The sequence below is a fragment of the Amycolatopsis keratiniphila genome, from assembly GCF_000400635.2.
GTDB lineage: Bacteria > Actinomycetota > Actinomycetes > Mycobacteriales > Pseudonocardiaceae > Amycolatopsis > Amycolatopsis keratiniphila.
This window is the reverse complement of record NC_021252.1, coordinates 7,766,553-7,821,347: the sequence shown is the minus strand read 5'-3', so window position 1 is coordinate 7,821,347 and position 54,795 is coordinate 7,766,553. Positions and strand designations below refer to the sequence as shown.

The 54,795-nt window shown below is 66.5% G+C and carries 66 protein-coding genes and 1 tRNA gene (2 of these 67 running past the window's edge); 37 read left to right on the top strand and 30 right to left on the bottom strand.

Annotation, left to right across the window (positions count from 1 at the left end; genetic code table 11):
• The 7 genes from AORI_RS76065 to AORI_RS76035 form a co-directional block, all read left to right on the top strand.
• A protein-coding gene (locus tag AORI_RS76065) for a hypothetical protein (protein WP_043848391.1) crosses the window boundary here: on the top strand, window positions 1-462 show its 3' end. The gene continues 543 nt to the left of window position 1, outside the view; only the last 462 of its 1,005 coding nucleotides appear in the window; its start codon lies beyond the left edge, outside the window; its stop codon occupies window positions 460-462.
• Window positions 459-1,382 carry a nucleoside triphosphate pyrophosphohydrolase gene (locus AORI_RS76060; RefSeq protein WP_016337287.1) on the top strand — a complete coding sequence of 308 codons (924 nt, stop codon included), beginning with the start codon at window positions 459-461 and terminating at the stop codon, window positions 1,380-1,382. The genes AORI_RS76065 and AORI_RS76060 overlap by 4 nt, the downstream gene beginning before the upstream one ends.
• Window positions 1,383-1,529: 147 nt before the next feature.
• Window positions 1,530-2,072, top strand: a complete 543-nt coding sequence (locus AORI_RS76055; protein ID WP_016337286.1) for an RNA polymerase sigma factor — start codon at window positions 1,530-1,532, stop codon at window positions 2,070-2,072.
• Complete coding sequence (locus AORI_RS76050) at window positions 2,069-2,884, top strand: zf-HC2 domain-containing protein (RefSeq protein ID WP_016337285.1); 816 nt, start codon at window positions 2,069-2,071, stop codon at window positions 2,882-2,884. The genes AORI_RS76055 and AORI_RS76050 overlap by 4 nt, the downstream gene beginning before the upstream one ends.
• 17 nt (window positions 2,885-2,901) lie before the next feature.
• On the top strand, window positions 2,902-3,705 hold the full coding sequence (locus AORI_RS76045; RefSeq protein ID WP_043849176.1) for an ABC transporter ATP-binding protein: 804 nt from the start codon (window positions 2,902-2,904) through the stop codon (window positions 3,703-3,705).
• Window positions 3,702-5,075, top strand: coding sequence for a hypothetical protein (locus AORI_RS76040; protein ID WP_016337283.1), 1,374 nt, complete (start codon window positions 3,702-3,704; stop codon window positions 5,073-5,075). The genes AORI_RS76045 and AORI_RS76040 overlap by 4 nt, the downstream gene beginning before the upstream one ends.
• Window positions 5,076-5,083: 8 nt before the next feature.
• Window positions 5,084-5,644, top strand: coding sequence for a hypothetical protein (locus AORI_RS76035; RefSeq protein WP_016337282.1), 561 nt, complete (start codon window positions 5,084-5,086; stop codon window positions 5,642-5,644).
• Window positions 5,645-5,711: 67 nt separating this feature from the next.
• On the opposite strand, the gene AORI_RS76030 is transcribed toward AORI_RS76035, so the two are convergent.
• Window positions 5,712-6,122, bottom strand: a complete 411-nt coding sequence (locus tag AORI_RS76030; RefSeq protein WP_016337281.1) for a PPOX class F420-dependent oxidoreductase — start codon at window positions 6,120-6,122, stop codon at window positions 5,712-5,714.
• Window positions 6,123-6,253: 131 nt separating this feature from the next.
• Here AORI_RS76030 and AORI_RS76025 point away from each other — a divergent pair, with 131 nt between their 5' ends.
• Window positions 6,254-6,958 (top strand): lysozyme family protein, encoded by a 705-nt coding sequence (locus AORI_RS76025; RefSeq protein WP_016337280.1) that lies wholly within the window; start codon window positions 6,254-6,256, stop codon window positions 6,956-6,958.
• On the opposite strand, the gene AORI_RS76020 is transcribed toward AORI_RS76025, so the two are convergent.
• Complete coding sequence (locus AORI_RS76020) at window positions 6,931-7,836, bottom strand: NAD(P)/FAD-dependent oxidoreductase (RefSeq protein ID WP_228688248.1); 906 nt, start codon at window positions 7,834-7,836, stop codon at window positions 6,931-6,933. The two genes, AORI_RS76025 and AORI_RS76020, sit on opposite strands and share 28 nt — an antisense overlap.
• 66 nt (window positions 7,837-7,902) lie before the next feature.
• On the opposite strand from AORI_RS76020, the gene AORI_RS76015 reads away from it, so the two are divergent.
• Window positions 7,903-8,472: a helix-turn-helix domain-containing protein gene (locus AORI_RS76015; protein WP_007028810.1), complete on the top strand. Its 570-nt coding sequence runs from the start codon at window positions 7,903-7,905 to the stop codon at window positions 8,470-8,472.
• A gap of 9 nt (window positions 8,473-8,481) precedes the next feature.
• On the opposite strand, the gene AORI_RS76010 is transcribed toward AORI_RS76015, so the two are convergent.
• Complete coding sequence (locus AORI_RS76010; protein WP_016337278.1) at window positions 8,482-8,895, bottom strand: tetratricopeptide repeat protein; 414 nt, start codon at window positions 8,893-8,895, stop codon at window positions 8,482-8,484.
• A 71-nt stretch (window positions 8,896-8,966) separates the two neighbouring features.
• On the opposite strand from AORI_RS76010, the gene AORI_RS76005 reads away from it, so the two are divergent.
• The 12 genes from AORI_RS76005 to AORI_RS75950 all read left to right on the top strand — a co-directional run bounded on the left by AORI_RS76005 (window position 8,967) and on the right by AORI_RS75950 (window position 21,962).
• Window positions 8,967-9,455 (top strand): VOC family protein, encoded by a 489-nt coding sequence (locus AORI_RS76005; RefSeq protein WP_016337277.1) that lies wholly within the window; start codon window positions 8,967-8,969, stop codon window positions 9,453-9,455.
• A 103-nt stretch (window positions 9,456-9,558) separates the two neighbouring features.
• Complete coding sequence (gene eno / locus AORI_RS76000; RefSeq protein WP_016337276.1) at window positions 9,559-10,845, top strand: phosphopyruvate hydratase; 1,287 nt, start codon at window positions 9,559-9,561, stop codon at window positions 10,843-10,845.
• 195 nt (window positions 10,846-11,040) lie between these two features.
• Window positions 11,041-11,403, top strand: a complete 363-nt coding sequence (locus AORI_RS75995) for an FtsB family cell division protein (protein ID WP_123799156.1) — start codon at window positions 11,041-11,043, stop codon at window positions 11,401-11,403.
• A gap of 18 nt (window positions 11,404-11,421) precedes the next feature.
• The gene (locus tag AORI_RS75990; RefSeq protein ID WP_016337274.1) at window positions 11,422-11,937 is read left to right on the top strand and encodes a DUF501 domain-containing protein; all 516 of its coding nucleotides are present in this window, start codon (window positions 11,422-11,424) and stop codon (window positions 11,935-11,937) included.
• A gap of 183 nt (window positions 11,938-12,120) precedes the next feature.
• Window positions 12,121-13,284, top strand: coding sequence for a lytic transglycosylase domain-containing protein (locus AORI_RS75985; protein ID WP_016337273.1), 1,164 nt, complete (start codon window positions 12,121-12,123; stop codon window positions 13,282-13,284).
• 76 nt (window positions 13,285-13,360) lie between these two features.
• Window positions 13,361-14,314, top strand: coding sequence for a Ppx/GppA phosphatase family protein (locus AORI_RS75980; protein ID WP_016337272.1), 954 nt, complete (start codon window positions 13,361-13,363; stop codon window positions 14,312-14,314).
• A gap of 257 nt (window positions 14,315-14,571) precedes the next feature.
• Complete coding sequence (locus AORI_RS75975; protein WP_016337271.1) at window positions 14,572-16,191, top strand: peptide ABC transporter substrate-binding protein; 1,620 nt, start codon at window positions 14,572-14,574, stop codon at window positions 16,189-16,191.
• 110 nt (window positions 16,192-16,301) lie between these two features.
• Window positions 16,302-17,228 (top strand): ABC transporter permease, encoded by a 927-nt coding sequence (locus tag AORI_RS75970; protein ID WP_016337270.1) that lies wholly within the window; start codon window positions 16,302-16,304, stop codon window positions 17,226-17,228.
• Window positions 17,221-18,174 (top strand): ABC transporter permease, encoded by a 954-nt coding sequence (locus AORI_RS75965; RefSeq protein ID WP_043848389.1) that lies wholly within the window; start codon window positions 17,221-17,223, stop codon window positions 18,172-18,174. Before AORI_RS75970 ends, AORI_RS75965 begins: the two co-directional genes overlap by 8 nt.
• A gap of 6 nt (window positions 18,175-18,180) precedes the next feature.
• On the top strand, window positions 18,181-19,173 hold the full coding sequence (locus AORI_RS75960) for an ABC transporter ATP-binding protein (protein WP_016337268.1): 993 nt from the start codon (window positions 18,181-18,183) through the stop codon (window positions 19,171-19,173).
• On the top strand, window positions 19,166-20,164 hold the full coding sequence (locus AORI_RS75955) for an ABC transporter ATP-binding protein (RefSeq protein ID WP_016337267.1): 999 nt from the start codon (window positions 19,166-19,168) through the stop codon (window positions 20,162-20,164). Before AORI_RS75960 ends, AORI_RS75955 begins: the two co-directional genes overlap by 8 nt.
• A 76-nt stretch (window positions 20,165-20,240) precedes the next feature.
• Complete coding sequence (locus AORI_RS75950) at window positions 20,241-21,962, top strand: S8 family serine peptidase (protein ID WP_043848388.1); 1,722 nt, start codon at window positions 20,241-20,243, stop codon at window positions 21,960-21,962.
• A gap of 88 nt (window positions 21,963-22,050) precedes the next feature.
• On the opposite strand, the gene AORI_RS75945 is transcribed toward AORI_RS75950, so the two are convergent.
• Window positions 22,051-22,950, bottom strand: a complete 900-nt coding sequence (locus tag AORI_RS75945) for a hypothetical protein (RefSeq protein ID WP_228688246.1) — start codon at window positions 22,948-22,950, stop codon at window positions 22,051-22,053.
• 198 nt (window positions 22,951-23,148) lie between these two features.
• Window positions 23,149-24,645, bottom strand: coding sequence for a S10 family peptidase (locus AORI_RS75940; RefSeq protein WP_016337264.1), 1,497 nt, complete (start codon window positions 24,643-24,645; stop codon window positions 23,149-23,151).
• 28 nt (window positions 24,646-24,673) lie between these two features.
• Here AORI_RS75940 and nfi point away from each other — a divergent pair, with 28 nt between their 5' ends.
• The 5 genes from nfi to AORI_RS75915 all read left to right on the top strand — a co-directional run bounded on the left by nfi (window position 24,674) and on the right by AORI_RS75915 (window position 28,150).
• Window positions 24,674-25,354, top strand: a complete 681-nt coding sequence (gene nfi, locus AORI_RS75935; protein ID WP_016337263.1) for a deoxyribonuclease V — start codon at window positions 24,674-24,676, stop codon at window positions 25,352-25,354.
• A complete protein-coding gene (locus AORI_RS75930) occupies window positions 25,351-26,043 on the top strand; it encodes a uracil-DNA glycosylase (RefSeq protein ID WP_016337262.1) in 693 nt (230 codons plus the stop codon). The genes nfi and AORI_RS75930 overlap by 4 nt, the downstream gene beginning before the upstream one ends.
• 84 nt (window positions 26,044-26,127) lie before the next feature.
• Complete coding sequence (locus AORI_RS75925; RefSeq protein WP_005155795.1) at window positions 26,128-27,456, top strand: NAD(P)/FAD-dependent oxidoreductase; 1,329 nt, start codon at window positions 26,128-26,130, stop codon at window positions 27,454-27,456.
• A 77-nt stretch (window positions 27,457-27,533) separates the two neighbouring features.
• Window positions 27,534-28,034, top strand: coding sequence for a DUF4231 domain-containing protein (locus AORI_RS75920; protein WP_228688245.1), 501 nt, complete (start codon window positions 27,534-27,536; stop codon window positions 28,032-28,034).
• Between the two features lie 39 nt (window positions 28,035-28,073).
• Window positions 28,074-28,150, top strand: a tRNA-Leu gene (locus AORI_RS75915).
• A gap of 10 nt (window positions 28,151-28,160) precedes the next feature.
• Here AORI_RS75915 and AORI_RS75910 read toward each other — a convergent pair.
• From AORI_RS75910 to AORI_RS75850, 16 genes are all read right to left on the bottom strand, one after another.
• A complete protein-coding gene (locus AORI_RS75910) occupies window positions 28,161-29,186 on the bottom strand; it encodes a tyrosine-type recombinase/integrase (RefSeq protein WP_123798656.1) in 1,026 nt (341 codons plus the stop codon).
• A 203-nt stretch (window positions 29,187-29,389) separates the two neighbouring features.
• Window positions 29,390-29,566: a helix-turn-helix domain-containing protein gene (locus AORI_RS75905; RefSeq protein ID WP_016337259.1), complete on the bottom strand. Its 177-nt coding sequence runs from the start codon at window positions 29,564-29,566 to the stop codon at window positions 29,390-29,392.
• Entirely contained in the window at window positions 29,563-30,912 is a 1,350-nt protein-coding gene (locus AORI_RS75900) for a replication initiator (protein WP_016337258.1), read from the bottom strand. The genes AORI_RS75905 and AORI_RS75900 overlap by 4 nt, the downstream gene beginning before the upstream one ends.
• Window positions 30,913-31,007: 95 nt before the next feature.
• Window positions 31,008-31,856 carry a hypothetical protein gene (locus AORI_RS75895; protein WP_016337257.1) on the bottom strand — a complete coding sequence of 283 codons (849 nt, stop codon included), beginning with the start codon at window positions 31,854-31,856 and terminating at the stop codon, window positions 31,008-31,010.
• A 58-nt stretch (window positions 31,857-31,914) separates the two neighbouring features.
• Entirely contained in the window at window positions 31,915-32,190 is a 276-nt protein-coding gene (locus AORI_RS75890) for a hypothetical protein (RefSeq protein WP_016337256.1), read from the bottom strand.
• 57 nt (window positions 32,191-32,247) lie between these two features.
• Window positions 32,248-32,499, bottom strand: coding sequence for a hypothetical protein (locus AORI_RS75885; protein ID WP_016337255.1), 252 nt, complete (start codon window positions 32,497-32,499; stop codon window positions 32,248-32,250).
• Window positions 32,500-32,517: 18 nt separating this feature from the next.
• Window positions 32,518-32,742, bottom strand: a complete 225-nt coding sequence (locus AORI_RS75880; RefSeq protein WP_016337254.1) for a hypothetical protein — start codon at window positions 32,740-32,742, stop codon at window positions 32,518-32,520.
• 22 nt (window positions 32,743-32,764) lie between these two features.
• A complete protein-coding gene (locus AORI_RS75875; protein WP_016337253.1) occupies window positions 32,765-34,210 on the bottom strand; it encodes a type IV secretory system conjugative DNA transfer family protein in 1,446 nt (481 codons plus the stop codon).
• A 128-nt stretch (window positions 34,211-34,338) separates the two neighbouring features.
• Window positions 34,339-34,557 carry a hypothetical protein gene (locus AORI_RS75870; protein WP_016337252.1) on the bottom strand — a complete coding sequence of 73 codons (219 nt, stop codon included), beginning with the start codon at window positions 34,555-34,557 and terminating at the stop codon, window positions 34,339-34,341.
• Between the two features lie 23 nt (window positions 34,558-34,580).
• A complete protein-coding gene (locus AORI_RS75865) occupies window positions 34,581-34,763 on the bottom strand; it encodes a hypothetical protein (protein WP_016337251.1) in 183 nt (60 codons plus the stop codon).
• Complete coding sequence (locus AORI_RS75860; RefSeq protein WP_228688244.1) at window positions 34,763-35,038, bottom strand: hypothetical protein; 276 nt, start codon at window positions 35,036-35,038, stop codon at window positions 34,763-34,765. Before AORI_RS75860 ends, AORI_RS75865 begins: the two co-directional genes overlap by 1 nt.
• Window positions 35,038-35,427: a hypothetical protein gene (locus AORI_RS75855; protein ID WP_016337249.1), complete on the bottom strand. Its 390-nt coding sequence runs from the start codon at window positions 35,425-35,427 to the stop codon at window positions 35,038-35,040. Before AORI_RS75855 ends, AORI_RS75860 begins: the two co-directional genes overlap by 1 nt.
• Complete coding sequence (locus AORI_RS83745; protein WP_158509150.1) at window positions 35,424-35,567, bottom strand: hypothetical protein; 144 nt, start codon at window positions 35,565-35,567, stop codon at window positions 35,424-35,426. Before AORI_RS83745 ends, AORI_RS75855 begins: the two co-directional genes overlap by 4 nt.
• Before the next feature lie 167 nt (window positions 35,568-35,734).
• Window positions 35,735-35,953 (bottom strand): hypothetical protein, encoded by a 219-nt coding sequence (locus AORI_RS83580; RefSeq protein ID WP_016337248.1) that lies wholly within the window; start codon window positions 35,951-35,953, stop codon window positions 35,735-35,737.
• Complete coding sequence (locus AORI_RS83575) at window positions 35,950-36,192, bottom strand: hypothetical protein (protein WP_123798654.1); 243 nt, start codon at window positions 36,190-36,192, stop codon at window positions 35,950-35,952. The genes AORI_RS83580 and AORI_RS83575 overlap by 4 nt, the downstream gene beginning before the upstream one ends.
• A gap of 269 nt (window positions 36,193-36,461) precedes the next feature.
• Entirely contained in the window at window positions 36,462-36,800 is a 339-nt protein-coding gene (locus AORI_RS75850) for a hypothetical protein (RefSeq protein WP_043849172.1), read from the bottom strand.
• A gap of 154 nt (window positions 36,801-36,954) precedes the next feature.
• Between AORI_RS75850 and AORI_RS83110 the strand changes: the two genes are divergently transcribed.
• Genes AORI_RS83110 through AORI_RS84085 form a run of 3 tightly spaced genes read left to right on the top strand, consistent with a single transcriptional unit; the run spans window position 36,955 to window position 39,096 of the window.
• Window positions 36,955-37,755, top strand: coding sequence for a GntR family transcriptional regulator (locus AORI_RS83110; protein ID WP_158509149.1), 801 nt, complete (start codon window positions 36,955-36,957; stop codon window positions 37,753-37,755).
• Window positions 37,756-37,758: 3 nt separating this feature from the next.
• A complete protein-coding gene (locus AORI_RS83105; protein WP_081809740.1) occupies window positions 37,759-38,607 on the top strand; it encodes a glycosyltransferase in 849 nt (282 codons plus the stop codon).
• Between the two features lie 42 nt (window positions 38,608-38,649).
• Window positions 38,650-39,096, top strand: coding sequence for a GntR family transcriptional regulator (locus AORI_RS84085; RefSeq protein ID WP_200870943.1), 447 nt, complete (start codon window positions 38,650-38,652; stop codon window positions 39,094-39,096).
• Between the two features lie 538 nt (window positions 39,097-39,634).
• Here the strand turns inward: AORI_RS84085 and AORI_RS83570 are convergent.
• Window positions 39,635-40,174 (bottom strand): PIN domain-containing protein, encoded by a 540-nt coding sequence (locus AORI_RS83570; protein ID WP_123798652.1) that lies wholly within the window; start codon window positions 40,172-40,174, stop codon window positions 39,635-39,637.
• Window positions 40,171-41,322, bottom strand: a complete 1,152-nt coding sequence (locus AORI_RS83095; RefSeq protein WP_081809739.1) for a helix-turn-helix domain-containing protein — start codon at window positions 41,320-41,322, stop codon at window positions 40,171-40,173. The genes AORI_RS83570 and AORI_RS83095 overlap by 4 nt, the downstream gene beginning before the upstream one ends.
• Window positions 41,323-42,043: 721 nt before the next feature.
• On the opposite strand from AORI_RS83095, the gene AORI_RS75835 reads away from it, so the two are divergent.
• The 4 genes from AORI_RS75835 to AORI_RS75820 are packed head-to-tail and all read left to right on the top strand — an operon-like array spanning window position 42,044 to window position 45,234.
• Window positions 42,044-43,279, top strand: a complete 1,236-nt coding sequence (locus AORI_RS75835) for a sulfite oxidase (RefSeq protein WP_016337244.1) — start codon at window positions 42,044-42,046, stop codon at window positions 43,277-43,279.
• Window position 43,280: 1 nt separating this feature from the next.
• Complete coding sequence (locus AORI_RS75830) at window positions 43,281-43,781, top strand: winged helix-turn-helix domain-containing protein (protein ID WP_016337243.1); 501 nt, start codon at window positions 43,281-43,283, stop codon at window positions 43,779-43,781.
• A gap of 32 nt (window positions 43,782-43,813) precedes the next feature.
• Window positions 43,814-44,650: an alpha/beta fold hydrolase gene (locus AORI_RS75825; protein ID WP_016337242.1), complete on the top strand. Its 837-nt coding sequence runs from the start codon at window positions 43,814-43,816 to the stop codon at window positions 44,648-44,650.
• Window positions 44,650-45,234 (top strand): DUF7010 family protein, encoded by a 585-nt coding sequence (locus tag AORI_RS75820; RefSeq protein WP_043848386.1) that lies wholly within the window; start codon window positions 44,650-44,652, stop codon window positions 45,232-45,234. Before AORI_RS75825 ends, AORI_RS75820 begins: the two co-directional genes overlap by 1 nt.
• Here AORI_RS75820 and AORI_RS75815 read toward each other — a convergent pair.
• Window positions 45,207-45,854: a response regulator transcription factor gene (locus AORI_RS75815; RefSeq protein WP_016337240.1), complete on the bottom strand. Its 648-nt coding sequence runs from the start codon at window positions 45,852-45,854 to the stop codon at window positions 45,207-45,209. The two genes, AORI_RS75820 and AORI_RS75815, sit on opposite strands and share 28 nt — an antisense overlap.
• A 30-nt stretch (window positions 45,855-45,884) precedes the next feature.
• On the bottom strand, window positions 45,885-47,084 hold the full coding sequence (locus tag AORI_RS75810; protein WP_200870942.1) for a sensor histidine kinase: 1,200 nt from the start codon (window positions 47,082-47,084) through the stop codon (window positions 45,885-45,887).
• A 223-nt stretch (window positions 47,085-47,307) separates the two neighbouring features.
• Between AORI_RS75810 and AORI_RS75805 the strand changes: the two genes are divergently transcribed.
• Window positions 47,308-47,859, top strand: a complete 552-nt coding sequence (locus tag AORI_RS75805) for a DUF4190 domain-containing protein (protein ID WP_043849170.1) — start codon at window positions 47,308-47,310, stop codon at window positions 47,857-47,859.
• A 77-nt stretch (window positions 47,860-47,936) separates the two neighbouring features.
• A complete protein-coding gene (locus AORI_RS75800) occupies window positions 47,937-49,064 on the top strand; it encodes an acyl-CoA dehydrogenase family protein (RefSeq protein WP_016337237.1) in 1,128 nt (375 codons plus the stop codon).
• A 109-nt stretch (window positions 49,065-49,173) separates the two neighbouring features.
• On the opposite strand, the gene AORI_RS75795 is transcribed toward AORI_RS75800, so the two are convergent.
• Window positions 49,174-49,620: a MerR family DNA-binding protein gene (locus AORI_RS75795; RefSeq protein ID WP_016337236.1), complete on the bottom strand. Its 447-nt coding sequence runs from the start codon at window positions 49,618-49,620 to the stop codon at window positions 49,174-49,176.
• 128 nt (window positions 49,621-49,748) lie between these two features.
• Between AORI_RS75795 and AORI_RS75790 the strand changes: the two genes are divergently transcribed.
• Window positions 49,749-50,546, top strand: a complete 798-nt coding sequence (locus AORI_RS75790; RefSeq protein WP_016337235.1) for a TIGR03084 family metal-binding protein — start codon at window positions 49,749-49,751, stop codon at window positions 50,544-50,546.
• Window positions 50,547-50,642: 96 nt separating this feature from the next.
• Window positions 50,643-51,284, top strand: coding sequence for a histidine phosphatase family protein (locus AORI_RS75785; protein WP_016337234.1), 642 nt, complete (start codon window positions 50,643-50,645; stop codon window positions 51,282-51,284).
• On the opposite strand, the gene AORI_RS75780 is transcribed toward AORI_RS75785, so the two are convergent.
• The 4 genes from AORI_RS75780 to AORI_RS75765 all read right to left on the bottom strand — a co-directional run.
• Window positions 51,281-52,486: a cytochrome P450 gene (locus tag AORI_RS75780; protein WP_016337233.1), complete on the bottom strand. Its 1,206-nt coding sequence runs from the start codon at window positions 52,484-52,486 to the stop codon at window positions 51,281-51,283. The two genes, AORI_RS75785 and AORI_RS75780, sit on opposite strands and share 4 nt — an antisense overlap.
• A 37-nt stretch (window positions 52,487-52,523) precedes the next feature.
• Window positions 52,524-53,228, bottom strand: a complete 705-nt coding sequence (locus tag AORI_RS75775; protein WP_016337232.1) for a TetR/AcrR family transcriptional regulator — start codon at window positions 53,226-53,228, stop codon at window positions 52,524-52,526.
• A gap of 108 nt (window positions 53,229-53,336) precedes the next feature.
• Complete coding sequence (locus AORI_RS75770; protein ID WP_016337231.1) at window positions 53,337-54,275, bottom strand: CE1 family esterase; 939 nt, start codon at window positions 54,273-54,275, stop codon at window positions 53,337-53,339.
• A 135-nt stretch (window positions 54,276-54,410) separates the two neighbouring features.
• A protein-coding gene (locus AORI_RS75765) for a glycoside hydrolase family 3 N-terminal domain-containing protein (RefSeq protein WP_016337230.1) crosses the window boundary here: on the bottom strand, window positions 54,411-54,795 show its 3' end. 857 nt of this gene lie beyond the right edge of the window; only the last 385 of its 1,242 coding nucleotides appear in the window; its start codon lies off the right edge, out of view; it ends in the stop codon at window positions 54,411-54,413.

Here is a 54,795-nt window from a genome sequence, read left to right as displayed (position 1 = left end):
GAGCAGGCGATCGAGAAGGCCCGGAAGTTCGCCGCGTCGCCGAACGCGGCCGCCGAGCTGATCGCGCAGGACCAGCAGACCGCCGACACGCAGGCGGGCACCGGCCAGAAGCTGCCGGCGATGCAGTCGCCCGCGACCGCGGCGACCGTCCTGTTCGGTCTCGAACCCAACACCGTCGCCGCTTTCCAGCCGACACCGCAGCAGCCGCTTTGGGTCGTCGTCGTGGTGCGCGAGCGGACCGCCGACAAGCCCGTCGCATCGGATCAGGCCGCGCAGCCGACCGCTCAGCAGCTGGCAGGAGTGGGTATCCGGCTCCTGCAGCCGTACCTCGACCAGGTCGACCTCAAGGTGAACCCGCGCTACGGCGTGTGGGATGTTGTGGGCATGGACCTCGCGCCCAACGAAGCTTCGAAGAAGGGCATCGTGCTGCCTGTGCACGGTGCCGCGCCGCGAAACCCGTGACCACTGCCGTCGTCGTGATCGCCCGCGGGGCGACACTGCCCGCCGCGGCACTCCCGATCCTGCGAAGCAGCACCGCCGTGTATGCGGCTTCCGATGTCGATCCCGGCGTTTTCGGCGTGCCCGCGCTCGGTGACACACAGGAACGCGACCTCGTGCTCATCGCGGGTTCGCGCCGGGAAGCGAAGGCCGCGGCCCTGATCAGGTCGGGTGCGCGGGTGATCGAAGCGCCTGTTCCGCCGCTGGTCGAGGCCGCCGAGGTGATGGACCGCCTGCGTTCGCCGGGCGGATGTCCGTGGGACGCGGTCCAGACGCACGAGTCGCTGCGTCAGTACCTGGTCGAGGAGACCTACGAGCTGCTCGACGCGATCGAGGAGGGCGACAGGGCCGCGTTGCGCGAGGAACTCGGCGACGTCCTGCTCCAGGTGCTGTTCCACGCGCGCGTCGCCGTCGAGGACGCGGCCGATCCGTTCGGGATCGACGAGGTCGCGTCCGACCTGGTCGCGAAACTCGTCGGACGTCATCCGCACGTCTTCGCCGACGCTCCCCGGGTCGAGACCGTCAGCGACCAGAACCTCAAATGGGAAGAACTGAAGCAGGCCGAGAAGAGCCGTCAGTCCATTGTGGATGGCGTCGCCCTCGGGCAGCCCGCCGTCGCGCTCGCCGGGAAGCTCGGCCAGCGCAGCGGCCGGGCCGGGATCCCGCTCGACCTGTTCCCCGACGGCGCCGAGGCGGCGGCCCAGCTGTTCCGGGTGGCCGCGACCGCGCGCCGGGCGGGGATCGATCCCGAAGGTGAGCTCCGCGCCGTCGCGAAGCGGTTCGCGCGCGACATCCGGGACGCCGAACAGGCCGCGCGGGACGCCGGCCTGGAGCCGACGACGCTGGAAGCCGACGGCTGGCGCAAGTTCTGGCCGACCTCCTGACCCAGGCGCACAGTAGTCGTGAGTGGCGCTTCGGGTTAGAACACGAATCGCCACTCACGACCATCGGGACCTGGAAGCCCGGAAGCGCTGTGATGCGGAACACAATCGGGTGAGAACCCTTTCGGTGATCTCGGCGTCTTGCCGGGTGTGAAGGGAACGGAACCGGACGAAGAGCAGCTCGTCCGCCGCACCGCCAAGGGCGATCGCGCGGCGTTCGAGGAGCTCTACCGTCGCACGTCGCCGTGGCTGGCCGTGCGCCTGCGCCGTCGCTGCGCCGACGAACAGATCGTCGCCGAGGTGATGCAGGAGACCTATCTCGCGGTCTGGCGCGCGGCGGGCGCGTTCGCCGGTTCGGCCGTCGGCGGAAGCGCCGTCGGCTGGCTGTGGACGATCGCCGCGAGGCGGCTGGTCGACGCCTTCCGCCGCCGGGCGAAGTTCGCACAACCGCTGCCGGTCGCGGAAACGGCCGTTTCGCCCGCGGCCGAGGACGAGGCGCTGGCCGGTGCGGTCGGTGACCACGTCGGTGACGCGCTGCGACGGCTCGCGCCCGAACTCCGTCAGGTCCTGCAGGCCATGGTGCTCGACGGGCTGACCGTCCGCGAGACCGCGGTCCTGCTCGGGGTGCCGGAAGGAACCGTCAAAACCCGCGCCAGGCGGGCTCGGATCGCGATGCGGGAGGCGCTGTCGTGAACAAGGAACACGTGTCCGAACGGCTCCTCGCCGGTTACGTCCTCGGCGACGACGGCTTGGCCGGTGACGAGGTCTGGGCGGTCGAAGCCCACCTCGAATCGTGCGCGGAATGCCGGGGGAGGCTGTCCGCGATCAGCCTGCCGTCGGTGTCGGCGCTGGTGGACGACGTCTGGGCCGGGCTGGGGCCGAAACTCGCCGAAGCGGGGCCGAGCCCGATGCGGAGGCGGTGGGCGCCACGGCTGCACACCTGGGTGACGCCGGTGATGCTGCCGTGGCTGGTGATGATCCTGCTGATCCCCGCGATCGGCTTCCTGCTGGACGCGGTCGGGTTCACCGGGAGCGAGGACTACTCGTTCGTCCAGCTGTTCTCGCCGGTCCTGCCGGTGCTCGGGGTGGCTGTGTCGTGGGCGAAGGGACTGGATCCCGCGTACGAACTCGTCACTTCGACACCGAGGGCCGGTCTCTACCTGCTGCTCCGCCGGACGACGGCGGTCCTCGCCGTGGTCTTGCCGATCCAGGGCCTTTCGAGCTGGCTCGGCGGTGGCGGCTTCGGGCTCGGTCTCCTGCCCAGCCTGGCCTTCACCACCGGGACGCTCGCGCTCGGCGGGCTGATCGGGGTGGTGCGGGCGGCCTATGTCCTTTCCGGGGTCTGGGTGGCGGTGATCCTGGCGCCCGCGGTGGCTTCGCAAGGGCGTGCCACCGCGCTCGAACCCCGGCTGCTCCCGGTGTGGGGCGTGATCTTCGCGGTGACCGCGGTCGTGGTGGTGCTCCGGCGGAGCGTCTTCGGCCTGCTCACCGGATCCGGACGATGAACGAAGGGGAGAACATGATGCGTGCTGTCGGGGCCGCGGAGGTCGCGCCGACGACCTACGCGTGGCAGATCAAGGCGGAGAGGCTGAAGGTCCGCGTCGGCAAACGCAAGTTCGCCGTGAACGGGCTCGACCTGGAGCTTGGCACGGGGGTGCACGGTCTGCTCGGCCCGAACGGGGCCGGGAAGACCACGCTGATCCGGGCACTGGCGACGGTGCTCCGGCCGGCGGAGGGAGGGCTGGCGCTGCTCGGTGAATCCGTCGGGGGGTTCACCGATCAGCGCCGCCTGCGCCGCCGGATCGGCTATCTGCCGCAGAATTTCGGCTTCTACAAGCGATTCACCGTCCGCGAGTTCGTCGAGTACATCGCCTGGCTGAAGGAAATGGCGGGAGAGGACATCCCGGCGGCGGTGCAGCGGGCGATCGAACGCGTCGGCCTCGCCGATCGCGCCGACGAGAAGATGAAGACGCTGTCCGGCGGAATGGTGCGGCGGGTCGGGATCGCGCAGGCGATCGTGAACGATCCGGACATCCTCCTGCTGGACGAGCCGACCGCCGGACTCGATCCGGCGCAACGCGTGCGGTTCCGCGAGCTCATGCAGGAACTGGGCCGGGACGCCTGCGTCGTCGTCTCGACGCATCTCGTCGAGGACGTCGCGACGGCCTGCACCGACGTCGTCCTGTTCGGAAACGGGAAACTCGTCTTCCAGGGCACTCCGGACGAACTGGCCGCGGCCGGGAGCGAGGAGCACGTCGGCGACAGCCCGATCGAGCGCGGCTATTCGGCGCTGCTGGGGCATGAGCCGGGGAAGGGGAACTGGTGAACACGCGCGTCCTGCGGACCGAAGCCCGCCGTTCCATCGCCCCTTGGGCCACGCTCGCGATCCTCGTCGTCGCGTTCGGTTTCCTCTATTCGTTCAGTGGCCCGTGGACGAAGCCGCCGCTCGCCTGGGACGAGCACTGGACGCACGCCGCGGAGTGGAGCCGGTTCCTGCTGGTGTTCCTGTGGCCGATCGCGATCGGCGCCGGGGTCGTCCAAGGCATGCGCGACAGCCGGTCCGGCACGGTCGAACTCATGACCACCATGCCGCGCCCCGGCTGGCAGCGGGCCGCGAAACTCGCCGGTGCGCTGGGCGGCCTCCTGGCGCTGGGCTTCCTGCTGATCTTCGCCGTCGGTGCCGTCCAGTCCGCTTTCAACGGCGGGTTCTTCACCTTCGGCTGGCTGCCGATCGTCGTGGTCGGTGTGCTCGCGATGCTCGCGGGTGCCTGGATCGGGCTCGGGCTCGGCCGGTTGCTGCCGCATCCGCTGACCGCGCCCGCGGTCGCCGTCGCCGCCTTCGTGATCGTGCTCCTGTTCCAGTTCGCCGGGGCGGAGGGCAGCGTGCTGGCCGGAATCGTGCCGTTCCGGATCTCCTTGCTCTCTCCCGCGATGGACGTCGTCAGGGATCCGTTCGACACCACGTCGGGCTCGATGGATCTCGGGCAGGGGGTCTGGCTCGCCGGACTGGCCGCCACCGGATTCCTCCTGCTGGCCGCCCGCTCCAAGCGGGCGAAGTGGCTCGCCGTCGTCCCCGCCCTGGCGGCGGTGGTGATCGCCTTGCCCGTTCTTCCCGGCAGCACGGCCGAAGCCGAGGTGTCCGACCCGGCCGCGACCGAGATGGTCTGCGACGGCCCGGTCTGCGTTCCCCGCATGCTCGAAGCCGAACTGCCACGCCTCGCCGCGCCGGGCAAGGAAGCGTTGCGGCTGTTGGGAACCTTGCCGGACGCGCCGGTGAAGGTCGCGGCGCTGGACCGGCGGCTGGGCTACGACGAGGTGCCGCCGCGTGCCGCCGACACCGTCTACGTGGACCTGGTGGATTGGTCCATCCGTTCGGTCCTGAATTCGGACGACATGACGCGGACGCTGGTCGCCGGCTCCGGGACGCCGACCTGTTACAGCCTTCAAGGCGTCAACAAGTCCTTTTTGGACGAACTCACCGCGCGGTCGATCTCGTCGAGCTGGTTCCTCGGCGAGTGGAAGGTGACCGGGGCTTCCTGGCTGAGCGACGACACGAAGAACGAGGTCGTGCGGAAGTGGGAGACCTTCCGTGCCCTTCCGCCCGATGTGCAGCGGGAGCGGATCGTCGCGCAGCGGCAGGCCGGCTTGACCTGCCAAGGCAACCAGCTCGACGCCCTCCTCGGCGGCGCCCGATGAGGTGGGCGGTGCTGTACGCGCGGTCGCGCGCCATGCCCGCGTCCTTCGCGGGGCTGGCGGTGAGCATGGCCGCGATCTGGTTCTTCGCACGGGACCACTGGACGAGGTTGCCGGTCTCCCTGGCGCTCCTGGTGGCGATCTCGGTGACCGCCATCGGCCTCAGCGGGCAGGACGCCGACCTCGACCGGACCGCCGCGATCCGCTGGGCACCTCGTCGCGTTTTGCATCTCCTGCTGATCGGCGGCCTCGGCGCCGGTGCCGCGCTGCTGCCGCGGCTGTGGGAGGCGGAGCGGGTCCCGGTGGAGATCATCGTGCGGAACGCGGGCGGGTTGCTCGGTCTCGCGGGGATCGCCGCGGTGTTGTTCGGCGGGGCCTTCGGGTGGACGTTGCCGCTGTTCGGCTTCGCGGTCACGTTCCTGGTCTGGGCCACCACGTCGAGTGCGGACGGCGCGCATCTGGTGGTCACCTGGCTCTTCCAGCCCGCCGGTGTCGCGGAAGCCACGTGGACCGCCGTGGTGCTCGCCGTGGCGGGCCTGGGGAGCTACGCGGTCTTCGGTAACCGCCGCTGAAATGTCATGAAAGGGTCGTTCCTGACGTTTTTCGTCAGGAACGACCCTTTCATGACATCCGAAGGGCTCAGACGTCCCGGTTGTGCGGAACGAGATCGAGCGGATCGTGGTCCGGATCGTCGACACCGAGGCTGATGATCCGCGACGGGTGGATCCGGATCACCGCGCCGTCGAAATGCCCGTCGGCCGTGCGGGCACCGGTGAGCGCCTCGGCCCGGCCGCGGATCTCGAGGCAGCGGATCCTCGGCGGGTCCTGTGAAGGCATGTCGTCCACCACGAACGCGGCCTGTCCGTTCGCGGCCACGTTCCGGAACTTCTTGCTCTTCGCCAGTTCGTAGCCGGTGATGTCGATGGTCTTGGTCTCGGTGTTGTAGGCGTAGCCGACCGGGCTGACCTGCAGTGTTCCGTCCGGCTGCGCCGTCGCGAGCCGTCCGAGCCCTTGGGTGGCGAGGTAGTCGAGTTCCGCTTCACTGAACATGGGGCCAGTGTCCGACCTCCACTTGACTGGAGGTCAACTGCTTTCACCGCGGTCCGTGAGACCGGTTTCCCAGTCGACTTCTTAAGCCGAATGGGTCATCGCCCGGAAGTGTGGCGAAGTAACCTGACCGGGTGGCTGAAACCGCCCAGAGCACCGAAGCGCCGGAGCACCCTGCCCGCCCTCTGCCGCCGTACGTGCCCAGGCTCGCCTTCGCGGGCGGGCTCGTGCTCACGGGAGTGGTGCTGATCATGACGGTCGGGGTGAACCGGCCGGCCGGTGAGGAGCCGCCTCCGGCACCTCAGCCCCAGCCCGCGCTCGCGGTCCCCGATCAGAAGCCGCAGCCCGGGGTGGCGACACCGCGCGCCGGGCTCGCCGCGCCGCCCGACCGGCCCACCGTTTCCGACGCGGCCGAATTGGAGACCTGGGCGAAACGGGTGGCCGCGAAGACCCGGCTCCCCATCGCCGATCTGTCCGCCTACGGCCGGGCCGAGATGTGGCTCCGACGGCAGAAGCCGGGCTGTCATCTCTCATGGGCGACCCTCGCCGGCATCTCCCACGTCGAGACGGCACAGGGCAGGCCCGGCCCGATCACGCTCTCGCCCGAGATCTGGGCCAAGCACTCCGCCCGGGCCAGGAGCGACGGCAAGCAGCCGGATCCGAAGGACCTCGACGACGCCGCCTTCGCCACCGGCCGCTACCTCTGCGCCGCCGGAGACGACGTCGCCACCCCGGACGGCTGGTGGAAGTCGATGCGGGTGTTCAACCCCGCGGTGCCCTACGTCCAGGAGGTCTTCAGCGCGGCCGACACCTACGCGGACGCCAGCGTCGCGCCCTGATCTTCGAGCACCAGATCGAAGTTGAGCGCCGACGCCATCCGGTAGGCGTCGCCCGCCGCGACGACGAGCTGCGCCATCGGATCGACGACGTTCCCCGCCGCCCAGACCCCGTCCACGTTCGTGCGCCCCTGCGCGTCCACCGCGATCGAGCCGCTCTCGGTACGGGCGCAGCCGACCTGGGCGAGCAGCCGGTCGTGCGGGACGAACTTCGGGCCGACGAACACGACGTCGCGTTCGACGAATTCGCCGTCGACGAGCCGGACACCGGTCAACCGGTCGTGTTCGACGGCGAGCTCGGACACCTTCCCGTCGACGATCCGGATGCCCAGCCCGGTCAGCTTCGCCCGGTCTTCGGCCGAGATCTGCTGGGTATGCGTGAAGAAGGTCAGGTCCTTGCTCCACTGCCAGACGATCAGCGCCTGGTGGATGGCCTTCTCGGACGTGGCGAGCACGCCGAACCGCTGATCGCGCACCTCCCAGCCGTGGCAGTACGGGCAGTGCAGCACGTCGGTGCCGAAGCGTTCCGCGACGCCGGGGACGTCCGGCAGTTCGTCGGCCAGCCCGGTGGTCACCACGATCCGGCGACCGCCGACGACCCGCCCGCTCGCCAGTTCCACCGCCTTGTCGTGCCGCAGCCGGTGGACGACGTCGTCGATGATCTCGACGCCGTACGCGCGGACTTCGTCCCGGCCTATCTCCAGTAGTTCTTTGGGCGGGATGCCGTCCCTGGTCAGGAAACCGTGGGCGTGCGCGGCGGGCGCGTTGCGCGGGGTGCCGCCGTCGATCACGGCCACCTTGCGCCGTGCCCTGCCCAGCACCAAGGCCGCGCTGAGCCCCGCCACGCCGCCACCGATGATCACCACGTCGAATTCGTTCATGGTCCCGAGCATCCGGATTTCTTCGAGGATTGGCAAAGTTCATTGCCGATTTGGCAAACTGGGGGCATGGAGGACATCGAACGGCGGCTCGCCGAGGTCGGCCCGAAGCTCAAGGCCCTGCGCAAGGAACGCGGCACCACCCTCTCCGCGCTCTCGGAGGCGACGGGGATCTCCGCCAGCACGCTCTCGCGGCTCGAATCGGGGACGCGGAAGGCCACGCTGGAGCTGTTGCTCACGCTCTCGGCGGCGCATCAGGTCCCGCTCGACGAACTGGTCGGCGAACCCGAACCCGCCGATCCGCGGGTCCGGATGAAGGCGCAGAAGTTCGGCCGGTTCACCGCGTGGGCGCTGACCGCGCAGCCGGGCCAGCCGCAGGCGTTCAAACTGCTGATCCCGGTCGAGGACATCGAGCCGGTGCAGCGCACCCACGAGGGCTACGAATGGATGTACGTCCTCAGTGGACGGTTGCGGGCGTTGCTCGGCGATCGCGACTTCACGATGGGTCCCGGCGAGGCCGCGGAGTTCGACACGCGGGTGCCGCACTGGTTCGGCAGCGCGGGGCCGGGGCCGGTGGAGCTGCTGGTGCTCTTCGGCAAACAGGGCGAACGGGCGCATCTGCGGGCCAGGTCGAAATGAGGCGCCCGGTCAGTCGCGCAACGCGATCCGCGCGCTGACCTCGCTGATCGCTTCCAGATACTCCGGGATCGGGTGCATCGCCGAGGCGATCCGCATCTGCGCGAGCGCCTCGGTCAACCGGCCGAGGCGCTGGAGGGTCCGTCCGAGTACGAACCGCGCGTAATGATCGGTGGGATCCAGCTCCAGCACCCGGGTGAAGGCACGCTCCGCCCGCCGCAACTGTGCGGAGTGGAAGTACGCGCGCCCCGCCAGCAACTGAACGCTCGGTTTGTCGGTTTCGTGTTCCAGCAAGGGCTCGAGTGCTTTGAGGGCGTCGAGCGGTCTGCGGCTTTCGACCAGCGCCTCCGCCTGCCGGAAGGCGCGGAACCGTGACTCGCCGGACGGGTCCGGGCCGGGTTCTGGGGCGGGTTCGGCATCCATCATGGTCCGCTCCACGATACGCCTGGGCAGGGCCGATCTCGACTGCTGAAACGGTCATGGTGGACTGTCCTGCCATGAGCGGTACCGAAGCGGATAGGCCCGAAACCGAGCCCGGATACGTCGGGCTCGCGCCATACCTTTACTACGCCGACGCCACCGAGGCGGTCGCGTGGCTGGTCAGAGTGTTCGGGTTCACCGAAGAAGTGCGCTTCGCCGACGCCTCCGGAGAGGTGTTCCAGGCCACGTTGTGCGCCGGCCCGGCCAAGATCCAGCTGGCCGGGGTCGGCCCCGAGTACTGGCAGGCCAAGGGCGTCGACGGTCCGGTCGGGCAGCTGAACATCGTCTACGTCGCCGACGCCGACGCGCAGTACGAGCGGGTCCGCGCCGCCCTGGGCGACGACGTCGACATCGACGCTCCCCAGGACCAGCCGTACGGCGCCCGCGTGTTCACCGTCTCCGACATCGGCGGCAACAGCTGGACCTTCTGGCAGCAGTTCTCCGACACCGTCGAGCTTCCGTCGGGCTGGAAGGAAGTCCGGGCGGACGAACCAGCCGCGGAATAGTCTGGTCAGGGCGTGCTGTGGCGCGTGCCTCCAACGGGTGAACTGCGGTGACGGCTAGGCTGGGCCCGGTCACCGCAGGCACAACCCACATGAGGAGCATGGCGTGGCGCTCATCGAGCAGGTAGGCGCTCGCGAGATTCTGGACTCGCGAGGCAACCCGACGGTCGAAGTGGAGGTGGCTCTCGACGACGGCACGCTGGCGCGGGCCGCGGTCCCCTCGGGTGCGTCCACCGGCGAACACGAAGCCGTCGAGCTGCGTGACGGCGACACCGGCCGGTACAACGGCAAGGGTGTCGAGCGCGCGGTCGCGGCCGTCCTGGACGAGATCGGCCCGGACCTGGTCGGCACCGACGCCGTCGACCAGCGCATCGTCGACCAGAAGCTGGTCGACCTCGACGGCACGCCGGCGAAGTCCCGCCTCGGCGCGAACGCCATCCTCGGTGTTTCGCTCGCCGTCGCGAAGGCCGCCGCGGAGTCGGCCGAGCTGGAGCTGTTCCGCTACCTCGGCGGGCCGAACGCGCACGTGCTGCCGGTGCCGATGCTGAACATCCTCAACGGTGGCGCGCACGCCGACACCGATGTCGACATCCAGGAATTCATGATCGCGCCGATCGGCGCCGAGTCGTTCCGCGAGGCCCTGCGCTGGGGCACCGAGGTCTACCACTCGCTGAAGTCGGTCCTGAAGGGCCGCGGCCTGGCGACCGGCCTCGGCGACGAAGGCGGCTTCGCGCCCAGCCTGAAGAACAACCGCGAAGCGCTCGACCTGATCCTTCAGGCGATCGAGAAGGCCGGATACGCCCCGGGTCGTGACGTCGCGCTCGCGCTCGACGTCGCCGCGACGGAGTTCTTCTCCGACGGCGCGTACACCTTCGAAGGCGCGAAGAAGAGCGCGGAGCAGATGTCCGCCTACTACGGCGAGCTCGTCCGCGACTACCCGCTCGTGTCCATCGAGGACCCGCTGAGCGAGGACGACTGGGACGGCTGGGTCCAGCTGACCACCGAGATCGGCGAGAAGGTCCAGCTGGTCGGCGACGACCTGTTCGTCACCAACCCGGACCGTCTCGAAGAGGGCATCACCCGCCGCGCCGCCAACGCGCTGCTGGTGAAGGTCAACCAGATCGGCACCCTGTCGGAGACCCTCGACGCGATCTCGCTGGCCACCTCCTACGGCTACAAGTCGATGATGAGCCACCGGTCCGGCGAGACCGAGGACACCTTCATCGCCGACCTCGCCGTCGCGACCGGTGTCGGCCAGATCAAGACCGGCGCCCCGGCGCGCGGCGAGCGGATCGCCAAGTACAACCAGCTGCTCCGCATCGAGGAGACCCTCGCCGACGCGGCTCGCTACGCCGGCGACCTCGCGTTCCCGCGGTTCAGCCCGGAGGGGTAATCAGCCATGGCGGACCGGGGGAGGGCGCGGACGACGACCCGTCGTAGCGGCGGGCGCGCGAGCGGTGGTGGCTCCAGCAGGGGCCGCCGGCCGGAGCGTGCCCGTCGCACGACGACGACGGAGGTCCGCGCCCGAACCCGGCTGCGCCGCAGCCTGGCGGCGAAACGGGCATCGGGTGCCGCGAAGGTGCTCGGCATGTCCACCACCCGCCGGGCCGCGGTGGTGGCGATCGTGGTGTGCGCGCTCGCGTTCACCATCGCCGTCCCGCTGCGCACGTACCTCAGCCAGAAGTCCGAGGTGAACGAACAGCAGCAGCTGCAGTCCGAACTGCAGCGCAGCGTCACCCAGCTGGAAGGCCGCAAGGCCGAGCTGAGCGACCCGGCGCAGATCGAAGCCGAGGCCCGTAAGCGGTTCGGTTTCGTGAAGCCCGGCGAGACGCCGTACATCGTGCAGCTCCCCGAGGACAAGGCGCCCGAGCAGGGGCAGCCGCAAGGTCAGCAGCCGGTGCCCGCGGGCTCCTGGTACGAGAAGCTGTGGGATCAGGTCGCGGGCGGCTGAAGCGCCCCCTTTAGCCTTATGGGTGTGAACAGCACGGAAAAGTCTTCCTTCGAGCCCGTGACCGACGCCGACCGCGAGATCATCGCGGAACAGCTCGGCCGGGCACCCCGTGCGCTGCGCGCCGTCGCCGCGCGCTGCCCGAGCGGCCACCCGTCGGTCGTGCAGACCAGCCCCCGCCTCGACGACGGCACGCCGTTCCCCACGCTCTATTACTTGACCTGCCCGAAGCTGACTTCCATGGTCGGCACGCTCGAAGCGTCCGGGCTGATGAAGGAGATGACCGACCGGCTCGCGGAGGATCCCGAGCTGGCGGCCGCCTACCAGCGGACCCACGAGAGCTACCTCGCCGAACGCGACGCCATCGACCCGCTCGGTCACGAAGTCAGCGCGGGCGGGATGCCCGGCCGCGTCAAATGCCTGCACGTCCACCTCGCGCACACGCTCGCGGTCGGCCCCGGCGTGAACCCGTTCGGCGACGAAACCCTCGCTTTGCTGAAGTCGAACGGATGGCCATCGGGCGACTGCCAGGGGTAACACCGGCCGCCGGTGTACAGATAGTTCCTCCAGGCGGGTTAATTCACCCGATGTCGGCCAACTGGTCGTCCTCAATGGGGTGAAACCGGTCACCGCATGCGGCAGGCTGGGTACCGGTCGTGGGTTTGTCGGGGTGGGTGTACCGGATCACCGAGTCGTGATCCGCCGGGAGGGTTCAGAGGTATGCGCGTGAGGCAGATGCCAGGCGCGGTCTCCGGTCATGTCCGGAGACTCTGTCTCCGGCACCGCACGATCGCCGCGGTCGCCGGAGGTGTCCTCGCCATCGTCCCGGCCGGTGCCGCGGTCGTCGGTGCCGGCAGCTGGGCCGCGACGGCGAGCACGATCCATACCGACAACGTCGCCCTCGTCGGGGGCTACGACCCGAAGAACCCGCTCGTCCAGCAGATCGGCGTCGACGGCAGCCTGCCGAACGCGCCGACCCCGCTCCCGCTCCCCGCGGACGAACTCCCCAACGGTCCGCTCGGCATCCCGGTCACCGCGCTCGCCGCGTACCGCAACGCCGCCGACATCCTCATCGCCGAACAGCCCGGTTGCCATATCGACTGGGCGCTGATCGCGAGTATCGGCCGGATCGAGTCGAACCACGCGCGCGGCGGCTACGTCGACGCGAAGGGCAACACGCTGGAGCCGATCCTCGGCCCGCAGCTCAACGGCGCCGGGCCGTTCGCGGCAATCCCGGACACCGACGGCGGCAAGTTCGACGGAGACACGGTCTGGGATCGCGCCGTCGGCCCGACACAGTTCATCCCGTCGACCTGGGCCCGCTACGCCTCCGACGGCAACGGCGACGGCGAATCCAATCCGAACAACATCTTCGACGCGGCGCTGGGCACGGGCCGGTACCTGTGCTCCGGCGGCCTCGATCTGTCGAAACCGGATCAGCTGCGCGCGGCCGTGTTCCGCTACAACAACTCGGACACCTACGTGAACACCGTGCTGATCTGGGCCGAGGCCTACCGCACGGGAGTGCTGCCGACGCCGGACAGCAAGGTGCCCATCGGCGCCCCGAACGCCGGTGCCGCTCCGCCGCCGCCGTCGGTGCCGCCGCCTCCGGTGCCGTCGACACCACCCGGTTCGGTGACGCCGCCGCCGTCGAGCTCGCTGCCGCCGAGCAATTCGAGTTCGTCGTCTTCGTCGAAGACGACCCCGAAGTTGCCGGCTTGCCCGACGGTCACCGTGACGGAGACGCCGTCGTCGTCGACCTCGAACACAAGCACGAGTCCGACGACCACGAGCACGACGCCGACTCCGCCGCCGACCTGTTCCTCGCCGACGACGGTCACGACCACGGTGTCGTCGACGAGCAAAGCCGTCGACCCGACTTGATCGGCGTTGTCTAATCCATCCATGCCCCCGCCACCACCCTCAACGGAGAAGCTCCGCTCCGCTGTAATCTCCGGGCATGCCTCGTGTTGCCGCGATCGACTGTGGGACCAACTCCATCCGCCTGCTCGTCGCCGAGCTGACCCCCCGCCACGACGGGACGGTCGACCTGCGCGACCTGCACCGCGAGATGCGGATCGTCCGCCTCGGCCAGGGTGTGGACGCCACCGGCAAGCTGGCGCCCGAGGCGCTCGAGCGCACCCGCAAGGCGCTGGCCGACTACACGATCGCCGCGCGCCGCAAGGGCGTGGAGAAGGTCCGCATGGTCGCGACGTCCGCGACCCGTGACGCGAGCAACCGCGACGAGTTCTTCGCGATGACGCGCGAGATCCTCGGCACCGAGGCCGAGGTCATCAGCGGCGATGAAGAGGCCCGCCTGTCCTTCACCGGCGCCGTCGGCGAACAGGATCCCGACGACGGTCCCTTCGTGGTGGTCGACGTCGGCGGCGGCTCGACCGAACTCGTGGTCGGCACCTGGGACGGTCGCCAGGCCGAGGTCATCGCGGCCAAGTCGGTCGACATCGGCTGCGTGCGGATCACCGAACGCGCGCTGAAATCGGACCCGCCGACCGCGGCCGAGATCGCCGAAGCCCGCGAGCTGGCCGCCAAGGTGCTCACTGAGGCCTTCGACGTCGTGGACGTGTCCACCGCCAAGACGTGGATCGGCGTCGCCGGGACGGTCACGACCCTGACCGCCGTGGCGCAGGGCCTGTCGGAGTACGACTCCGAGCGCACGCACCTTTCCAAGCTCTCCCACGCCGACATCGACCGGGTCGCGCAGTCGCTTCTCACGGCCGACCACGCCACCCGCGCCGCGAATCCGGTGATCCACCCAGGCCGGGTCGACGTGATCGGCGGCGGCTCGGTGATCGTGCAGGTGCTGGCGGAGCAGTTCGCCACGCGCGGTGGTCCCGGCGAACTGGTGATCTCCGAGCACGACATCCTCGACGGGATCGCGTTGTCGTTGGCCTGACAGTCGGGTTTTCTCTTACGTGAAGCCATTTCTTTAGGTGATCAAGTGGTGACCTCCAGTCCGGATTGAGCCATTCGGCCCAGCATGGTTCCTACCAACGTTGTGCTCTAACCGGGTGGTCCAGGAGACCGTCACACATTTGCAACACCAACGCACTGTGATCGCCTTCACCTGTCCCATAGCGTCGTCTCACCTTCTGGGCGGTAGGGCGCGACCAGCGCCCGCCGGACTATCCGACGACGAGAGTTGGAGGGGACATGCGGGCTTCACGCGGGTTCTGGGGAGCGACGGCGGTGGTGGCCACGGCGGCCCTGCTGCTGACGGCCTGTGGAGGTGGTGGGTCCGGTGAGAACAAGGGATCCGGCGCCACCGACGCCAACGCGTCGGTTTCGGTCTACGGCACCGAGCCGGAGAACTCGCTGATTCCCGCCAACACCAACGAACTCGGTGGCTCCAAGGCCCTCAAGCCGGTCTTTTCGGCGCTGGTCGGCTATAAATCCGACACCGCCGAGCCGTACAACCTGATGGCCGAATCGATCAACACGACCGATTCCAAGGTCTTCGACATCAAGATCAAAAAGGGCTGGAAGTTCCACGACGGGACCGAGGTCAAGGCCAAGAACTTCGTCGATGCCTGGAATTACAGCGCGAACGGCAAGAACGGCATGCAGAACGCGTCGTTCTTCGAGCAGATCCAGGGCTACGACGAGATCAGCGCCAAGGAACCCGCCGTCAAGGAGATGTCCGGGCTCAAGGTCGTGAACGACTACGAGTTCCAGGTCACCCTCAAGGGCCCGTTCTCGGTGTTCGCCACCAAGATCGGTTACCTCGCCTTCGCGCCGCTGCCGGACAAGTTCTTCGCCGACCCGGAGGCGTTCGCCAAGGCCCCGATCGGAAACGGTCCGCTGAAGTTCGTTTCGCGCACGCCGAACCAGAACATGAAGCTCACGCGGTACGACGAGTACCAGGGCGAGGACAAGGTCAAGTTCAAAGACCTGGAAGTCCGCATCTACACCAGCCAGGAGACCGCGTACCAGGATCTGCTGAGCAACCGCCTCGACTTCATGGAGGCGCTCCCGCCCGCGGCGAAGGCCGGTGGCAAGTACAAGACCGACCTCGGTGAGCGTCTGGTCGAAGGGAAGCTGCTCGGCATCAGCGCGCTCGCGCTCCCGTACTACGTCCCGGGTTACAACAACCTCGACCTGCGCAAGGCGATCTCGCTGGCCATCGACCGCGAGCAGATCGTCAAGACCGTCATGAACGACACCTACGCGCCCGCCGACGGCTACGTGTCGCGCGGTATCGAGGGCTACCGGCCCGGTGTCTGCGGCGAGTTCTGCAAGTTCGATCCGGTGAAGGCCAAGGAGTTCTTCGCGAAGTCCGGTTTCACCGGCAAGCTGACCATCGCGTCGAACGCCGACGGTGGCCGCAAGGAGCCGCTGGTCGCGGCGTGCAACAGCATCAAGAACGCGCTCGGCGTCGAATGCGACTTCGTGCCGGCGACCGACTTCGGGCAGTGGCGCAGCATCGTCAACAACCGCCAGCTGACCGGCATGGGCCGCTCCGACTGGTCCGCCGACTACCCGTCGATCGAGAACTACCTGAACCCGCGCTACAAGAGCACCGGTTCGTCGAACGACTCCACGTACAACAACCCGGCCGTCGACGCGCTGCTGACCCAGGCGGACCAGACCGCCGACAAGGCGGCCGCGATCAAGCTGTACCAGCAGGCCGAGGACCTGATCGCGAAGGACCTGCCGCAGATCCCCGTGTGGGAAGAGAAGGGTGTCGGCGGCAAGTCGAACCGGCTCAAGGTCGCGAAGCTCGACTTCGGCCGTCTCGCGGACTACTCGTCCATCGAGGTCGCGGCGAAGTAATCGCGTGGTTGCGCTGGTCGTGAGTGCCGTTTCGGGTTCTAACCCGAAACGCCACTCACGACCAGCCGGACCGAAGGCTCCCACCACGCGATCCCCAGGACGGCACGCCCATGCCCCAGTACATCCTTCGACGCCTACTCCAACTCATCCCGGTCTTCTTCGGCACGACGTTCCTCATCTACGCCCTCGTGTGGGCGGTGCCCGGTGACCCGTTCGCCGGCAAATGCGGCCAGGTCGCCTGCCCGCCCGCCTACATCGAGATGATGACGGCGAAGTTCAACCTCGACGATTCGATCTTCGTCCAGTACTTCAAATACCTCGGCAACCTGTTCACCGGCGACTGGGGCGAGACCTTCAACGGTGTCTCGGTCGGCGAGCTGATCGGCAACGCCTATCCGGTGACCGTCCGGCTCGCCCTCATCGCGGTGGCCATCGAAGCGATCATCGGCCTGTCCGCGGGTATCCTGACCGGCCTGCGCGGCAAGGGTTTCCTCGACAACCTCGTGCTGATGTCCACCACGTTCCTGATCTCGATCCCGGTGTTCGTCACCGCGATCGTGCTCCAGATCGTCCTCGGTTCGGAACTGGGCATCATCGACGCGAGCGTGTCCGAGGACGCCACGATCGGCGAACTGATCGTGCCCGGAATCGCGCTCGGCAGCCTTTCCATGGCCTACATAGCCCGGCTGACCAGAACGAGCATCGCGGAGAACCGGCACGCCGACTACGTCCGCACGGCCGTCGCGAAAGGCCAGCCGCGCAGCCGCGTCGTCGGCGTGCACCTGCTCCGGAACTCGGTGATCCCGGTGCTGACCTTCATCGGTACCGACATCGGCGCGCTCATGGGCGGGGCCATCGTCACCGAAGGCGTGTTCAACATCAACGGCATCGGCGGGCTCATCTTCCGCGGTATCCAGAACCGGGAGGGCGCCACCGTCACCGGCGTCGTCGTCCTGCTGGTGATGGTCTACCTGCTGGTGAGTCTCATCGTCGACCTGCTCTACGCCGTTCTCGACCCGAGGATCCGTTATGACTGACCCCAATGTGGCCGGCGGCGTGTCCTCTGTGGACGTCGCCGGTGCCGGTGTCGCCGACGACTCCGCGGAGGCGCACAAACCGCGCAGCCTCGGCGGCGACGCCTGGCGGATGTTGCGCAAGCGGCCGTCGTTCATCATCTCCGCCCTCATCATCGCGCTCGTCGTGCTCATCGCGATCGCGCCCGACCTGTTCAGTTCCCGGCCCGCCGGGTTCAGTGATCTGCTCCACGCCAACGAAGGACCGTCCGCGGACGCCTGGTTCGGCTACGACAACCAGGGTTACGACGTCTACGCGCGGACCATCCACGGCGCGCGGGCGTCGCTGCTGGTCGGTGTCTTCGCGACGATCCTGACGATCCTGATCGGCTCGGTGGTCGGGATCATCGCCGGGTACTACGGCCGTCTCGTCGACAGCCTGTTCTCGCGGGTGGGCGACATCTTCGCGGCACTGCCGTTCGTGCTCGGCGCGATCGTCATCCTGACCACGTTCAACGCGCCCGGCTCGAACCCCGGCGTGGTGACCATCATCGTGCAGGTGGTCGTCTCGATCGCCGCGCTGAGCTGGCCGGTGGCGATGCGCATCATGCGGTCGGCGACGCTGGTGGCCAAACAGCTCGACTACGTCAAGGCCGCGCGCGGCCTCGGCGCGAGCACGCCGCGCATCGTGTTCCGGCATCTGCTGCCCAACACGGTCGCGCCGGTGCTGGTCTACGGGACCATCGCGCTCGGCGCGTTCATCGGCGCGGAAGCGACACTGGCGTATCTCGGTGTCGGTGTGCGGCCACCGGTCGTCTCGTGGGGTGTGATGATCAGCGACGCGCGGGACTACTTCCGGGTGAATCCGCACATGCTGTTGTTCCCCGCCGGATTCGTGACCATCACCGTGCTCGCCTTCGTCATGCTCGGTGACGGGATCCGCGACGCGCTCGACCCGAAGGCCCGGTGATCGGCCGTGACCGACGAATTGCTGCTGGAAGTGGAAGACCTCCACGTCGAATTCCGCACCTCCGACGGTGTCGCGACCGTGCTCAACGGCGTCGACTACTCCGTGCACGCCGGGGAAACCCTTGCCGTGCTGGGAGAATCGGGCTCCGGCAAGAGCGTCACGGCGCAGACCGTGATGGGCATCCTCGACAGCCCGCCCGCCGTCGTCACCGGTGGCGCGGTCCGTTACCGCGGCGAGGATCTGCTCACCGCCACCGAAGAGCGGCGGCGTGAAGTGCGGGGCGGGGAGATCGCGATGATCTTCCAGGACGCGCTGTCGGCGCTGAATCCCGTTTTCACCGTGGGATTCCAGATCGAGGAACAGCTGCGTGTCCGGCTCGGCATGTCCAAAAAGGACGCACGCAAACGGGCGATCGAACTGCTCGACATCGTGCGTATCCCGGCGGCCGCTCGCCGGGTCCGCGAGTACCCGCACCAGTTCTCGGGCGGGATGCGGCAGCGCGCGATGATCGCCATGTCGCTCGCGCTCGATCCGGATCTGCTGATCGCGGACGAGCCGACGACCGCGCTCGACGTCACCGTGCAGGCCCAGATCATGGACCTGCTGGCGGAGATCCAGGCCGAACGGCGGATGGGGCTGATCCTGATCACCCACGACCTGGCGGTGGTCGCCGAGGTCGCCGACCGGATCGCCGTGATGTACGCGGGCCGGATCGTCGAACAGGCCGACGTCGCCGAGTTGTTCCGCTCGCCGGGGCATCCCTACACCGAGGCGCTGATGGCCTCGCTGCCGCGGCTCGACCTCAAAGGACAGACGCTGGAGACCATCAAGGGCCTGCCGCCGAGCCTGCTGAACGTCCCGCCCGGCTGCCCGTTCCATCCGCGCTGCCCGCGGGCGGAAAGCCGGTGCGAGACCGAACGGCCCGCCCTGCACAGTCTCGGTTTCGGCCGGGTCAGCGCCTGCCACTTCGCCGACGAGGTGGTGAGCGGCCGTGTCTGAGCCCATTCTGCGGGTCGAGAACCTGGTGAAGTATTTCCCGGTGCGGGCCGGGATCCTCTTCAAACGCACCATCGGGCACGTGAAGGCCGTCGACGGGGTCTCCTTCGACCTGATGCCGGGCGAAACGCTCGGCGTCGTGGGGGAGTCCGGTTGTGGCAAGTCCACGCTGGCTCAGGTGCTGATGCGACTGGAGGAACCCACGGGCGGGCTCGCGACCTTCGAAGGCCGCGACATCTTCGCGTTGCGGGGAGCGGAACTGCGGAGGCTGCGGCGCGAGATCCAGATCGTGCTGCAGGATCCGTACACCTCGCTGAACCCGAGGATGACGGTCGGCGACATCATCGGCGAACCCTTCGAAATCCACACCGAGGTGGCGCCGAAGGGATCGCGGGCGGCGAAGGTGCGGGAGCTGCTCGACGTCGTCGGGTTGAACCCGGAGCACATCAACCGCTATCCGCACCAGTTCTCCGGCGGGCAGCGTCAGCGCATCGGGATCGCGCGGGCGCTGGCGTTGCGACCCAAGGTGATCATCTGCGACGAACCGGTTTCCGCGCTGGACGTTTCGATCCAGGCGCAGGTGATGAACCTGCTCGGTGAACTGCAGAAGGAATTCGGCCTTTCCTATGTGTTCATCGCACACGATCTGTCCGTTGTCCGTCACCTTTCCACGCGAGTCGCGGTGATGTATCTCGGCAAGATCGTGGAAATGGGGACGGAAGAGGAGATCTACGAACATCCGTCGCATCCCTATACGCAGGCGCTGCTGTCCGCGGTGCCGGTCGCGGATCCGGCGTTGCGCGGGCAGCGGCAGGTGATCCGCCTGGAAGGCGACGTGCCGAGCCCGCTGGATCCGCCGTCCGGCTGCCGGTTCCGCACGCGGTGCTGGAAGGCGCAGGACATTTGCGCCGATCAGGAACCCGAATTGATCACCCGGGCGGGTGGGCATTTGTCCGCCTGCCATTTCGCGGAGGAGAAAACCGTCGTCCCCTGACTTTCGTAGGGACTTCGTTGATACGTGGCCATGGCTGACGTAGTTTGCACGAATAGTTTTCTTCAGGAGGCAGGAAGTGAAAAAGCCAAGATCTCTCGTGATCGCGCTCGCGGTACCGCTGTTCGGCGCGATCGTCGCCGCGCCGACGGCTTCCGCGCAGCCGCAGCTTTCGGGTGCGGCGACCGAATTCTCCGTCCTGGCCCGTGAAGGCCAAAGCGTTGCCTCGGTGGAAAGGGCGATCCGCGCCGCCGGGGGCACCGTGGTGACCAGCAACGCCGCGGTCGGCCTGATCACCGCGACCGCGCCCGCCAACGGTTTCGCCGAGCGAGTCTCCGCGGACCGCGCGGTTTTCGGTGCCGCCAAAGCGAAGGCGATCGGCACCGCGCCGAAGCAGGGCAAGGTGAAGGACAAGCCGGGTGCCGTCGAGAAGGAGGGCCGCGGCGGCGCGTCGGCCAAGAAGCCGGTGCAGGCGAACGCCGTCGGCATGGACCCGCTCGACGATCAGCTCTGGGGCCTCAAATCCGTCCGGTCGGACCTTTCGCGGACCAAGCAGCCGGGTGACAAGCGGGTGAAGGTCGGCGTCATCGACACCGGCGTCGACGGCAGCCACCCGGACATCGCGCCGAACTTCGACCGCGCGGCGTCGCGGAACTTCACCAAGGATATCGTCAACGACGTGAACGGCGCCGTCGTCGACGGGCCGTGTGAGTTCCGCAGCTGTGTCGACCCGGTGGACCACGACGACAACGGGCACGGCACGCACGTCGCCGGCACCATCGGCGCGGCCGCGAACGGTTTCGGTGTCTCGGGCGTCGCCCCGAACGTGACGCTGGTGAACCTCCGCGCCGGGCAGGACTCGGGCTCGTTCTTCCTGCAGCCGACCGTGGACGCGATCACCTACGCCGGCGACGCCGGTGTGGACGTCGTGAACATGAGCTTCTTCACGGATCCCTGGCTGTACAACTGCACCGCGAACCCCGCGGACTCGGCGGAGCAGCAGGCCGAGCAGCGCACCATCATCGAGGCGACGACCCGTGCGCTGAACTACGCGCACCGCAAGGGCGTCACCCAGGTCGTCTCGCTGGGCAACCAGCACAGCGACCTCGGCGCCCCGCAGCCCGACGCGTCGAGCCCCAACTACCCTTCGAACAGCACGCACCCGCGGCAGATCGACAACGCGAGCTGCCTCTCGCTGCCCGTCGAGGGCCCGCACACGATCGGTGTCTCGTCCTTCGGCCCGTCGCAGGCGAAGGCGGACTACTCGAACTACGGCGTCGAGCAGATCTCGGTGTCCGCGCCCGGCGGATACTTCCGTGACTACTTCGGCACCCCGTGGTACCGCACGAACGAGAACATGATCCTTTCGACGTACCCGCGTAACGTCGGTGTCGCGGAGGGCATGATCGACGCGGACGGGAACCTCACGCCCGACGGTGTCTCCGCCGGTATCCAGAAGGCGACCGCCGCCGACGGCCGCGTCGGCTACTACCAGTGGCTGCAGGGGACGTCGATGGCGTCGCCGCACGCTTCGGGTGTCGCCGCGCTGATCGTTTCGCAGTACGGCAAGGGTTCGCGTGACTTCGGGATGAACCCGGACGCCGTGCAGCGGGTGCTCGAGGGCACGGCTTCGGACATCGCCTGCCCGGTGCCGCGGACCGTCGACTACCTGAAGGAAGGCCGGGACGCTTCGTTCACCGCGACCTGCACCGGTGACGCTTCGTTCAACGGCTTCTACGGCCATGGTGCCGTTGACGCCTGGTCGGCTGTGACGCGCGGTTCCCAGTACCTGCGCGGCTGATCCCTCGGTCGCTAGAGTGCTATGAAAGGTCCTTTCCTTGCAAAATTTGCAAGGAAAGGACCTTTCATAGCATGTGCAGGCTGGAACGTCAGGCGGCTCGATCGGTGCGGACCACGGTGACATCAGGTCTCGGACGTCGTGCCGCCGCCTCGGCCGCGGCACGGAGTTCGGCGATGACCTTCGCCGGTTCGTCGCGAATCCGAGACGGTAAGGTTTGGACGACGATGATCCCCGCAGCCGCGTAGCGATTGTTGCGGTGAAGGGTCTTCCGATAGGCGTCCCTGCCGAAGTGGAAGGCATACGAATCGACTTCCCATGCCATGCCTAGTTCGTCGCACCATGAATCGGGTTTGCCGATGTAGTTGCCGAAGGCGTCGTAGATCTTGACGTTTCGCTCGGCAAGCGGCAGTCCCGCTTTCTCCCAGATCGCCAGCGATGCCGCTTCAGGGACGGACTTGACATCGGCGGCTAGCTCGCGGAGCACGGCACGAGGGAGAGCTGTCCCTCGCCTGCTGCCGGATTCGAGTTCGGCGCTCAACTCGTCCACTGTGCAGAGGCCCGTCTCGATGGCTTCGATCAGCAGGGCACGAACCGGGTCGAGATCTCGGATGCGCCTTACACCATCCAAGACGGCTCGAGCCGGTGCCGCCAGCGGTACTCCTTCGAGCACGCGGCGTTCGGGCATCGCGATCGTTCGTTCGATGATCGCGAACTTGACGCTTCGCACCTTGCGCTGTTGTGGAATGAGTACGTGGACTGTCCCATGAGGGCCGGACTGCCGTAGTCCGTATCGTCGTGCGGCCTCGAAGCCGGTGATGATCCCTCTAGAGCCGGTGAGCATCAGCGCGGCTTCTACTCGTTGCCGTGCGCATGGCTGCTCCTTCGAGAGCAGGACGATGCCGGGTAGCAGGTGAGTCCACCGTCCACCAGGCTGGCATCTTCGATACGACGTGCTTTGCGTGACCCCGAGTTGTTCCAGGGTCGCCACGCGGATGACGCCGTGTCGACTGTGTTGACGTAGGTATGAGTCCGTTAGCGGAGCTCGTGATAGGTACATGCCGACACAGTGACCGGCAGGTCCGACAGAATTCGATCCCGCACTGCCATGAAAGGTCCTTTCCTTGCAAAATTTGCAAGGAAAGGACCTTTCATGGCACTTATGGCCAGCGGCGCTGACGAGGGGCGGCTACTTCCCGGAAGCGGCCTTGATGAACTTCGCCAGGTCCTTCGCCTGCCGCACCCGCGACTCCTCGTGCACGTACATCATGTGCCCGGCCGGGTAGTACGCCGTGTCGATGTTCTCCCGCAGTTCCTCGGGAATCTGAAGGCGCGCCAGCACATGCTCCGAAGCGAAGTACGGCGTCGCGCCATCGTAGTGACCGAAGGCGACGTGCACCCGAAGATGCGGGTTCGCCCGCATGGCCGAAGCGAGCGAGTCCACAGAGGACACCGAGCGTCCCTCGAAGTCCGAGTACGACCAGGCCTTGAACACGTCCGTCGAGAGGATCTCGTACGGCAGGTCGTTCTCGTAGCCGAGTTCGGCCCGCACATAGTGGTTGAGCCCGCCCGTGTAGGCGCCGATGATCCGCGAGATCGACGGGTCGTCGCTCATGTGCTCACGGCCGCCGTCGGGCTCCCAGGTGGTGAACCGGCCGTCCATCCGCCCGACGACCAGGCCCTTGTCCCGCAGCAGTTCGGTGAAGTACCGCACGTGCTCGATCCGCAGATTGACCCGGTCCACATAGGACTCGCTCAAACCGGTCAGCGAAGCGAGCGTCGCCACGATCTCCGCTCGGTCCTGTGTGGACAGACGAGCGCCGCGGGCGAGGGCCCAGGGGAGTTCCTTGGCCGCGAAGTCCTCGGCGTCGGCCAGGACGTCGTCGAGGGGCCGATCGCCGTGGAGACCGTGGTAGTGCGCGATCGCCGCGTACGTCGGCACGTAGAGCGAGTACGGCAGGTCGTTGCCCTCGGTGAACCGCAGGGTGCCCAGATCCAGCACGGACGAGATCAGCAGGAGCCCGTTGAAATACATCCCGTGACGTTCCTGCAGATGCGACGCCAGCCCGGCCGCGCGGAGCGTGCCGTAGGACTCGCCCGCCAGGAACTTCGGCGACAGCCAGCGCTGTTTGCGCGAGACCCACAGCCGGATGATCTCGCCGATGGACTCGATGTCGGCGGTGTACCCGTGGTACTCCTTGGCCGCCTCGCCGTCCACGGCGCGCGAGTAGCCGGTCGACACCGGGTCGATGAACACCAGGTCGCTGTGCGCCAGCAGGGTTTCCTGGTTGTCGGTCAGCCCGTAGGGCGGCGCGACCGGGTCGTCGACATCGCCCGAAAGCACGCGGCGCGGGCCGAGCAGGCCCATGTGCAGCCAGACACTCGCCGAGCCGGGTCCGCCGTTGAACGCGAACGTGACCGGGCGCGAGCCGGGCTCAGCGTCGTCGAGCGTGTAGGAGGTCAGGAACACCTCGGCCTTGGCTTTGTGGCCTTCGGACTTGCCGTCGGTGATGACCTCCTTCCGCAGCACGATCCGCCCGGTCTGGGCGGTGTACGCGAGCTTCTTGCGCTTGAGCGTCAGCGTGTGCTTCGTGGTGACCAGGTCGTCGGTCGGCTCGACCTTGGTTTCCACCGACGGGGTGTCCTTCTCGTCGGCGGCCTTCGAATCGGGATTGGTGTCCGGCATGCCTCCAACTTACTGGCACTCTGTAGGAGTGGAAATCGTCACGGCGCATGATCGCCCGGACACGCCCCGGCAGGCGATCGAGATCCAGGAAACCCTGCGTGGCCTGGTCGATCTCGAAGATCGCTGTCCACAAGAGATCGTCACGGTCACCGGGCTGGACGTCGCGTACGACGAGGGCAGTGGCCTGATCGCCGCGGCCGCGGTCACCCTCGAGACCGCCGGATTCCGCGTCGTGGAAAAGCGATCGGTCGTTTCCCGGATTTCGTTCCCGTACGAACCGGGCCTTTTCGCGTTTCGCGAGCTTCCTCCGCTGCTCGACGCCCTTCGCGCGCTCGATCACGTCCCGGATCTGCTGGTCTGCGACGGGCACGGCCTGGCGCACCCGCGCCGGTTCGGGCTCGCCTGCCATGTCGGCGTCGTGACCGGCCTGCCGTCCATCGGGGTCGGCAAGACCCGCTTCATCGGTGAACACGACGAGCCCGGCGATGCCCGTGGCTCGCGGGCACCCCTGCTGGACGAGGGTGAGGTCGTCGGCGCGGTCCTGCGCACCCAGGACGACGTGAAACCGGTTTACGTCTCCGTCGGCCACAAGATCTCGCTGGACAACGCGTGCCGCCAGGTGCTGCGGCTGGCCCCGTCGTTCCGTCAGCCGGAGACGACCCGGCACGCCGACCGCCTCGCCCGCGACACACTGAAAGAAGCGTCATGAGGTTCCGTTCACTCGCCGAACTCGACGCCGAGGTCGTGGACTGCCGTGCCTGCCCGCGGCTCGTCGCCTGGCGCGAGGAGATCGCCGTGGTCAAACGGGCGGCGTTCGCCGGCGAGACCTATTGGGCCCGGCCGGTGCCCGGCTTCGGTCCGCCCGACGCGTCGCTGGCCATCGTCGGCCTCGCTCCCTCCGCACACGGCGCGAACAGGACCGGCCGGTTGTTCACCGGCGACCCGTCCGGTGACGTTCTCTTCAAGGCGCTTCACCGGGTCGGTGTCGCGTCGCAGCCGACGTCGACCCATATAGGTGACGGGCTGGAGCTGCGAGGCACCCGGATGGTCTCCCCGGTGAGATGCGCGCCACCCGCGAACAAGCCCACACCTGAGGAACGGGAGACCTGCCGATCGTGGCTCGCGGCCGAGCTCGCGTTGCTGAAACCGACGCTGAAGGCCGTCGTGGTGCTCGGCGCGTTCGGCTGGCAGGCGTTGCTGCCGGTGCTCGCGGAGGCGGGCTGGCCGGTGCCCGCGCCACGCCCGAAATTCGGCCACGGAGTCGAAGTGGAACTCGGCGACCTGCGCCTTTTCGGCTGTTATCACGTGTCGCAGCGCAATGTCCAGACCGGCCGCCTGACGCTTGACATGGTGTGCGACGTCCTGGCCTCCGCGACCTCGGCGGCGGGCCTGAACTGAATCGGTGCGGAAACCGTGGCGACGCTGGTCACAGCCGGATGGGGTCTGCGAGCGATCTCAGCTGATGGGTGCGACTATAGAAATATGGCTGGTGTTAAGTCGGAACCGACACGGATCCTCGTCCTCGGTGGTGGGTACGTCGGGCTCTACACGGCGTACGGGCTCCAGAAGATGCTCCGGGCCAACGAAGCGTCCGTGACGGTCGTTGATCCGCAGCCGCACATGACCTATGCCCCCTTCCTGCCCGAGGCGGCGGCCGGTGCGATCGAACCGCGGCACGTGGTCGTGCCGCTGAGGCGCGTGCTCAAGCGCTGCCACGTGCTCACCGCGCGCGTGACGAAGATCGAGCACGAGCGCAAAGCCGTGACGGTCGAGGCCGCCGACGGGCACGTCGAGCAGCTGAACTACGACGTCCTCGTGGTCGCGCTCGGCGCCGTCGCGCGCATCCTGCCGATCCCGGGCCTGGTCGAGGAGGGCATCGCCTTCAAGACCATCGGCGAGGCGATCTACCTGCGCAACCACGTCATGACGAAGCTGGACGAGGCCGCCAGCACGCTCGACCCCGAGCAGCGCAAGCGCCTGCTGACGTTCACCGTCGTCGGCGGCGGGTTCGCCGGTATCGAAGCGCTGGCCGAGCTCGAGGACATGACCCGGTTCGCGGTCGAGAACTATTACCCGAACCTCAAGGTCGAGGACATCCGCTGGGTGCTCGTCGAGGCCGCCGGTCGGATCCTCCCCGAGGTGCGCGAGACGCTCGGTGTGTACACCGTCGAGCAGCTCGAGAAGCGCGGCATCGAGGTCTATTTGTCGACAGCGGCGAAGTCGTTCGAGAACGGCCACGTCGTGCTTTCGGACGGCACCGAATTCGACACCGACACGATCATCTGGACCGCCGGTGTGAAGGCGAACCCGGTGCTCGCCAGCTCGGACCTGCCGCTGGACAAGCGCGGCCGGGTCGAGGCCACCGCCGCGATGCAGGTCGTCGGGCACCCCGACGTCTGGACCGCCGGTGACAACGCCGCGGTCCCGGACCTCTCGCGCACCGAGCAGGACCCGACCGCGACCTGCCCGCCGAACGCCCAGCACGCCGTCCGTCAGGCGCGTCTGCTGTCGAAGAACATCATCAAGGTGATCCGCGGCGGCAAGCCGAAGGACTACTACCACAAGAACCTGGGTGCGGTGGCCAGCCTCGGCCTGCACAAGGGTGTCGCCGACGCGCTGAACCTGAAGATCAAGGGTTTCCCGGCCTGGCTCTTCCACCGCGCGTACCACCTCAAGGCGATGCCGACGTGGAACCGCAAGATCCGCATCCTGTTCGACTGGATGCTCGGTGGCCTGTTCCGGCGCGAGGTCATCTCGCTCGGTCAGATCAACAACCCGCGCGAGGAGTTCGACCGGCTGTCGAAGTCCTGACTTCGTAGTTCCGTGAAGGCCTCCTTCCCTACGTTCAAGGTAGGGAAGGAGGCCTTCACGGCGTTTAAGGTGTGCCGGTGCAGGCATTCCGGAAGTTGAAGCCGCCCATCCAATCCGCCCTTCCCCGGCCGGGGCTGACCCCGCTCGAACTCGCCCACGACCTCGTGGAGCGGATCGAACAGGGGACGAAGTACGCGCGGATCCGCAAACGCCGGTTCCGGACGAGGTCGGTCATCCTGCGGGTCCTGGCGCTGCTGCTGTCCGCCACCTCGACGATCATCCTCGGCCTGCAGAACCTGAATCCGTGGACGGGGACGGCGTTCGCGCTGGTCGCCGTCGTCACCGTGGTGAACGTGCTCGAACCGTTCTTCGCGTGGCGCTCGCTGTGGGTGTTGATGGAAGAAGGCCAGTACAAGTTCTACCGGCTGCGTGACGAGCTGACCTACTACATCGCGTCGACGCCGCCCGAAGAGCTCGACCAGGCCGTGTTGCGCGAGCGATTCGACCAGTACCAGGCGATCTGGGATCTCGTCGGCAACAGCTGGCTCAAGTACCGCCAAGCCGACAAGGCGAACTAGGTCATCACCTCGCTCGGGGCATCGCCTAGGCTGACCCGTGCCCCGGTAGCCCAATTGGCAGAGGCAGTCGACTTAAAATCGACACAGTGCGGGTTCGATCCCCGTCCGGGGCACCATTCATGCAGGTCAGGGGCCTGTCTGGTCTTGCTGGTCCTGACCGGCCCCCGGTTTACCCCCGGAATTGCCCGGACCGTCGTCATCCCACATGGCTTCCAGGGCAATCGCGTTGTCCCGGGAGACCGTGGTCCTGCCCATGTACACGTCCTGGGTGACCGACGGCCGGGCGTGGCCGAGCTGATCGGCGATCTGCCGGGAACTCAGTTTCGCGTCGTCCAGCACCGTGGCCGCCGTCTTGCGGAAAACGTGCGACTTGATCCACGCGAAGTCCTCCGTGCCGCGTGCCTCCCGGAGATCCCGCCGGGTGTTCGAGGGATCGCGTAGCCCACCGAGCGTGTCCGGGAAGACCGGGGTGGCCGGGCCTCGCCCAGCTTCTTCGGCCAGACGACGACGCTCCCGAAGCACCGACACCGCCCACGAGGGGAGCGGCAGTGTTCGATCCCCGGACTCGGTCTTGAGCTTCTTCACCCGCCGCAACCCGACCTCCCGGATGCGGATCACCTTCCAGTCGATCGCGACCGTTCCGGCGTCAAGATCGACGTCCTCCCAGAAGGTCGCCAACGCCTCGCCGATCCGGACTCCGGTCGCCAGCATGAACCGCGTCAGGTCCGGCAGGTCTCGCGCGACGGCCTTTGGATCGGCTTCGAGCTGTTCGAGCCACTTGCGGCGCTCTGCCGACGACAAGGCACGAGGCTTCTTCCGCTTCCCGCCTTCGATCCGTTCAAGTTCCCGGACCGGGTTCGATCCCAAGGCCCCTTGACGAACGGCGAAGCCGAGAACGCCACTCACCACGGCACGCGTTGTCCGGGCATGGGATGCGCTGGTTTTCGCTTTGACAGCAGGGAGAAACGCGTCCAGCCGTGGCACGGTCACCTCGTGCAGCCGGAGATCGCCGAGCGCGGGAAGCACATGGTTCTTGAGCACACTTCGGTAGTTGTCCAGCGTGCCGTGTGCTCGCTCTCCCGCCTCGACGCGCCCAGCCTGCCGTGTGATCCACCTGTCGGCGACGACGCTGAACTTCGTGTTGTGGTCCATGTCGCCACCTCCGGGCGCCTTGAGGGCTTCGCTGATCGCCTTCTTCAGCAGCCGTTCAGCCTTGGGACGAGTCGGGCCGGTGCGCTCAATGTCGTGCACCTTCCCGTCAAAGCCCCGGTAGCTCGCACGAGCCTTGACGCCGGTAGTCGTGTCGCTGAAACGGATCTTCCCGTGTGTCCCAACATCGAGCGGTGGCCGTGCCATCACGCGCCCCCTTGTTTGGCGGCCCACCCGTACACGTCCTCGGGGATGTAACGGAGGTGCTTACCGATGCGCTTGCCCGCCGGGCCGTAGCCGGTGGTGCGCCACCTGTAGAGGGTGCCGACGGGGACTCCGAGGTAGGTCGAGACGTCTTCGACGGTCATGAGTGGCTGGTTCATCGCTGATTCTCCTTTGCGAGTTTCTCTTTACGTTGCTGGCGTTTTCCTTCGTAGATCGCTTCGGCGATCTCGCGTTCTTCGGGGTTGTTGTGGCCGTTTCCGGTGTAGTTCCAGTGGTTGACGACGATCACGCCGTCCGGAGTGGCCCCAAGGGCTTCGAGCGTCGCCACGTGCTGATGGGTGCGGCGGTCACCGCGCAGCGTGGTGAAGGTGACGGAGTACCGCTGGGATTTGGTGAGGAAGTGGCCCCGGAAGCCGAGCATGTGCGCCCACTTCCGGAGGAACGCGAGGTCTTCGCTGGCTCCGAGCTCCCAGGCGGTGGCGATCATGCGGCGGTGGTGCGGCAGGACGTCCAGGTGCTCGATCGCGCGTTCGGACCGGATAGGACGGTCGGGAACTTCGCTTGTGCTGGTGCCTTTGGTGGCGTATTTGGCGATGTATCCGGCTAGCGCGCGGTCGCTGATCTCGCCGTCGTCGCCCTCGATCTGCGCGGCGTGTGCGGGGCGAATGGGTCGGATGTCGATCTGCTGGCCCCAGGTGAACACGTGCTCGGTGGTCTCGCCGTCGAGCAGGAGTTCGCGGGACACGCGGGTGGTTTCAGCCGCCGCGCGGACGGCGTGCTCCATGAGCATGTTGTCGACCCAGGCGGGTGCGGGGTCGTGGGCGCCCTCGGGGCCGTCGAGCCGGATCACGGCGTGGAAGTGGATGAGCCCGCGTTTCTGGTATTCGGCGACCTTGGCGTAGGAGAGCCGTGCGTGGTCGGCGAACTCGCTTGCCTTGAGCCCGGCTGCGCGGGCGATCTCCCGGCGAAGGCGGATGGTGAAGCGGTGCCACAGGTCGCCGGTGTGGCCTTGCCAAAGGACCGCGCCCCGGTAGTCGTACGCCTCAGGGTCGATCGCGGTACCTACGCGGGGATCGGCTTCGTGGTGGTTTTCCCCGCATCCGCAGGGGATTCGGCGGCCGGTGCGGGTGGTGCGGCGGCCGTGGACGGCGCCGAAGCTCGGTGCGGTAAGGGTGACGAACAGGCGGGGCTTGTCCGCCACGGTCTCCGGGATCGTCTTGCCGCCGGTCATTCCGGCGCGGATGAGGTGGAACGCGTCGGCGGCGTAGCGGTCGGAGCAGGCGGGGCACACGGACTCGCGACGATTGCCGCACGGGGCGTAGACGGTCCCGGCATGGTGGTCGAGGGTGCGGCCGGTGGCGCGGTCGGTGACGACGCGGTAGCCGGACAGGTGCACCGGCTGGAGGCATCCGCCGGTCGCGGTGACGCGGTCGCGGACGTGGCTCATGTTGAGGTGGCGGGTGATGCGGGTAGCCAGTGAGGACCCGTCGTGCTCGGTGATCATGGCTCTCCATTTCGTGCGGGCACGAGAGAGCCGGGCGAACCCCCGGCACGATCACCGAGGGCTGCCCGGCGAACGTGCGTGGTGCGGGGAACCGGTCAGGCGGTGACCGGGTGGTGGTTGATCGAGGCGTTCAGTTCGTCCACCAGCGTGGTGAGCATCGCCTCGGGCAGGTTGACCCTGGTGGTCAGATCGGCGGCCGTGACGGGCCTGCCAGCGTCGTGGGCGGTCTCGGTGATGCTGGTGACCGTGGTGCGGATGCTGGCGGGGAGCTTCGCGAACGTGGCCGACGTCGGGGCTCGGGGGGTCTGGATTTCGGCCGGCGTAGCCGCCGGGGAAGCCGCGGTTTGCCGCACGGTGTTCTCCCTGGTCGGGGCCGTGACCGTGGCGAGGGCTTGTTCGCGGACGCGGGTGCAGGTCTGCTGGATCACCGGCATGACCTCCGCCAGCAGGAACACCACGAGCGGGATCACCAGGTGGAAGAACACCATGCCCTTCGACACCTCGCCGTGCGCTGGCGCGAGTCCAGCCCACACGTTGGCCACCAGCGTGGCACCCAGCAGAAGGCGCTTGAGGTAGCGCACCGGTTTGACATCGACCGTGACGCCGTGGGAGAGCATCGAGGCCTCCCAGCGGAGCAGCGTCACCAGGATGCCCGCGAGCGCGGGTTCAGCCAGCCACGCGCCCCACCACAGCGGATCGGCGATCGGCCGGTCACCGGCCAGGAAGTCATGTACGCCGGTGGTGGTGAACCCGAGCCCGATCGCGAGGAACACCCACATGGTTCGGGTGATCGAGACCCGGAACCGGTCGGCGGTCACCGCGCCCAACATCGGATCGGTGGACAGCCGGTGCACGTCGCGGGCTTCGTCGAGCTGATCGGCCAGCGCACGAACCCGGCGGGAACGCGGGGTGTCCTCGCCCTCGATCTTGCGTTTCCAGAACATGATGTTGCCTCCTTTCACGGGGATGGACGGGCGAGGCGCCCGTGGCACGACGGAGATCTCACGTGTCCCGCGAGGACTCCGCGCATGCCGGTGAAGCGGTCTGGATGTAGCGGGCCTGTGCGTCGAGCAGGGCCGCCAGGTAGCGGGCGAACTCCGGGGGCATCGCCAACTCCCATGCCTGATCTGGTTTTCCCGGCGGGGACTGGCTCACCCGCAGCAGCACCGTGGACGCGGTGCCGGAGACGGCCGTGTTCGTGACCGTCGCACGCTCGAACCGCACACCCTCGATCGAGCGAAGCGGGTAGATCGCTAGCCCGTCCTCCAGAGTGGACACTGCCGAGTGCCACACTTCGGATTCCGGTCCGGGCAAGGACTCTTGGCTATCCACGGTTCACCCCTTGCTGCCGTTGCCAGCATGGTCCGGATTGACCTGATCGAGCCGGTTCAAGGCTCGTGTCACAAGGTCTTCGGCCTCCCGGGTTGCTGCGATCCGGCGCGCCTTGAGATCCGCGAAGGCGGAATCGGAGAGCTTGTGCTCGTCTCCGGTCGCGAACCAGGTCCCGGTCACCAGAGCATTCAGCCCCGCCTTCAAGTGGCCGCAGATATCGTGGTGCATGTCCGCGAAGCTGTTCCCGTACGCCATGGCGAGTGTCCTTTCTGGTCAGTCGCGGGTGTAGTGGATGACTTGGTATGTTCCGGCGCCGTTGCGTTCGGCGTGCCATTCCTTCCAGATCCCGATCGTCAGTCCGATGTAGACGACGACCGTCGAGCCGACCGCGAGGACGGTCCACCAGAAACTTCGAATGAGCACGCCTTCGAGGATGACGGCGAGAGCGGTGAGGCCGGTGATTTTGAGCCAGAGCCACAGAAGCTTGAGGGTGATCACTGTTTTTGTCCTTTCTGGACGGTCAGGCGGCGAAGGGAACGACGATCCCGGCGGGGCCGTCGTCGTCGAAGTGCGGGGTGCAGAGCCGGACGAGTTCGTCAATGTCGTCGTCGGTGCTGTAGCCCGCGCGGACCCGGATCGGGGTGCGGGACTTCTCCGAGGTGCGGTAGCCGATGCCCTCGCAGCCCTCTTCCGGGATCTCGTCCGCGAGAGCGCCACGCAGCCGCGCGTCCTCCCCGAGCACCATGTCCACATAGGAGGCCGAGCCAGTGCGCAGCGAGATCCGGCGGGTGAACAGATCCCGCACCGGCACAATGTCCTTCGTCGGTTCCTGGACGTAGGCCACGACCGCGAAACCGGCCGCGCGGCCCTGAGTCAGGATCTCCGCGAGAATCCGGTTCACCTGGCTGATCGTCGACCGGCTACCACCGAGCGCGGTGAGCATCGCCAGTTCGTCGATCATCAGGACTTCGAACGGGGTCTCAACGGAAGGGGTGAACTTGCGGAGCTTGTGCTCCCTCAGGAACGCCTGACGTTCCCGCATCCGGTCCCGGAATTCGAGCAGCACGGCGAGCATCGGATCGACGTCCTCAGGGCCGGTGCCGTCGTCGTACTCCACGTCGTCGTCGGCGGACGTGGCGTGCCGGTAGAACAGCGGCTTCCCGCGTTCGGTCTCCATACCGCCCTTGGGGTCGATCATCCAGATCCGGGCGATCTGCTCCCGGATCATCGGCCCCATCGCCCGCAGCGGGTTCCACAGCAGCGACCCCTTACCCGAGCCGGTCGCGCCGGAGATCAGCCAGTGGTGCCCAAGCAGCGGTTCAGCCCAGATCTCGCCCTGTTCGGTGTCGCCCAGCTCGATCGCCTTGAGATCGACCTCATCCACCTCACCGGGGATATCCGCCGGGGGAATGACGACGTCGAATGGGTTGCCGTGCACCAGGGTGATCGTCAGGATCCGGGGCTTGCTGCCCTTCTCGATCGCGATCACGTCCGCTCCGAGCGCGGCGGCCAGTTCGTCCTGGACGTCCTGGAAGACGCGCAGCGACTGGCCTTTGACGAACTTGACCTTGAGGACGTCGATCGACGGGGTGGGCGCGGCGACCCGCAGCAGCCGGGGCACCAGGAGTTCCCCGGTCCGGCGGTCCTGCCCCACCAGGTTGCAATACTCCAAGGACTCCTTCCAGGACTTGCCGATGTAGCGGGTCCAGCGACGGCGGACGGCACGAAGCCGCGGTGACGCCACCGCCATGTAGGAGTCTTTGTGCAGGTAGCGCCAGGACAGTCCGGCGCCGACCAGACCGGCCACCGCGCTACCGGTGGTGACCGCGCCCAGCTCGATGACGCTCGTGCCGAAAACGGCCGGCATAGCCGTGACACCGGGGTGGCGCAGCATCCAGCCCGCGCACCGGGCCGGGATCGGGGTCTTCCCGCTCGAACGGCGGGTCGTGGACTTCGGGGTCTTCATCGGTAGATCTCCTGTGTGTGGTGGACACAGGAGGGCCGCAGAGCCCCGGACACTGGACGCGGGGTCTACGGCCCTCACTACGTCCAGACGGATCGGTCATGCGGTTGTCGGTACTACGGTCCCGGCGGTCAGCGTCGCCGGGCGGCGGGCTTCTTCTTTGAGCCACCGGCGAACAGCGGTTTCGCCGCCTCCACGGTGGTGATCGCGGTCGCGACCTTGCGGGCGGCATTCGTGTGCTGCTTGCCGACCCCGGCGACCCGGTTGGACAAGCTTGTCAGCGCCGACCGCAGCTTCTTCATCGCGTTGTCCAGCTCGGTCAGCTTGCCGTCGATCTGGTTGGTGCTCATCGGTTTCTCCCTCGGTGCTCGGTTCAGAACCAGGATTCTTTCGCCAGCCGCTTGCATTCCGGGCACCGTGGCGCGAACGGAAATCCGAAGAACGATGTCTCCACGGTGTCGACGGTGGCGGTGATTCCGCACGCGGCGGTCATTTGCCCCGACCAGAACGACCTCTCCACGGCGATGTGAACGAGGTCTTCCTCGCGGGCGGCCATCAGACCCGCCAGCCCCGCGAGATCAGCTCCGCCTTGCGCTTGAGCGCGGCCTCCCGCAGCTCGTCCAGCGCGGTAGATGCGGCCCGGAGATCCGCCTGCACCTCGGACTTGGTCGGGACCTGCCAGCCCTCGAACCGGTCCGCCGTGGCGCCCTTGTCGTCCAAGGACTTCCCGAGCTTGCCGACCTCATCGAAGGCTTTGCGGACCTCATCGAGCGCGAACTCGAACTCGGCGAACCGGGCCTTGTTGACCTTGTTGATCGTCTGCGACGTCATCATGATGCCTTTCGTTTGCGAGAACAGGGAATCGGCGCCAAAGAGCGCCACTGGCGGGCCTTCACCTTGGTGCTTTTGGGCACCAGGACCGAGTTACCCGGCCCCTCGAACCCGTGGTGGGTGTAGACGTGCACACCTCCCTTCGTCAGCCACTTCGCGGTCAGGAGCTGATGAACGGCCTCTTCCTCGGGGCGGGGGGCGGCCTCGATCGTCTTGCGGGCAACCAGGTGATACACCCGCTCCGAGGGGCCGACCAGCACATACCCGGTGTTCTCCGCAACCTGTAGCACCTTCTCGATCAAGGTCATGTCGTTGATCGGAGGGGCAGCCGGTCCCGTCGTCACCGGCTCGTTCACCGGATTCCCGAACAAGTCCACCGCGCCCGTCATCGCGTCCCCCGCGTGCCGACCACCGCCAGCAACCCCAGAACCAGGGCGACCACCCCAGCCACCGGCATGGCGACCACCAACACGGCGACCAGCAGCAGCCACAGCGGATAGAACGTCACCTTCGCGAAACTCGTCTCCATCACATTCCTCACATCTGCCACTGGCGACCGCACACGTTGCAGGTCGCGATACGGGTCGGGGACAGCCAGAAATTCGCCGAACACACGTGACCGGCCATCACGCACCCCTCTTCGGGCCGTTCGGGTCGAACGACGAAAGACCGCTCCGCAGAGCGCCCACAGCCGACTTAACCATTGCTCTTCACTCCTTCCAGACCCTTTCCGATCGCGTGAATTTCCTGATTGATTCCAATCAGTTCCTCGATCACCCGGTTAGTCCGAGACCGTGCACCGGAGTCCACTCCGAGCGCCAAACTCACAGCCTGGTCCAGCTCCCGGATCACCTCGCGGACGCCGCGATAGGTGCTCTCGTAAGAACCGAGAAGGAGGCTTACGCGTTCGTTCACTTCTCCCTCCTTCGGCCTTCGTAGGTCTTGGCCTCGTCGATGCCGTATCGAATCAAGTTCGCCTGCGCAAGGGAAATGCCTAGTTCGTTGATCAGTTGATCGTGCGATAGGCGCAGATCCAGATTTGCGACTGAAACCAGATTTGAGACGTCCTCCAGTGCTCGCTTCAAGGCACTCAAATCTCTCAATGCCCGATCGAAAACTTCCAAAAGCTCAGATTTCAGCGGCCCGGTGATCACAGCTCATCCCCTTCCGTCAGGTGCAGCCACGGCCACGCGTTCAACTGCGCGGACAAAATTTCGTGCTCACTCATTCTCAAACCCTCATTTCGTCTAGGACGGATACACCCGCCGGTCCCTGACGAAATGAGGTCAGGAACCAAAGCGCGTAGCCGTATTAGGCGCGTTTTTGGGCATAGTTGGGCTCACTATGTATTTGTCAATGATCAGAAAAATTCAGTGCCCGAGCGGACAAAATGCCGATTTGGCAGGAATCACGCGGCGCGCGATCAGAACAGGGGCTTCATTCCGGCCGCACCCCAAGCCACACCCGAGACGGTTTCACCCCGGTCGTTCTTGAAGGAGTACGGCGTCACGCGCGGGTCGATCAGCTCGACACGGGTCATCTCGTCCTCCGAGAAGCCCTCGCCGGGGTCGGCGTCCAGGGTCACCCGGATCTCCTCGCCCTTCTCCCCCTTGGCCTTCACCATGAGCGCCACCGTGTACTTGGTGACCCCTTCGCGGTCGGTCACAACCTCTTCGCGGCCGTCGACCTTGCGCATCTTCATCTCCGGGTTCTCCGAGACCGTGAGCCGGTAGCCCGCCAGGTTCACCGGGATGTTCCTCATGTCGTCCTCCATTGGTCGGTTTCGATGTTCATCCCGGTATGACGTTGCTATCCCGGGATGGCATGCATGGAACCTTGCCATCCTCATCCGTGGCTTGTCAACCCCATCCCGGGATGGAGTTTGACTGCCCGGGATGATGTGGGAGGATGGAGGCATGGAACGAATGGACACGAAAGCCGTAGCTGCGCAGCTCCGCGCGGACATCCATGACGGCAAGTTCGCACCAGGAGAGACGCTGCCGAACACTGACCAGCTACGTGAGCGGTTCGGTGTCGGCAAGAACGTCGTGTCCGCCGCCGTGCAGACCCTGAAGGGGGAAGGGCTTCTTGCTCCGGGTGGACGCGGGCAGCCGGTACGGGTCCGCGCGATTCCACAGAAGCTGACTCGCTCGAACGTCAACTACCAGGAAGAAAAGGACCTCGTTAAGGCGAGCGAGGATGTTCGTCGGCGTCGCGGTTCGGCTGAACGTGACGCCAATCTTTCAATTGAAGAAGTCAACGACGATTCAGTAACCTATGAGGTTGTTCCGCCGCCTGTCGAAGTGGCCAAGATCTTAGGTCTTGGGTCGGATGAATACGTTCTTCGTCGGACATATTTGCGGCAGTATCGTGACGGTGAAGGCTACAGTAGGATGATTTCCTACTTGCCATACTCGCTTGTCAAAGATCATCCGCCGCTCTTGGACTCGTCAAATGAACCTTGGCCTGGTGGTACGCTTCACCAGTTGTACACGGCGGGAGTGGAGGTATGCGCGATTGAGGACCGTGTCTCCGCTCGTATGCCAACGGAGGAGGAAGTGGCCCTCTATGACATTCCCTTTAATGTTCCCGTCATTCCAATTTTGAAGATCAGCTACGACGCATCGGGGCGCGCGGTAGATGTAGCAGAACTTTTGACCCCGGCTGACCGGATTTCGCTGTCTTACGTCACCGAATTGCGAAAGTGGGACGAGTAAGCAATGGCAACGCCGCGCTTGATCTCTGTGGTTACAGCCGTTTTCGATGGTGGACACCGCTACCTCAAGGAGCTCTACGCGTCCCTGTGTGCTCAGGACATGCCCGACGGCTGGTCGTGGGAGTGGTGCGTACAGGAGGATGGAAACAGTGGAATACCAAAAAAAGAGCTTCCTGACGACGATCCGCGCGTTCACTACGGCACAGGGCTTGCTGGTCGCGCCGCCGTCACTCGAAATATGGCTCTGTCACAGGCGCAGGGGATTGTGATTCGCAACGTTGACGCAGATGACGTACTACTTCCCGGCGCGCTATCACGGGACATTGACGCGTTGCACCGCGTTGCTTGGTGCGTGTCGGCAGGCCTTGATTTGCATGAGGACGGAACCACAACGCCAGGCCCGTACGACCCGCCGAATGGCCCAGTTGAGCCTGGCCGCTTCTACAGGGAGCAGGCAGAGGACAGGCTCTCGGTTCTAGCAGCGAACCTCGCGATGCACACTGACCTCATCTGGTCATTGGGTGGATGGATGGCGCTCACTGGTGCCGAGACGATCGCCACGCTCTTGGCCGCAGAGGCGGTGACTCCGGGCGAGTTCATTGCCGAACCGAGCATGCTCTATCGGAAGCACTCTGCGCAGACTACCGCCTCGGCGGACTACTGGAACCCGCAGGAAGACGAGGCGCGCAGGCGTCTCATTCAGATGCGCGTCGATGCCATCCACTCCAATCGAACGCGGTACCTGCCGGGATCGATTGATGATGATGACGATTCGGCTGTGGACCCGTCGGTTCCGCCGGAGGCGCGTCAGGCGCAGGGGCTTTCGCGTATGACGCGGGGCAATGAGGCCTGAGTCTGGTACTTGGGTCAGGCGCCGACGAAGGGAGCAAAGCTCGTGGTTGAACCGGCATACGTCAGGATCGCTGACGCCTACGCACGTCGTATCCGCACCGGAGAACTTCGGTCGGGGACTCAGCTTCCAAGCTATCCGGAGATTGCGAGCGAGCATGGGGTCTCAGACATTGTCGTTCGGAAGGCTCTTGGGCTCCTGCAAAGTCAAGGCCTCGTTCGGTCCGTTCGACGTCGCGGCGTCTTCGTTGCTGACCTTGAAGGCCACGCCCTGCCGTCTGCCGACCGTCAGTCACCTCTCGAACCGATGCTCGACAACGACTCCGATCAGGCCAGGAATCAGGAGGCATTGAGCGCCTACACGCGCGCGCTCGACGACCTGCGGGAGATGCAAGCCAAGCATCATGCAGAGACTCGCCGGAGCTTCGCCGAGGTCCATCAGGGCATAGCCGAGATCAACACTCTGTTGCGGGCTCTGATCGACAAGGCTTGATCCGTCCGGTCCCCTGTCATGACGCTCGCGTGTTCAGAGTTTCATTACTTGTTCAAGGCGGCCCCTCCGGGGCCGCTGGCCAGGGTGTTTGATCCACGGGCAAGCCCCGCCGGGGCGTGCGGGCTGGCGCCCGGTCCCCGGCGGTCGCCCGTGGAAAAACCAGCCAGCGGCCCACCCGTCGGAGGGGCCGTCAACAAGGCTTCGAGCCGTGGACCAGGAGATACGGCAATGCCGGCGTGGCGCCGCGGTTCACTCCCGTCAACAAGAGCAATGTCCTCGCCGGACGGGCAGGTCTCCGAGATGGTCGAGCAGGCGCGGAACTCGCGTTCGTGTGCGGCCTCACGGCATCTCGACGACCTCCCGGAGGGCATCATGCCTGTCAAGGGGGCGGGCTTAGAGATGACTGCTCGGATCAGCAGGACAGCGCCCCCTTGACAGGCATGATTGGGCTACGCCAGGTCGACGAGATGCCGAGAGGCCTCCCACTTTTTCTGGGGAATTTACGAAAAGCCTGGAGTCGCTGCAGGACCGCAGCGCGCTAGCACACGGCGCTATGATCTGCTGGCACGAGAACGCCGCGATCCTTCTCACGCATCTCGATTAAGAGATCATACGCGTCAGGGCACCCTATCTCCCCGTAGGAATGACATTCCCCGAGAACCGTTGCTGAGTCAATGGCGAAGATCTGCCTTCGCTTGGCAAAATCCAAAGCGGGGCGATCATCTGTTACAAACAGGGTGCCTGGGTTTACGGTTTCTATGTAATAGATGATCTCTGCTTCGCCTAGATGCTGAAACGGTTTTGCATCGGTTCCGCCGAGGGCTCGGCGAATCAGATCAATCTGAAGCAAGGCACTCGGACTGCCGGAGACCTCGACCGGCTTCCCAAGCCAAGAAGCGTTTAAAATATCTTCGATCTTCGGCTCGGCATGTCGCCCTCGATGTAGTTCGAGACGGACGGTTTCAGTCCATTTTGCGCGATGCCCGTAGTGGTCGCCCAGCAGATCCAGTCGACCAACCACTGCAAAATTGATCAGGGTGTTTGCGTCGAACAGAACCGGGCCGACCTGGGCATTCATGGAGCAAGAACCGCCTCTGACTCTTCCGTAGTGTCAGGCTGTCTAAACGGGGACAGATCCTCTAGCAATGCTTCTGGCTCAACCTGTGCAACTCGGGCCAACGGGCGGATGCTTATCGCTCCTTCAACATAGGCGTTGATCGCACGAAGAAGAAGGATTTCTGGTCGCCGTATGTCATTTCTAGCTTGAAGATCCGCAGTCCTTCCGCTTCGCAGTGCAATCCTATTGGAGGACATTCTACGAATCCTGTCACGTTCTGCAGCGCTAACTATCTGCAAGTTATGCAATCTGAAGGCCAAGGCTTCGATGCTCACCCGAAAGCGTCCTAGTAGTTCGGCAACCAATGCCTCATCAATCAGTGTGTTGCTAGCAGCTTTGCGCAACCCTTCGGCGGGCATTAGAAACGCTGCAGCAAACGCATTGGCACGTACTTCTTCGGGACTCTTTCTGGAGTAGATATTCTCATCCAAATGAAGCGACTGAGAATCACCGGCAATAATGTGGCCGATCTCGTGTGCAAGGGTAAAACGCTGTCTTGTGCCCGAAATTCTACTGCTTATAAGCGCAAGCTTGAAGTTCCCGCTGCACACTGATAAGCCATCAAAGCCATCTGTTAGAGGCTCGAAAGCAACATCAATATGCAACTTCTTCTCAATGAAGTCAGCCAACGATGTCAGGTTTGCTGGAAGATCCTCGTGGCCGATTTCAATCTGCTCACGCAGTGAATCCGCCATTTGCTGACCTTGCACATAAGGAGGTGCGTTCTCGTCAAACTTGACGGAATAGCCTTCCGCGCGAATCGAAAAACCTAGCTCGGTCAGCAAGCCGTCCGTTTCGACCAGTTCGGTAGCCCGTGCAATAACTGACTCTATGCCAGTGCCGATGTCTGTATCTGGCTGGGTCCGTGCGGCAACAAGCATGGGTTCTGGCGCGTCGCTGGACGTGGCAAGCAAACTGGCGACTGACACGCCCAGCGCTTCCGCGATCAGCGCGATCTCGACCGATTTGAATTGACGTTGACAAGTGAGTGCGCGAGAGAGCGCGGAGGGGTCGATGTCGATGGCGACGGCGAGCCGCTGCTGACTCATGCCAGCAGACGTCATTGCGGCCCGCACGCGAGCAACAACATCCTGTTGAGTAGCGGCCATGTCTCTACCCTACTGGCCAGTTGCGAAAATCGCAAGGATACTGGCCTAGATCGTCGCACGCAAGACCAATGCGCTGGATGGTCTGGTCTGGTCGCCGAGTCGTCGCCACAGCTAGAGCTCCCTTCCTTGCGGCTAGGCAAATGCCCTGGTGGGGCGCCACGCTAACTCACACGCAGGCCTGCTGGCCAGTGTTCAATCGAACTTATGTTCGATATTTTGCCCTGAGCCCGCGTGATCATGATCACCTCTTCGGCTTGCGCTTCTTGCAACGATGCTGGACACGCAAGGTGGTAGACGGTCGCTCGGCGTGAGATGTTGCGCTTTTCGCAAGTTGTCACCCGTTTGGACTAGTAGATCGTTTGGGTGATGCATGGAAGATCGAAGACGGTCTCACCTGGGCTGCGGGTGTTGCGCTGTGGCCGGATCAGGTTTCCTGAGTGAAGGGCCTATCTGGATGAAGCTGGCACCCCCCGTCTTTCCCCTGGAAAAGGACGTCAAACGACGACAGCTATTGGAAGGCGCTGGCCATTGACTTTTGCAAACCATGCAGGTCGTGAGCTAGGACAGCAGTGGATGATGAATGTGGAGTGCCACCGTTCCAAAATCGACACAGTGCGGGTTCGATCCCCGTCCGGGGCACCATACGGCATTCCGGACCTGAAGAGTTCCGCTCTGTGGACATGCTGGTCCGCGTGGTCGGCCGCTGCCGACAATGACTCACATGACCGGAACCGGCCTGACCGACGAAGCCACCTACGACCGCACCCGGATCGAGCAATGGCGGGCGGGGAAGGCGCTGTCGCGGCGCGGGATGCTCCGGCTGACGGCCGGCGGCTCGCTCGCGCTGACGGCGTTCGGCGCGCTTCCGTCCGGGACGGCGTCGGCGGCCACACCGATCGTGAAGCCCCTGCCGCGGGAGATCTTCGAGGTCTACGGCACCAACGCGGAGACCCGCTGGGAAGCGATGAGCGGCCAGGGCTATCTGACCCCGGTCGAACGGTTCTTCGTGCGGAACCACACCGCCACTCCGACGATCGACGTCGGCACTTGGCGGCTGAAGCTCTTCGGGACCGGGCTCAGTGGAGGGCCGGTCGAGTTCAGCTACCGAGACCTGCTCCGGTTGCCTTCCGAGACGATCACTTCCGCCGTCGAATGCGCGGGCAACGGACGGAGTTACTTCACCAGCCAGCAAGGGCAATCGGTGTCCGGCACGGCGTGGAAGCTCGGCGCGATCGGTGTCGCGCGCTGGCGTGGTGTCCGGCTTTCCACGGTGCTGGCCAAGGCGGGCCTGACGCGAAACGCGGTGGACGTCCTGCCGGAGGGGCTGGACGCCGATTACGTCACCGGCGGGGTCAACCTGGGGAAGGTGCGCCGTCCTTTGCCGGTCGCGAAAGCGTTGCAGGACGTTTTGCTGGCCTACGAGATGAACGGACGCCCGCTCCCGCCGGACCACGGCTACCCGGTGCGGCTCGTCGTGCCGTCCTGGGCCGGGATCTCGTCGATCAAATGGTTGGGGCGTATCGAAGTCTCCGAGACGCCGCTGGTGTCGCCGTGGAACACGCAGTACTACCGGCTGCTCGGGCCGGGCTATCCGGCGGAGGGCACGCTCGTGACCCGGCAGGTGGTCAAGAGCGCGTTCGAATTGCCCTGGAACGCCGAGTTCGCGGCGGGCGGCAGGCAGGTGCTGCGCGGCCGTTCGTGGTCGGGCAACGGCCGGATCCGGCGGGTCGACGTCGATACCGGAAATGGTTGGCGGCAGGCGAAGTTCGTGGGCGCGGCCGCGGATCGGGGGTGGCAGCGCTGGGAGATCCCTTGGCGCGCCGGTGTTCCCGGTGTCCACACGCTGCGGGCGCGAGCCACCGACATCACCGGTGCCACCCAGCCGGAGGCCACCCCGCACAACACGCAGGGCTACCTGTTCGACGCCGTCGTCCGGCATCCGGTCCGGGTGGTGTGAGATGACGCAGTCGGTCGCGGTGAGCTTCGAGCCGACCGTCGAGCTGACCCTGGCGTTGCGGGTGAACACCGACTCCGAACACGCCGCCACAATCGCCGCGCGCCTGCTTGAGTCCTTTGAGGACACTGTCGGCGTGACACTGACGGCACGGACCGTCCGGACAGGACAGGTCGTCGAACTCGCCGGCCGGTCCGGTGAGGCCGCTCCGCCGCTGCGCATCGAGCCGGATTCGCGGCGGGTGCTGCTGCGCGGCGAGGTACTGGAGTTCACCAGGCTCGAGTTCGACCTCCTGCTGTTCCTGAGCCGGAATCCGGACCGCGTCTTCGACCGCATCACGCTGATGGATCGGGTGTGGGGCCTGTCCGGCGGCAACGTCCGGACCGTGGACGTCCATGTCCGCAAGATCCGGGGCAAGCTGGAGCCGGTGCTGACACCGATCGCGACGGTGCGCGGGGTCGGTTACCGGTTCGACGGGGCGGGCCAGGTGTTCATCGCGGACTGAGCCGGCAAAGCCGGGATGTCAGGATACGAACCGTGAATCCCACTTACGTCCTGGTCCACGGTTCCAACAGCGCCTCGTTCACCTGGGGCCCGCTGCAACGCGAGCTCGCCCTGCTCGGCCACCGCACACTGGCCGTCGACCTTCCCGGACACGGCTTCGCCGCCGGTTTCCACGCCGCTTACCAGGCGCCGCAAGACCTCGAAGCGCTGGCCACGGCGCCGTCGAACCAGGCGGGCGCCACGTTGGCCGAGGCCGTCGAGCAGGTGCTGGACGTCGTGCGCAAGGTCGCAGAGCACGGTCCGGTCATCCTTGTCGGGCACAGCCGCGGTGGGCTCGTGCTCACCGGCGTCGCGAACGCCGTCCCGGAACTGATCGACCGGATCGTCTACATCTCCGCGTGGTGCTGTGTCGAAGCGACGGTGGGCGAGTACATGCAGGGGCCCGAGTACGCGAGCAGCGCGCTCAACGACGTCGGCGGGGTCGTCGTCGCGAACCCGGCCGAGCTCGGCGCGCTCCGGATGAATTGGCGCACCGCCGATCCCACGCTGCTGGCCGCGTTGAAGACCGCGATGATCGAGGACGGCACCGAGCAGGAATTCTTCGCCTACCTCAACACTCTTGAGCCGGACGAGAGCCTCGACGCCGGGACCGAACTCGCCGACGCCGCCACTTGGGGCCGGATCCCGCGCACCTACATCAGGCTCACCGAAGACCGGTCGATGCCGCTCGCGCTGCAGGACCGTTTCATCAAGGAGGCGGACGCGCTCACCCCAGGCAACCCGACCGACGTTCGGTCACTGACGAGCAGCCACGTCCGGTTCCTCATGCACCCGCAGGAGGCCGCCGCCCTCCTCGCCGGGCTCGCGTGATGACGGACGCTCGGTTCACCAAAGGGCATCTGATCACCTTGCTGATCAGTTCCGCGATCGGCGTGGGATTCGGTGCCGGATGGTGGTTTTTCGGCGCCTCGTCCGTTGACGGCGGATCGACGCCGCTGGTCGTCGTGGGCATCGTCGCGGTGCTGGGCTTGGTGGGCTGGCTCGTCCTGACCGCCCGCCGCGGCGCCGGACTGCCCGCGGGCGCCGGCCGGGAGGAAAGCCCGTTCGGCAAGCGATACGGGATCGCCGTGCTGCTCATGCTGGTGGGGATCTTCGCCGGGGCCAGGGTGCTCTCGGCGGTCTTCGAGGTTCCCGAAGCCGTGCCCGCGTGGGTGCTTTTCGTGGTCGGCCTGCACTTCCTGCCGTTCGCGAAGCTGTTCGGCTCGCGACGGTTCCTGGTGCTGAGCGCCTTGTTGTGCGTTGTGGCCGTGCTGGCGCCGGTGCTCGCGATCGCGGGCTGGGCCGCGTCCTGGCAGCTTGTGCCCGGCTTCGGAGGTGCCGTGGTCCTCTGGGGGACCGTCGCCGCCGGGCTGCTCGCGACGGAAGGTCAGGGAGCGACGAGCCCGGCTTCGTAGGCGAAGATCGTCAGCTGGACCCGGTTGGTCGCGTCGAGTTTCGCGAAGATCCGGGTGATGTGGGTCTTCACCGTCGCCTCGCTCAGGTGCAGTTCCGAGCCGATTTCGGCGTTGGTCCAGCCTTGCGCGACGGCGGTGACGATCTGCCGCTCGCGTTCGGTCAGGGTGCCCAGCCCGGCCCGCGCCCGATGGCGGCGCGGGCTCGTCCTGGTCGCGACGAAATGCCCGATGAGTTTCCGCGTCGTCCGCGGCGACAGCATCGCCTCACCCGCCGCGACCACGCGCACCGCGTCGATGATCTCCTGCGGCGAGCCCTCCTTCAGCAGAAATCCGCTGGCGCCCGCGCCGAGCGCGTCGAAGACGTACTCGTCGAGGTCGTAGGTGGTGAGCACGAGAACCTTCGGCGGGTTGGGCAGCGCGGTGACCGCGGCGGTCGCGGTGAGGCCGTTCATCCGTCGCATCCTGATGTCCATCAGCACGACGTCGGGCGCGTGCATGGTCACCTTCGGCACGGCCTCGTCCCCGTCACCGGCTTCCGCGACGACCTCGATGTCGCCAGTGCTGGACAGGATCATCGACAAACCGGTTCGCACGAGCGGGTCGTCGTCGACGAGCAGCACTCGCAGTGGGCGCTGGTTCACCCGGACAGGTTAGTGGTGTCCCCACGGTAGCCAAGCCCGGACGGCGAATGTGCGCTCTTCGGTGGGGCCCGCGCTGACGTTGCCGCCGACCAGCGTGACACGTTCGCCGATCCCCGTCAGACCCGCGCCCGCACCCGGCGGTTTTCCGGTCACGGCGGTCGCGGCCAGGGGATTGACGACCTCGACGGTGAGCCCGTTCCCGGGCCCACCGCGAACCGAAACCTCGGCCGTCGCGCCCGGAGCGTGTTTCAGGATGTTGGTCAGCGACTCCTGGACGATCCGGTACGCGGTCGTGCCGAGCAACGCCGGCGCGCCGCCCGCGTCGTCGAGCAGGATCGTCACGTTGACCCCCAAACCGGCCCGGCGGGCGTTGGCGACCAGTTCGGGGATGTCCGCCAGCGTCGGCTGTGGCGGCTCCGGATGGATTCCGTTCTCGCTGTTTTCGCCGAAACCCTGGCCATCGCGGAGAACCCCGATGACCTGCCGCAGATCTTCGAGCGACTGGCGCGCGGTCGTACGGACGGTCTTCGCCGCTTCGGTGGTCGCGGGTCCTTTGCTGACTTCGAGCGCACCGGCCTGCAGCGACAGCAGCGAGAGCCGGTGCCCCAGGACATCGTGCATCTCGCGCGCGATCCGGGTGCGCTCCGCGCGGCGGGTCATTTCGGCGCGGAGTTCCTCTTCCTTGGCCTCACGGATCGCGAGCGTGTCCTGCATCCCGCGGACGACCCCGACGGTGAGCGGCACGGCCGTCATCACGACGGCGACCGTCAACGTCCCCATCAGCTGCACGGCGGAGAACTGCTTGCCGACGATCTGCCCCGCGACGGTCACGTCGGGATGGCGGTTGGCGTCGCCGAACAACGCCCACGCGGTGGCGACGTAGACCAGGACGGACGCGGTCCACAGGACGCGGTCGCGACGGCGCGCGGCCAACGCGGCGAGGGCGACCAGCGCGGCCAGCGCGTCGGACCGGAAACAGAGCGGCGGCACCAAGGCGATGCCGAGGACGAGTTCCGGCCATTTGTGCCGCCAGCAGAGCATGACCGCGGCCGCTATCCCGGTGAAGAAACCGAGCGTGGACCACCACGTCGGGACGAACGATTGCGTCGCCGGAAGGTAACCCTGGGCGCTGAAGACGAAAATGCTGCTGATCACGCATGCCGCGACCGCCACCACGGTGAGCACCACACCGAGCACACGCCTTGCCATGCGGCGAGCGTACGCAAACCCGCTTGGCCGGCCGCATCAGCGGAACCGGTCCTTCACGACGCGCGAATTACGACTTTCGTCGTAACCGGTTCACGCGCCGAGGACGACGCGGGCGCCTCGTGGTCGCTGGTTGTATGCCGCCTCGTTCATCCCTTTGGAAAGGAAAACCCCCGTGACCCAGCAAACCCCCTACACGCCGGCCCCGCAAGCCCCCGCCAGCCCGATGCCGCCCCGCAACGGCATCGGCGTCACGGGCTTCGTCCTCGGCCTGGTGGGGCTGGTCTTCTCCCCGATCCCGTTCGTCGGCGTCATCGCCTGGCCGCTGGTGATCCTCGGCCTGATCTTCTCGATCATCGGGCTGATCCGCGTCAAGAACGGGAAGGCCTCCAACAAGGGGCTCTCCATCACCGGTATCGCCTTGTCCGCGCTCGGTCTCGTGGTCTGCATCGTGTGGATCTTCGTGTTCAACGCGGCGGTCAACGAGGTCAACAACGAGATCAACCGCACCGCGAAGGTTTCCTACGAGGTCACCGGTGACGCGACGAACGTCGAGGTCATCTACGGCGAGGTCCTCAACCCCGTCACGGAGACCGTCCCGGCGCTGCCGTGGAACAAGGAAGTCGAGAACAAGGGCGTCTACAAGGGCGGGACGCTCACGGTCACCACCGGCGAGACCGGTGGATCCGTCACCTGCAAGATCACCGTCGACGGCGCGGTGGTTTCGACCAAGACCGCTTCCGGCGAATTCGCGATGGCCGCCTGCACCGGAGTGTGACGGCCGGACCGTGAAAGGCCTCCTTCGCCATTCTCGGGGTGGCGGGGAGGCCTTCGCGATTCCGGCATGATGCGGTCATGACCGAGCCCGTCCATCCGTTCGCCCCGCCCGCCAACGAACTTCACTGGATCGAAACCGTCACCGAACTGGCGAAGGATTTCGCCGCGAGTGCCGCCGAGTTCGACGAAACGGCCGAGCTGCCCATCGCCAACCTTCGTGCCTTGCACGCGACCGGACTCGACAGGGCGACCCTGCCCGAGGAGTTCGGTGGTGAGGACCTCAGCTATCGGACTTACGGCGAGATCGTCCGGATCCTCAGCGCGGCCTGTTCGTCGACAGCGTGTATCTGGGTGATGCACATCGGCGCCGCCGTCGGGCTGGCCCAATCGTCCGCTCCCGATGTCGGCCGTTTCTACGCCGAAGAGCTCATCGACGGCAAGCGCTTCGCCAACGCGCTGTCGGAACCCAGCAGCGGCAACATGTTCTTGATGCCGCAACAGGTCGCCGAACCCGTCGACGGCGGGTACCGGCTCACCGGCGCCAAACGATTCGTCTCCGGTTGCGAGGTCGCCGACCACTTCCTGGTCAACGCGCTCGTCGGCGGTGAGCCCACGTTCTTCGGCGTATCACCGGACGACACGATGGGTTTCGTCCCCATCTGGGACACGATGGGACTGCGCGCCAGCCGAAGCCAGCTCGTCTCGTTCGAAGGCACCGTCCTGCGAGAGGACCGCCGGTGCCCGCCCGCGACCGTACAGCGGCCGAACCACATCGCGGCGGGTCTCGCCTTCCTGTCACTGGGGATCGCCGACGCGGCGGAGCAAGCGCTGATCTCGCATGCCCGGAGCCGTGTCATCCCCCCGACCGGGGAGCCGCTCGCCGGAATGCAATGGCTGCAATTCGAAGTCGCGGACGTCCATGCCCGTCTCGAAGCGTCGCTCATGTACGCCCGGAACATGGCGTGGCTGGCGGATCAGAACTCGCCGGAGTTCCTGTCCGCGACCATGACGGCGAAGGTGCTCGCGAACGACATCGCCCGCGATGTCGCCCAGGTGGCGCTGAAAGCAGGCGGAGGGTCGGGCTTCCTTCGCACCTCGCCGATCCAGCGGCTGTTCCGGGACGCGCAGGCGGGCGGGCTGATGGCCTATTCGGCCGAAGTCAGCAAGGACCGGATCGGGAAGACCGTGCTCCTGCCGCAGGACTGAGCTCGGATGGCCGGCCGGGTGACGTCAAGCCCGGCCGGTCCCGCCGGAGCGGGTCAGCAGCAGCCGCTGCCGCAGCAGTCGCAATCGCACCAGTCGTCGTTCCGCATGGTCATCCACCTCCTCCCTCGGGTCCGCATTCGGGCGGGCACCATGCGCCGGGAAGCGGGTCGGCGCACGCGGCGCCGGACATCCCGGACAGCATGGAAGTGAGTTCGGCGTGCAGTTCGCCGAGGCGCGCCATCTCCGCTTCGATCTCGGCGAGATGGCGTTCCAGCATGGTTTCGGCGGGTTCGCACGGGCACACCCCGGTGTCGCGCACGCTCAGCAGGTCACCGATCTCCGTCAGCGTCAGGCCGAGCCGCTGGGTGCCGCGGATGAACCGCAGCCTGTCGATGACGTCCTCGTCGTAGCGCCGGTGTGCCCCGGTCGTCCTCGCGGGCGTGGGCAGGAGGCCGATGCGCTCGTAGTAGCGCACGGTGTCCGGCCGGACACCGGCGCGAGAGGTCACCTGGGACATGGTCAACGCCGTCAGCGCCTTCGTCGCTTCGGTTCGCATGGTGTGAGGGTAGAACCTGGACCCGGCTCCAGAATCAAGCCCGAATTCGACGGCGCTCACGAAGAGAAGACGACGACCCGGCGCGTCCGCATCATTCGAGAGGGTGGAAACGGCGAGAGGACGGCACGGTGACTGACTTCCGGAACGTGATCAGGGACCTCACCACGGAGGGCGAACAGGTCGATGCCCTGGTGGCCGGCCTGGACGACGCGGGATGGGAGCTGCCGACACCCGCGGCGGGCTGGTCGGTCAAACACCAGATCGCGCATCTCTCCTTCATCTTCAAGATCGCCGGATTGTCCGCGGGCGAGCCGCGGACGTTCGCCGAAGTCATGAAGAGCTCGATGGCGCGTGGTTTCGACGCCGCGGTCAACGCGGCCCTCGACGACTACCTCGGTGACCCCAACGAGGTCCTGCTCGGCCGCTGGCGTGCCGAACGCGACGCCGGGATCAAGGCGCTCGCCGCGGTCCCGGCGGACCAGGTCGTCCCGTGGCTGGTCAACCCGCTGCCTCCGGCCATCCTCGCCTGCGCCGGGATGATGGAGCTGTTCGCCCACGGTCAGGACATCGCGGACGCGCTGGGAGTGCGGCCGGAGCGGACGGACCGGCTCGCGTACCTCGTCGGCTTCGCCGTCCGGGTGCGGGACTTCGGCTACGAGGCACGGGGCCTGACCCCGCCGGAGCAGGAGTTCCGGTTCGAGATCACCGCGCCGTCCGGGCAGTTGTGGACGTTCGGGCCCGAGGACTCCCGGCAGCGTGTCACCGGGAGCGCGGAGGACTTCTGTCTGCTGGTCACCCGGCGACGTCACCGTGACGACCTCGACGTCCGCGCGGAGGGCGCGCTGGCGGACCAGTGGCTCGACATCGCACAGGCGTACCGCGGTCCCGCGGGTGAGGGCCGCGCGCCGGGTCAGTTCGGTCGTTGAAAATTCCGCTACTTCCGCGGTGATAGGGCATCCTGGAAGTCGCGGTCAACTCCGCTCGGTGCGATCGTCGATGCACACGGGGTCTAGGAGGCGATCGTGGCACGGGTGTGGCTGATCAGACATGGTGAAAGCGAATCCAACGCGGGGCTTCCCGGCGGTGAGCCGGGGGCCTCGGCGTTGACCGAACTCGGCCGGCGGCAGGCCGCCGAAATCGCGAAATCGCTGGCCGAACCGCCTCGTTTGATCGTGACGTCGCCGTTCCTGCGGGCGCGGCAGACCGCCGAGCCGACGATCGAGCGGTTCCCCGGCGCGGAGTGTGAGGAGTGGCCTGTCCAGGAGTTCACCTTTCTCGGCGAACTCCATGGACAGGTCACCACCACTGCCACTCGAAAGCCGTACACGGAGGCCTACTGGTCCCGTGCAGATCCACACCACGCGGTGAACGGCGCGGAATCCTTCGCCGCTCTCTTCGACCGGACCCAGGAATTCCTGGCACGGCTGGGAGAACGGGAACCCGGGCCGATCGCCGTCTTCACCCACGGGCTGTTCATCCGCGCGGTCATGTGGTCACTGCTGACCGGGACCACCACCCCGGACAGCGGGGCCATGCGCCGGTTCCGCACTTTCGCCGACACCTACCTCGTGCCGAACGGCAACATCACCGAACTGCGGTACACACCCGGGAAGCGGATTCCGCGCATGGTGGTCCCGCTCGCCTCCCGGTTCGCCGACCGCTAGGGCTTCAGCAGCAGCCGGAGCTCGTTCACCCCGGTCATGTGCGGGCTGGGGATGAACGACGGCGGAACGGCCGGATCGGTGCGCAGATCCGGGAAACGATCCAGCAGGATGTTGAGCGCCGTCTTGCCTTCGAGCCTGGCGAGCGGGGCGCCGATGCAGAAATGGATCCCGCGGCCGAAGGCCAGATGCGGGTTGTGCGTCCTCGCCGGGTCGAAGACGCCCGGCTCCGTGAAGGTACGCGGATCCCGGTTCGCCGCCGCGACCCAAATCCCGAGCATGCTGTTCGCCGGGATCGTCTGGCCGCCCAGTTCGACTTCGGTCGTCGTGGCGCGGGCGACGAGTGCGAACGGGCTGAGGAACCGCAGTGATTCCTCGATGGTGGCGGGAAGCAACGCACGGTCTTCACGGACCCGCCGGTACTCGTCCGGATGGGAATCCAGGCACAGCACCGTGTTCCCGAGCAGCATCGTGGTGGTGATGTGCCCGGCCAGCAAGAGCACGTTCGCGAAGTTGACGACTTCGTTCTGGGTGAGTTTCGTGCCGTCGACCTCGGCTTCGACGAGTTTGGTCAGCAGGTCCTCGCGCGGATTCCGCCGCCGGTCGTCGACATGCTCGGAAAGGTAGTTCACCAGGTTCTTCACCTGTGCGGACGTTTCCTCGGCGGCCTTCTTGTCCGCTTCGGTCTGCTTGATCAACGACCTTTGCTGGCTGTTCCGCAGCAACGTGTCGACCCATTCCTTGAACAGGTCGCGATCGCTCGCGGGGATGCCGAGCAGCTCGGCGATGACGATCACCGGCAGCGGATAGGCCAGATGGGTCACCAGTTCCATCGAGTCCGCGCCGTCGACCGCGTCGAGGAGCTCGTTCGTCAGCGCGGCGATCCGCGGTTCGAGATCCGCGACGACCTTCGGCGTGAAGGCGTGGCTCACCAGCGTGCGCAGCTTCTTGTGATCCGGAGGGTCCATCTGGAGCAGGTTGCCTTCGACGAACAGATCCTTGTCCGGCGAGATCTCCTTGGGGATCAACCGGGTGGTGTCGGACGAGAACATCTTGGGATCGCTCAGGGTTTTCAACGCCTCCGCGTGGCCGTAGACGTTCCACATGCCCGTCTCGGCATCGAAACGGACCGGGTCGGCCGGGAATTCGTCCCGAAGCCAGAACTGGGCTTCGTGGACACCCCAGGTTTCGGCGATCGTGGTCATGGCTTGCCCCCTTCTTCTCGTGGTGGAGGAGCGCGGATCAAGCGGGCTCCTCGGGGCCGTCCTTCCGGTAGATCCAGGCGCGATAGGACGAGATCAGATCCTGGAACGCCTGGATCACTTCGGCCGCGGTGGCGGCCAGATTCGCCGTGGACGGTGGCTCCGGCGGCTCGAACGCCGTCCGGATGATGTGCGCGAGAGCGTCGGCTTTCTCTTCGATGGTGAGGCCGGCGCCGTCGCCGGTGAAGCTGTCCATCAGGTAGAACCCCAGCGCCGAAGCACGCAGGGAAAAGAGCAGGTTCGGGATGTCGTCGCGCAGCAGGCCCCGGTCGGTCATCGTCTTCAGGTACCGCTCGGTGACGACCGCGTCCTGATCCTGCAAAGGGTGTTTCTTCAACCGGCCCAGCAGTTCGGTGTTGCCGGTGATGAGCGCGCCGAGCAACGGGTTCCGCTGGGTGAACAGGAAAGCGGCCCGCTGGAACCGGTGTGGGACCACTTCCGCCGGATCTTTTTCCAGCCGCTCGAGAAGGTTCTCGGCGGCAAGGAGGGACTCACGCAGGAGCAGCGCGTGGAAGAGGTTTTCCTTGGTGGGCCAGTGCAGGTAGATCGTGCCTTTCCCGATGCCCGCCTGGTTCGCGATGTCCTCGATGGTCACCTTGCGATAGCCCAGCCGCGACAGCAGGACGCCGGCCGCGTCGAGAATGCGATCGGCGCGGCCGGCGGTGCGGTCCGGACGTTCTGCCACGTGCGCTCCCAGAGTCTGACTTCGTGACCAGATTTGCTCATCTGGTCATCGGGTCAGGTTCGACGGTAGCGCCGGACGGTGGGCTCCGGCAAGGAAATCGACGAGTTCTTAACGCAGACGGTGGGCGAGCAGGAACTTCCAGATGACCGGGGTCGCGTCGATGACGGTCGGCGTGGCGGAGTCGTTGTTCGGCCCGGTGCTCGGCCAGACGTGCCCGGCGCCTTCGATCCGGTAGTGCTGAAGCGAGCAACCGAGCCATCGCTGGACGGTGACGTCGGCTTTCGGCGAGTACTGGATCGGACGCGGTGAGCAGCCGTTCCGGTCCGCCCACGCCGCGAGCCAATCCGGCAACGTCGGCAGGCCCTTGGCGGGATTCCCGGCGTAGGGGATCGTCGCGTCGGCCGTACCGTGGAAATCGAGAATCGGCGCGGGACGCGACGGGCGGCACTCTCCGCCTTGTGGGTAGAACGCTCCGGCGACCGGGGCGAAGGCCGCGATCCGTCCTGGCATCCGGCAGGCGAGGACGCCGACGAATCCGCCGCCGTTCGACTTGCCCGTCGCGTAGATCCGGCGGGAGTCGACGCACAGTTCCCGCTGGAGCGTGTTCAGCAGGTCGCTGGTGAAGAGCACGTCGTCGGCTGCCGCCGAATACGGCGCTCCGGTCCACGCCGACTCCCCGTCCGTACCCGGAAGTCCTTGCGGGTAGACGGAAATCGCGTCATACGCGGAAAACCCGGACAGCTCCTCCTGATACTTCGACGTCCGTTTGTGGCCATGGAAAGACAACACCAGCGGATACGGCCGTGAAGACCGGTACCGCGCCGGCACGTGCACCGTGTACTCGCGGACCAGGCCGCCGGACGTCAAAGACCGCAACGTCGTCACCCCGGCGGGGACCGGCGACGGACGCTGGCAACCGGTCGTCCGCACCGGCTGATCGACTGGCGACGGCGTGGCCGATGCCATCGGGACGGCGAGCAGGCTCATTCCGGCAGCGGCGGCGGCCGCCAGCGCGAGACGGCGCAGGTATTTCGTGGGACCAGGCACGCGATCCTCCTTGCTCGAGCGGCAGGGCGGTGATCAGGGTCACTCCTGACGCGGACCTGGTCAGCATTGTGTTCATTGAGTTTTCGGACGGCTTTCCCGCCGCCCTTCCGGGCGCCCGGCCTGGGCCGTCGCTGGTCAGCCGCAGGCGCGTTTCGCCGTGAGCACGCGGTGCAAGGCTTCGTCGACCCGGCCGGCCGGGAGTTCGCCGGACGCCAGCGCCTGCTCCAACGTGGCCAGCACCGTGCCCACATTGCCGCCGGAGGACCACAACGCCTGATCCGCCCCGGCCTGCAATGCCTTGAGCACAGCCGTTTGCAGCGGGTACTGCGACGTGATCGCCTTCATCGCCCCGAGATCGTCCGTGATCACGGGACCGTCGAACGCGAAGTCCTTCCGCAACAGCCGGTACGCCGCCGCCGACAGGGTCGACGGTGTGCCGCCGGTCAGGTCGGGCACGTCCAGATGTCCGACCATGACGCCGATCTCGCCGTACTCGGCGATGTCGCGGTACGGAACCAGG

Excerpts from the sequence above, each read along its gene's own strand:
- AORI_RS76030 (WP_016337281.1), bottom strand. The coding sequence starts at position 6,122 with ATGTTCAGTGAAGCGGAACTCGACTACCTCGCCACCCAAGGGCTCGGA.
- AORI_RS75970 (WP_016337270.1), top strand. The coding sequence starts at position 16,302 with ATGCCCCAGTACATCCTTCGACGCCTACTCCAACTCATCCCGGTCTTC.
- AORI_RS75870 (WP_016337252.1), bottom strand. The coding sequence starts at position 34,557 with ATGAGCACCAACCAGATCGACGGCAAGCTGACCGAGCTGGACAACGCG.
- AORI_RS76005 (WP_016337277.1), top strand. The coding sequence starts at position 8,967 with ATGAGCGGTACCGAAGCGGATAGGCCCGAAACCGAGCCCGGATACGTC.
- AORI_RS75820 (WP_043848386.1), top strand. The coding sequence starts at position 44,650 with ATGACGGACGCTCGGTTCACCAAAGGGCATCTGATCACCTTGCTGATC.
- AORI_RS75800 (WP_016337237.1), top strand. The coding sequence starts at position 47,937 with ATGACCGAGCCCGTCCATCCGTTCGCCCCGCCCGCCAACGAACTTCAC.
- AORI_RS75850 (WP_043849172.1), bottom strand. The coding sequence starts at position 36,800 with ATGAGGAACATCCCGGTGAACCTGGCGGGCTACCGGCTCACGGTCTCG.
- AORI_RS75965 (WP_043848389.1), top strand. The coding sequence starts at position 17,221 with ATGACTGACCCCAATGTGGCCGGCGGCGTGTCCTCTGTGGACGTCGCC.
- AORI_RS75985 (WP_016337273.1), top strand. The coding sequence starts at position 12,121 with ATGCGCGTGAGGCAGATGCCAGGCGCGGTCTCCGGTCATGTCCGGAGA.
- AORI_RS83570 (WP_123798652.1), bottom strand. The coding sequence starts at position 40,174 with ATGAATGCCCAGGTCGGCCCGGTTCTGTTCGACGCAAACACCCTGATC.
- AORI_RS75865 (WP_016337251.1), bottom strand. The coding sequence starts at position 34,763 with ATGGCCGCCCGCGAGGAAGACCTCGTTCACATCGCCGTGGAGAGGTCG.
- AORI_RS83095 (WP_081809739.1), bottom strand. The coding sequence starts at position 41,322 with ATGGCCGCTACTCAACAGGATGTTGTTGCTCGCGTGCGGGCCGCAATG.
- AORI_RS75940 (WP_016337264.1), bottom strand. The coding sequence starts at position 24,645 with ATGCCGGACACCAATCCCGATTCGAAGGCCGCCGACGAGAAGGACACC.
- AORI_RS75885 (WP_016337255.1), bottom strand. The coding sequence starts at position 32,499 with ATGGCGTACGGGAACAGCTTCGCGGACATGCACCACGATATCTGCGGC.
- AORI_RS75795 (WP_016337236.1), bottom strand. The coding sequence starts at position 49,620 with ATGCGAACCGAAGCGACGAAGGCGCTGACGGCGTTGACCATGTCCCAG.
- AORI_RS83105 (WP_081809740.1), top strand. The coding sequence starts at position 37,759 with ATGGCAACGCCGCGCTTGATCTCTGTGGTTACAGCCGTTTTCGATGGT.
- AORI_RS75930 (WP_016337262.1), top strand. The coding sequence starts at position 25,351 with ATGAGGTTCCGTTCACTCGCCGAACTCGACGCCGAGGTCGTGGACTGC.
- AORI_RS75810 (WP_200870942.1), bottom strand. The coding sequence starts at position 47,084 with ATGGCAAGGCGTGTGCTCGGTGTGGTGCTCACCGTGGTGGCGGTCGCG.
- AORI_RS75805 (WP_043849170.1), top strand. The coding sequence starts at position 47,308 with ATGCCGCCCCGCAACGGCATCGGCGTCACGGGCTTCGTCCTCGGCCTG.
- AORI_RS75900 (WP_016337258.1), bottom strand. The coding sequence starts at position 30,912 with ATGATCACCGAGCACGACGGGTCCTCACTGGCTACCCGCATCACCCGC.
- AORI_RS75910 (WP_123798656.1), bottom strand. The coding sequence starts at position 29,186 with ATGGACCACAACACGAAGTTCAGCGTCGTCGCCGACAGGTGGATCACA.
- AORI_RS75860 (WP_228688244.1), bottom strand. The coding sequence starts at position 35,038 with ATGACGTCGCAGACGATCAACAAGGTCAACAAGGCCCGGTTCGCCGAG.
- AORI_RS76020 (WP_228688248.1), bottom strand. The coding sequence starts at position 7,836 with ATGAACGAATTCGACGTGGTGATCATCGGTGGCGGCGTGGCGGGGCTC.
- AORI_RS75835 (WP_016337244.1), top strand. The coding sequence starts at position 42,044 with ATGACCGGAACCGGCCTGACCGACGAAGCCACCTACGACCGCACCCGG.
- AORI_RS75925 (WP_005155795.1), top strand. The coding sequence starts at position 26,128 with ATGGCTGGTGTTAAGTCGGAACCGACACGGATCCTCGTCCTCGGTGGT.
- AORI_RS75830 (WP_016337243.1), top strand. The coding sequence starts at position 43,281 with ATGACGCAGTCGGTCGCGGTGAGCTTCGAGCCGACCGTCGAGCTGACC.
- AORI_RS75780 (WP_016337233.1), bottom strand. The coding sequence starts at position 52,486 with ATGACCACGATCGCCGAAACCTGGGGTGTCCACGAAGCCCAGTTCTGG.
- AORI_RS75975 (WP_016337271.1), top strand. The coding sequence starts at position 14,572 with ATGCGGGCTTCACGCGGGTTCTGGGGAGCGACGGCGGTGGTGGCCACG.
- AORI_RS75990 (WP_016337274.1), top strand. The coding sequence starts at position 11,422 with ATGGGTGTGAACAGCACGGAAAAGTCTTCCTTCGAGCCCGTGACCGAC.
- AORI_RS75995 (WP_123799156.1), top strand. The coding sequence starts at position 11,041 with ATGTCCACCACCCGCCGGGCCGCGGTGGTGGCGATCGTGGTGTGCGCG.
- AORI_RS75980 (WP_016337272.1), top strand. The coding sequence starts at position 13,361 with ATGCCTCGTGTTGCCGCGATCGACTGTGGGACCAACTCCATCCGCCTG.
- AORI_RS76015 (WP_007028810.1), top strand. The coding sequence starts at position 7,903 with ATGGAGGACATCGAACGGCGGCTCGCCGAGGTCGGCCCGAAGCTCAAG.
- AORI_RS83745 (WP_158509150.1), bottom strand. The coding sequence starts at position 35,567 with ATGGAGACGAGTTTCGCGAAGGTGACGTTCTATCCGCTGTGGCTGCTG.
- AORI_RS75855 (WP_016337249.1), bottom strand. The coding sequence starts at position 35,427 with ATGACGGGCGCGGTGGACTTGTTCGGGAATCCGGTGAACGAGCCGGTG.
- AORI_RS83110 (WP_158509149.1), top strand. The coding sequence starts at position 36,955 with ATGGAACGAATGGACACGAAAGCCGTAGCTGCGCAGCTCCGCGCGGAC.
- AORI_RS75875 (WP_016337253.1), bottom strand. The coding sequence starts at position 34,210 with ATGAAGACCCCGAAGTCCACGACCCGCCGTTCGAGCGGGAAGACCCCG.
- AORI_RS76045 (WP_043849176.1), top strand. The coding sequence starts at position 2,902 with ATGCGTGCTGTCGGGGCCGCGGAGGTCGCGCCGACGACCTACGCGTGG.
- AORI_RS76010 (WP_016337278.1), bottom strand. The coding sequence starts at position 8,895 with ATGATGGATGCCGAACCCGCCCCAGAACCCGGCCCGGACCCGTCCGGC.
- AORI_RS75895 (WP_016337257.1), bottom strand. The coding sequence starts at position 31,856 with ATGTTCTGGAAACGCAAGATCGAGGGCGAGGACACCCCGCGTTCCCGC.
- AORI_RS75905 (WP_016337259.1), bottom strand. The coding sequence starts at position 29,566 with ATGAACCAGCCACTCATGACCGTCGAAGACGTCTCGACCTACCTCGGA.